Annotated in this window: 52 protein-coding genes, 6 tRNA genes and 1 riboswitch (1 of these 59 only partly in view); of the genes, 25 read left to right on the top strand and 33 right to left on the bottom strand. The window is 67.4% G+C overall.

Features of this window, described 5'->3' with window-relative positions:
- The 10 genes from ACLQ7E_RS12765 to hisI form a co-directional block, all read right to left on the bottom strand.
- Positions 1–433 carry the beginning of a glutamate synthase subunit beta gene (locus tag ACLQ7E_RS12765; protein ID WP_411732945.1) on the bottom strand. Its footprint begins 1,025 nt before the window's first position, so only the first 433 of its 1,458 coding nucleotides appear in the window; the start codon lies at positions 431–433; the stop codon falls past the left edge of the window.
- Entirely contained in the window at positions 426–5,030 is a 4,605-nt protein-coding gene (gltB, locus tag ACLQ7E_RS12760; protein ID WP_411732944.1) for a glutamate synthase large subunit, read from the bottom strand. Before gltB ends, ACLQ7E_RS12765 begins: the two co-directional genes overlap by 8 nt.
- Positions 5,031–5,674: 644 nt before the next feature.
- The gene (gene lgt / locus ACLQ7E_RS12755; protein ID WP_411732943.1) at positions 5,675–6,673 is read right to left on the bottom strand and encodes a prolipoprotein diacylglyceryl transferase; all 999 of its coding nucleotides are present in this window, start codon (positions 6,671–6,673) and stop codon (positions 5,675–5,677) included.
- Complete coding sequence (gene trpA / locus ACLQ7E_RS12750; protein ID WP_411732942.1) at positions 6,670–7,503, bottom strand: tryptophan synthase subunit alpha; 834 nt, start codon at positions 7,501–7,503, stop codon at positions 6,670–6,672. The genes lgt and trpA overlap by 4 nt, the downstream gene beginning before the upstream one ends.
- Entirely contained in the window at positions 7,461–8,744 is a 1,284-nt protein-coding gene (gene trpB / locus ACLQ7E_RS12745; RefSeq protein WP_411732976.1) for a tryptophan synthase subunit beta, read from the bottom strand. Before trpB ends, trpA begins: the two co-directional genes overlap by 43 nt.
- 57 nt (positions 8,745–8,801) lie before the next feature.
- Positions 8,802–9,632, bottom strand: a complete 831-nt coding sequence (gene trpC / locus ACLQ7E_RS12740) for an indole-3-glycerol phosphate synthase TrpC (protein ID WP_411732941.1) — start codon at positions 9,630–9,632, stop codon at positions 8,802–8,804.
- A 2-nt stretch (positions 9,633–9,634) separates the two neighbouring features.
- Complete coding sequence (locus ACLQ7E_RS12735) at positions 9,635–9,886, bottom strand: HGxxPAAW family protein (RefSeq protein WP_411732940.1); 252 nt, start codon at positions 9,884–9,886, stop codon at positions 9,635–9,637.
- 115 nt (positions 9,887–10,001) lie between these two features.
- Positions 10,002–10,595 carry a Trp biosynthesis-associated membrane protein gene (locus tag ACLQ7E_RS12730; protein ID WP_411732939.1) on the bottom strand — a complete coding sequence of 198 codons (594 nt, stop codon included), beginning with the start codon at positions 10,593–10,595 and terminating at the stop codon, positions 10,002–10,004.
- A complete protein-coding gene (locus ACLQ7E_RS12725; protein WP_411732938.1) occupies positions 10,592–12,151 on the bottom strand; it encodes an anthranilate synthase component I in 1,560 nt (519 codons plus the stop codon). The genes ACLQ7E_RS12730 and ACLQ7E_RS12725 overlap by 4 nt, the downstream gene beginning before the upstream one ends.
- Positions 12,152–12,194: 43 nt before the next feature.
- A complete protein-coding gene (gene hisI, locus ACLQ7E_RS12720) occupies positions 12,195–12,596 on the bottom strand; it encodes a phosphoribosyl-AMP cyclohydrolase (RefSeq protein ID WP_411732937.1) in 402 nt (133 codons plus the stop codon).
- 791 nt (positions 12,597–13,387) lie between these two features.
- Between hisI and ACLQ7E_RS12715 the strand changes: the two genes are divergently transcribed.
- On the top strand, positions 13,388–14,020 hold the full coding sequence (locus tag ACLQ7E_RS12715) for a TIGR03085 family metal-binding protein (RefSeq protein WP_411732936.1): 633 nt from the start codon (positions 13,388–13,390) through the stop codon (positions 14,018–14,020).
- A 301-nt stretch (positions 14,021–14,321) separates the two neighbouring features.
- Positions 14,322–14,603 carry a hypothetical protein gene (locus ACLQ7E_RS12710; protein WP_411732935.1) on the top strand — a complete coding sequence of 94 codons (282 nt, stop codon included), beginning with the start codon at positions 14,322–14,324 and terminating at the stop codon, positions 14,601–14,603.
- 77 nt (positions 14,604–14,680) lie between these two features.
- Here ACLQ7E_RS12710 and ACLQ7E_RS12705 read toward each other — a convergent pair whose 3' ends face one another.
- On the bottom strand, positions 14,681–16,690 hold the full coding sequence (locus ACLQ7E_RS12705; RefSeq protein WP_411732934.1) for an amidase: 2,010 nt from the start codon (positions 16,688–16,690) through the stop codon (positions 14,681–14,683).
- A 173-nt stretch (positions 16,691–16,863) separates the two neighbouring features.
- On the opposite strand from ACLQ7E_RS12705, the gene ACLQ7E_RS12700 reads away from it, so the two are divergent.
- Complete coding sequence (locus ACLQ7E_RS12700) at positions 16,864–17,433, top strand: TetR/AcrR family transcriptional regulator (protein WP_411732933.1); 570 nt, start codon at positions 16,864–16,866, stop codon at positions 17,431–17,433.
- On the opposite strand, the gene ACLQ7E_RS12695 is transcribed toward ACLQ7E_RS12700, so the two are convergent.
- From ACLQ7E_RS12695 to ACLQ7E_RS12630, 14 genes are all read right to left on the bottom strand, one after another.
- Positions 17,430–18,197 carry a GNAT family N-acetyltransferase gene (locus ACLQ7E_RS12695; RefSeq protein WP_411732932.1) on the bottom strand — a complete coding sequence of 256 codons (768 nt, stop codon included), beginning with the start codon at positions 18,195–18,197 and terminating at the stop codon, positions 17,430–17,432. The genes ACLQ7E_RS12700 and ACLQ7E_RS12695 overlap by 4 nt on opposite strands.
- Complete coding sequence (gene hisF, locus ACLQ7E_RS12690; protein WP_411732931.1) at positions 18,172–18,942, bottom strand: imidazole glycerol phosphate synthase subunit HisF; 771 nt, start codon at positions 18,940–18,942, stop codon at positions 18,172–18,174. Before hisF ends, ACLQ7E_RS12695 begins: the two co-directional genes overlap by 26 nt.
- A 65-nt stretch (positions 18,943–19,007) precedes the next feature.
- Positions 19,008–19,856 carry an ATP phosphoribosyltransferase gene (gene hisG, locus ACLQ7E_RS12685; protein WP_411732930.1) on the bottom strand — a complete coding sequence of 283 codons (849 nt, stop codon included), beginning with the start codon at positions 19,854–19,856 and terminating at the stop codon, positions 19,008–19,010.
- A gap of 109 nt (positions 19,857–19,965) precedes the next feature.
- The gene (locus tag ACLQ7E_RS12680; RefSeq protein ID WP_217391016.1) at positions 19,966–20,229 is read right to left on the bottom strand and encodes a phosphoribosyl-ATP diphosphatase; all 264 of its coding nucleotides are present in this window, start codon (positions 20,227–20,229) and stop codon (positions 19,966–19,968) included.
- A 231-nt stretch (positions 20,230–20,460) separates the two neighbouring features.
- Positions 20,461–20,943 carry a 6,7-dimethyl-8-ribityllumazine synthase gene (gene ribH, locus ACLQ7E_RS12675; protein ID WP_411732929.1) on the bottom strand — a complete coding sequence of 161 codons (483 nt, stop codon included), beginning with the start codon at positions 20,941–20,943 and terminating at the stop codon, positions 20,461–20,463.
- A complete protein-coding gene (gene ribB / locus ACLQ7E_RS12670) occupies positions 20,940–22,223 on the bottom strand; it encodes a 3,4-dihydroxy-2-butanone-4-phosphate synthase (protein ID WP_411732928.1) in 1,284 nt (427 codons plus the stop codon). The genes ribH and ribB overlap by 4 nt, the downstream gene beginning before the upstream one ends.
- The gene (locus ACLQ7E_RS12665) at positions 22,220–22,852 is read right to left on the bottom strand and encodes a riboflavin synthase (RefSeq protein ID WP_411732927.1); all 633 of its coding nucleotides are present in this window, start codon (positions 22,850–22,852) and stop codon (positions 22,220–22,222) included. The genes ribB and ACLQ7E_RS12665 overlap by 4 nt, the downstream gene beginning before the upstream one ends.
- Positions 22,853–22,863: 11 nt before the next feature.
- A complete protein-coding gene (gene ribD, locus ACLQ7E_RS12660; protein WP_411732926.1) occupies positions 22,864–23,916 on the bottom strand; it encodes a bifunctional diaminohydroxyphosphoribosylaminopyrimidine deaminase/5-amino-6-(5-phosphoribosylamino)uracil reductase RibD in 1,053 nt (350 codons plus the stop codon).
- Positions 23,916–24,617 carry a nicotinamide riboside transporter PnuC gene (gene pnuC, locus ACLQ7E_RS12655; RefSeq protein WP_411732925.1) on the bottom strand — a complete coding sequence of 234 codons (702 nt, stop codon included), beginning with the start codon at positions 24,615–24,617 and terminating at the stop codon, positions 23,916–23,918. Before pnuC ends, ribD begins: the two co-directional genes overlap by 1 nt.
- Before the next feature lie 154 nt (positions 24,618–24,771).
- A riboswitch (FMN riboswitch) is annotated at positions 24,772–24,919 on the bottom strand.
- Between the two features lie 20 nt (positions 24,920–24,939).
- Complete coding sequence (gene rpe / locus ACLQ7E_RS12650) at positions 24,940–25,611, bottom strand: ribulose-phosphate 3-epimerase (protein WP_411732924.1); 672 nt, start codon at positions 25,609–25,611, stop codon at positions 24,940–24,942.
- Positions 25,612–25,660: 49 nt separating this feature from the next.
- Complete coding sequence (locus ACLQ7E_RS12645; RefSeq protein ID WP_411732923.1) at positions 25,661–27,214, bottom strand: RsmB/NOP family class I SAM-dependent RNA methyltransferase; 1,554 nt, start codon at positions 27,212–27,214, stop codon at positions 25,661–25,663.
- Positions 27,211–28,149, bottom strand: coding sequence for a methionyl-tRNA formyltransferase (fmt, locus tag ACLQ7E_RS12640; protein ID WP_411732922.1), 939 nt, complete (start codon positions 28,147–28,149; stop codon positions 27,211–27,213). The genes ACLQ7E_RS12645 and fmt overlap by 4 nt, the downstream gene beginning before the upstream one ends.
- Positions 28,146–28,721, bottom strand: a complete 576-nt coding sequence (gene def / locus ACLQ7E_RS12635; protein ID WP_411732921.1) for a peptide deformylase — start codon at positions 28,719–28,721, stop codon at positions 28,146–28,148. The genes fmt and def overlap by 4 nt, the downstream gene beginning before the upstream one ends.
- 119 nt (positions 28,722–28,840) lie before the next feature.
- A complete protein-coding gene (locus ACLQ7E_RS12630) occupies positions 28,841–29,692 on the bottom strand; it encodes a cytochrome (protein ID WP_411732920.1) in 852 nt (283 codons plus the stop codon).
- A 209-nt stretch (positions 29,693–29,901) separates the two neighbouring features.
- On the opposite strand from ACLQ7E_RS12630, the gene ACLQ7E_RS12625 reads away from it, so the two are divergent.
- The 8 genes from ACLQ7E_RS12625 to ACLQ7E_RS12590 all read left to right on the top strand — a co-directional run bounded on the left by ACLQ7E_RS12625 (position 29,902) and on the right by ACLQ7E_RS12590 (position 32,459).
- Positions 29,902–29,974: transfer RNA gene (locus ACLQ7E_RS12625), tRNA-Gly, on the top strand.
- A gap of 62 nt (positions 29,975–30,036) precedes the next feature.
- Positions 30,037–30,107, top strand: a tRNA-Cys gene (locus tag ACLQ7E_RS12620).
- A gap of 23 nt (positions 30,108–30,130) precedes the next feature.
- A tRNA-Val gene (locus ACLQ7E_RS12615) sits at positions 30,131–30,202 on the top strand.
- 34 nt (positions 30,203–30,236) lie between these two features.
- Positions 30,237–30,309 (top strand) — tRNA-Gly (locus ACLQ7E_RS12610).
- A 149-nt stretch (positions 30,310–30,458) separates the two neighbouring features.
- A tRNA-Val gene (locus ACLQ7E_RS12605) sits at positions 30,459–30,530 on the top strand.
- Positions 30,531–30,564: 34 nt separating this feature from the next.
- Positions 30,565–30,640, top strand: a tRNA-Gly gene (locus ACLQ7E_RS12600).
- A 289-nt stretch (positions 30,641–30,929) separates the two neighbouring features.
- Positions 30,930–31,157, top strand: a complete 228-nt coding sequence (locus ACLQ7E_RS12595) for an antitoxin (RefSeq protein WP_411732919.1) — start codon at positions 30,930–30,932, stop codon at positions 31,155–31,157.
- A gap of 105 nt (positions 31,158–31,262) precedes the next feature.
- Entirely contained in the window at positions 31,263–32,459 is a 1,197-nt protein-coding gene (locus ACLQ7E_RS12590; RefSeq protein WP_411732918.1) for a benzoate/H(+) symporter BenE family transporter, read from the top strand.
- Positions 32,460–32,603: 144 nt separating this feature from the next.
- On the opposite strand, the gene zapE is transcribed toward ACLQ7E_RS12590, so the two are convergent.
- On the bottom strand, positions 32,604–33,641 hold the full coding sequence (zapE, locus tag ACLQ7E_RS12585) for a cell division protein ZapE (protein ID WP_411732917.1): 1,038 nt from the start codon (positions 33,639–33,641) through the stop codon (positions 32,604–32,606).
- Positions 33,642–33,909: 268 nt separating this feature from the next.
- Between zapE and ACLQ7E_RS12580 the strand changes: the two genes are divergently transcribed.
- The 3 genes from ACLQ7E_RS12580 (at position 33,910) to ybaK (ending at position 35,856) form a co-directional block, all read left to right on the top strand.
- Positions 33,910–34,818, top strand: a complete 909-nt coding sequence (locus ACLQ7E_RS12580; protein WP_411732916.1) for a sulfurtransferase — start codon at positions 33,910–33,912, stop codon at positions 34,816–34,818.
- 13 nt (positions 34,819–34,831) lie between these two features.
- Positions 34,832–35,272, top strand: coding sequence for a SufE family protein (locus ACLQ7E_RS12575; RefSeq protein WP_411732975.1), 441 nt, complete (start codon positions 34,832–34,834; stop codon positions 35,270–35,272).
- A 77-nt stretch (positions 35,273–35,349) separates the two neighbouring features.
- Entirely contained in the window at positions 35,350–35,856 is a 507-nt protein-coding gene (gene ybaK, locus ACLQ7E_RS12570; protein ID WP_411732915.1) for a Cys-tRNA(Pro) deacylase, read from the top strand.
- Here the strand turns inward: ybaK and ACLQ7E_RS12565 are convergent.
- Positions 35,853–37,106 (bottom strand): alpha/beta hydrolase, encoded by a 1,254-nt coding sequence (locus ACLQ7E_RS12565; protein ID WP_411732914.1) that lies wholly within the window; start codon positions 37,104–37,106, stop codon positions 35,853–35,855. The two genes, ybaK and ACLQ7E_RS12565, sit on opposite strands and share 4 nt — an antisense overlap.
- Before the next feature lie 130 nt (positions 37,107–37,236).
- On the opposite strand from ACLQ7E_RS12565, the gene msrB reads away from it, so the two are divergent.
- The 10 genes from msrB (at position 37,237) to ACLQ7E_RS12515 (ending at position 47,859) form a co-directional block, all read left to right on the top strand.
- Complete coding sequence (gene msrB, locus ACLQ7E_RS12560) at positions 37,237–37,668, top strand: peptide-methionine (R)-S-oxide reductase MsrB (protein ID WP_411732974.1); 432 nt, start codon at positions 37,237–37,239, stop codon at positions 37,666–37,668.
- Positions 37,669–37,884: 216 nt separating this feature from the next.
- Entirely contained in the window at positions 37,885–39,258 is a 1,374-nt protein-coding gene (locus ACLQ7E_RS12555; protein ID WP_411732913.1) for a DUF6421 family protein, read from the top strand.
- Positions 39,259–39,299: 41 nt separating this feature from the next.
- Complete coding sequence (locus tag ACLQ7E_RS12550; RefSeq protein WP_411732912.1) at positions 39,300–40,028, top strand: SDR family NAD(P)-dependent oxidoreductase; 729 nt, start codon at positions 39,300–39,302, stop codon at positions 40,026–40,028.
- Positions 40,029–40,067: 39 nt separating this feature from the next.
- Positions 40,068–41,123, top strand: coding sequence for a threonine aldolase family protein (locus ACLQ7E_RS12545; protein WP_411732911.1), 1,056 nt, complete (start codon positions 40,068–40,070; stop codon positions 41,121–41,123).
- 98 nt (positions 41,124–41,221) lie between these two features.
- Complete coding sequence (locus tag ACLQ7E_RS12540) at positions 41,222–41,857, top strand: DUF3000 domain-containing protein (protein WP_411732910.1); 636 nt, start codon at positions 41,222–41,224, stop codon at positions 41,855–41,857.
- Positions 41,858–41,921: 64 nt separating this feature from the next.
- The gene (locus ACLQ7E_RS12535; protein WP_411732909.1) at positions 41,922–43,238 is read left to right on the top strand and encodes an HRDC domain-containing protein; all 1,317 of its coding nucleotides are present in this window, start codon (positions 41,922–41,924) and stop codon (positions 43,236–43,238) included.
- Between the two features lie 145 nt (positions 43,239–43,383).
- The gene (locus ACLQ7E_RS12530) at positions 43,384–44,622 is read left to right on the top strand and encodes a thiolase family protein (protein WP_411732908.1); all 1,239 of its coding nucleotides are present in this window, start codon (positions 43,384–43,386) and stop codon (positions 44,620–44,622) included.
- Positions 44,623–44,626: 4 nt separating this feature from the next.
- Positions 44,627–46,759 carry a 3-hydroxyacyl-CoA dehydrogenase NAD-binding domain-containing protein gene (locus ACLQ7E_RS12525; RefSeq protein ID WP_411732907.1) on the top strand — a complete coding sequence of 711 codons (2,133 nt, stop codon included), beginning with the start codon at positions 44,627–44,629 and terminating at the stop codon, positions 46,757–46,759.
- A gap of 98 nt (positions 46,760–46,857) precedes the next feature.
- On the top strand, positions 46,858–47,280 hold the full coding sequence (locus ACLQ7E_RS12520) for a ubiquinol-cytochrome c reductase iron-sulfur subunit (RefSeq protein WP_411732906.1): 423 nt from the start codon (positions 46,858–46,860) through the stop codon (positions 47,278–47,280).
- 99 nt (positions 47,281–47,379) lie between these two features.
- On the top strand, positions 47,380–47,859 hold the full coding sequence (locus ACLQ7E_RS12515) for a Rieske (2Fe-2S) protein (RefSeq protein WP_411732905.1): 480 nt from the start codon (positions 47,380–47,382) through the stop codon (positions 47,857–47,859).
- A gap of 42 nt (positions 47,860–47,901) precedes the next feature.
- On the opposite strand, the gene ACLQ7E_RS12510 is transcribed toward ACLQ7E_RS12515, so the two are convergent.
- The 6 genes from ACLQ7E_RS12510 to ACLQ7E_RS12485 all read right to left on the bottom strand — a co-directional run bounded on the left by ACLQ7E_RS12510 (position 47,902) and on the right by ACLQ7E_RS12485 (position 53,831).
- Positions 47,902–48,558 carry a hypothetical protein gene (locus tag ACLQ7E_RS12510; protein WP_411732904.1) on the bottom strand — a complete coding sequence of 219 codons (657 nt, stop codon included), beginning with the start codon at positions 48,556–48,558 and terminating at the stop codon, positions 47,902–47,904.
- A 97-nt stretch (positions 48,559–48,655) separates the two neighbouring features.
- A complete protein-coding gene (locus ACLQ7E_RS12505) occupies positions 48,656–50,059 on the bottom strand; it encodes an ABC transporter ATP-binding protein (RefSeq protein WP_411732903.1) in 1,404 nt (467 codons plus the stop codon).
- Positions 50,056–50,814 carry an energy-coupling factor transporter transmembrane component T family protein gene (locus ACLQ7E_RS12500; RefSeq protein ID WP_411732902.1) on the bottom strand — a complete coding sequence of 253 codons (759 nt, stop codon included), beginning with the start codon at positions 50,812–50,814 and terminating at the stop codon, positions 50,056–50,058. Before ACLQ7E_RS12500 ends, ACLQ7E_RS12505 begins: the two co-directional genes overlap by 4 nt.
- 8 nt (positions 50,815–50,822) lie before the next feature.
- Positions 50,823–51,629, bottom strand: a complete 807-nt coding sequence (locus ACLQ7E_RS12495) for an ECF transporter S component (RefSeq protein ID WP_411732901.1) — start codon at positions 51,627–51,629, stop codon at positions 50,823–50,825.
- A 129-nt stretch (positions 51,630–51,758) separates the two neighbouring features.
- Positions 51,759–52,853, bottom strand: coding sequence for a nucleoside hydrolase (locus tag ACLQ7E_RS12490; protein WP_411732900.1), 1,095 nt, complete (start codon positions 52,851–52,853; stop codon positions 51,759–51,761).
- Between the two features lie 3 nt (positions 52,854–52,856).
- Positions 52,857–53,831 carry an aldo/keto reductase gene (locus tag ACLQ7E_RS12485; protein WP_411732973.1) on the bottom strand — a complete coding sequence of 325 codons (975 nt, stop codon included), beginning with the start codon at positions 53,829–53,831 and terminating at the stop codon, positions 52,857–52,859.
- Positions 53,832–54,023: 192 nt separating this feature from the next.
- Here ACLQ7E_RS12485 and argG point away from each other — a divergent pair, with 192 nt between their 5' ends.
- Positions 54,024–55,451, top strand: a complete 1,428-nt coding sequence (argG, locus tag ACLQ7E_RS12480) for an argininosuccinate synthase (RefSeq protein WP_411732899.1) — start codon at positions 54,024–54,026, stop codon at positions 55,449–55,451.
- Positions 55,452–55,596: the final 145 nt, after the last annotated feature.

Raw genomic sequence — 55,596 nt, 5'->3', positions numbered from 1 at the left:
TGTCGGTGTGGCGCACGGCCAGCACCGGCTCTAGTCCGCCGGAGGCAACCAGGGTGTCGGCGATTTCGACCTCGACCTGCTTGATTGTTACGGCCGGCTGGTTGATTCCCAGCACGCAGGAGGACTCGCAGGGGGCCGGGCACAGCCGCCCGGTGAATTCCGGGAAGTTGTTGGTTGCATGCAGGCGCTCGCCCGCATCGGCCATCCGGCCCTGGTGGACCAGGGAGTTCCACTCCGGGATGAGGTTGCCCAGCGGGCAGCCGTTGTGGCAGAACGCGATGCCGCAATCCATGCACCGTCCGGCCTGCTTGGTCAGCACGTCGGCATTTTGCCGCTCGGTGACCTCCTTGTAGTCCATGATGCGCACCGAGACGGGGCGCTTGGGCGGGGTTACACGGTCGCGTACCTCTAAGAATCCACGTGGATTAGCCACGGGTCACCTCCAGAATCCGGTTCCAGACAGTTGCTGAATCCGGGTCGAATCCTTCATTGGCGGCATCGTTGCGTGCCTGTGAAACGGCTGCGTAGTCGCGCGGCAGCACCTTGGTGATGCGGGCCGCGGCCACCGGCCAGTCGGCCAGCAGGCTGGCCGCAAGGGCCGAGCCGGTGTATGCCACGTGCTGTGCGAGCAGGTCCTTGATGAGCGTGCAATCCGCTTCGTCGGGACCGCTCAGGAGCAGGTCCTCGTTGTCCACGGCCAGCGGGTTCAGCGCCGCGACATCAAGGTCCAGGACGTAGGCCACGCCACCGGACATGCCGGCGGCGAAGTTGCGCCCGGTGGCGCCCAGGATCAGCGCCGTTCCCCCGGTCATGTATTCGCAGCCGTGGTCGCCGATGCCCTCGACCACCGCGGTGGCACCGGAATTGCGTACGCAGAAGCGTTCGCCCACCATGCCGCCGATGAACAGCTCGCCGCTGGTGGCGCCGTAGCCGATGACGTTTCCGGCAATGACCTGCTCGGCGGGGTTGAATCCGCTGCGCGGATCCGCCTTCACGGTGACCCGTCCGCCGGAAAGGCCCTTGCCGACGTAGTCGTTGGAGTCGCCGATCAGGTGCAGTGCCACCCCGGCGGGCAGGAAGGCGCCCAGGGACTGGCCGGCATGCCCGCGCAGCGTCACCTCGATGGTGCCCGGTTCCAGCTCCTCGGTCCCGAAGGTGCGGGTGACGTGGTGGCCGAGCATGGTTCCCACCGAGCGGTCGGTGTTCTTGATTGGGAGGTCAAGGACGACCTTCTCGCGGCGTTCCAGGGCAGGGGCCGAGGCCTCGATGAGCGCCACGTCGAAGTGGGTGCCAAGGCCGTGGTCCTGGGAGACGGTGCGCGAACGTGCGGCCCCGGGCTTGGAGCCCGCGGTGTTGAAGATCTTTTCCAGGTGCAGGCCCTGGGTCTTCCAGTGGCCAACCGCAGCACGGGTGTCGAGCAGCTCGGCCTGGCCGATGGCCTCCTCGAGGGTGGCGAAACCGAGTTCCGCCAGCAGCTCGCGGACCTCCTGGGCGAGGAACTCGAAGAAGTTCACCACGTGGTCGGCCTGGCCGTTGAAGCGCTGGCGCAACTCCGGGTTCTGCGTGGCCACGCCCACCGGGCAGGTGTCCAGGTGGCAGACGCGCATCATGATGCAGCCGGCAACCACCAACGGTGCGGTGGCGAAGCCGAATTCCTCGGCGCCCAGCAGCGCGGCGATGACCACGTCGCGGCCGGTCTTCAGCTGGCCGTCGACCTGGACGGTGACGCGTTCGCGCAGCCCGTTGAGCATCAGCGTCTGCTGGGTCTCGGCCAGGCCGAGCTCCCACGGAACGCCCGCATGCTTCAGCGAGTTCAGCGGGGACGCGCCGGTGCCGCCGTCGTGGCCGGAAACCAGCACCACGTCGGCCTTGGCCTTGGTGACGCCGGCCGCGACGGTGCCGATGCCGACCTCGGAGACCAGCTTCACGTGGACGCGGGCACTCGGGTTGGAGCACTTCGCGTCGTGGATCAGCTGGGCCAGGTCCTCGATCGAGTAGATGTCGTGGTGCGGCGGCGGGGAAATCAAGCCGACGCCGGGGGTCGAGTGGCGCGTGCGGGCCACCCACGGGTAGACCTTCAGGGCAATCAGCTCGCCGCCCTCGCCGGGCTTGGCACCCTGGGCCATCTTGATCTGGATGTCATCTGCATGCGTGAGGTACATGCTGGTGACGCCGAAGCGGCCCGAGGCGATCTGCTTGACCGCCGAGCGGCGCTCGGGGTCAAGCAGCCTGTCGACGTCCTCGCCACCCTCGCCGGTGTTGGACTTGCCGCCGAGGCGGTTCATCGCAATGGCCAGGGTCTCGTGGGCCTCGGCGGAGATCGAGCCGTAGCTCATCGCGCCGGTGGCGAACCGCTTGACGATTTCGCTAACCGGTTCCACCGAGTCGATGTCGATGGGTGCGCGTTCGCCGGTCTTGAAGTCAATCAGCCCGCGCAACGTCATCAGGCCCTTGGCCTGGTCATCCACACCCTGGGTGTACTTCTTGAAGATGTCATAGCGGCGTTCGCGGGTTGCATGCTGCAGCCGGAAGACCGTTTCGGGGTTGAAGAGGTGCGGCGGGCCCTCGCGGCGCCACTGGTACTCGCCGCCGGTCTCCAGGACGCGGTGCGCGTCCGGGTTCAGGTCGGCGGGGTAGGCGCCGGCATGGCGCATCGCGGTTTCGGTCGCGATGATGTCAAGGCCGACGCCGCCGAGCTGCGAGGAGGTGCCGGTGAAGTACTGGTCGACCACGCGCTGGGACAGGCCCAGCGCCTCGAAGGTCTGGGCGCCACAGTATGAGGCGACGGTGGAGATGCCCATCTTCGACATGATCTTCAGCAGACCCTTGCCCAGCGCCTTGATCAGGTTGGTCTGTGCCTTGGCCGGGGTCACGGAGCCGAGTTCGCCCCGCAGTGCCATGTCCTCGACCGATTCCAGGGCCAGGTACGGGTTGATGGCCGAGGCGCCGTAGCCCACGAGCACGGCAATGTGGTGCACCTCGCGCACGTCCCCGGCCTCGATGACCAGGGAGGTCTTGGTGCGGTTGGCGCTCTTGAGCAGGTGGTGGTGCACCGCGGAGGTGAGCAGCAGCGACGGGATCGGCGCCCACTGGGCGTTGGAGTCCCTGTCGGAGAGCACGATGAACTTCACGCCGCGGTTGGTGGCGGCGGAGACCTTCTCGCAGATTTCCTGCAGGCGGGCGCGCAGCTCGGACTCGCCGCCCTCGGGGCGGTAGAGGCCGCGGACGCGCAGCGCCACCTTGGCGCCGTTCTCGTCGCGGATGTTGGCGATCTTGGCCAGGTCGTCGTTGGTGATCACCGGGTAGTCCAGGGACACCTGCTGGGCGTCGACCTTGCCGGTGGCCAGGAGGTTCCCGTCCGGGCCGATGCTAATGCCCAGGGAAGTGACCAGTTCCTCGCGGATGGAATCCAGCGGCGGATTGGTGACCTGGGCGAAGGACTGCGTGAAGTAGTCGAAGAGCAGCCGGGAGCGGTCCGAGAGCACGGCAACCGGGGTGTCGGATCCCATGGCGCCGAGCGGCTCGGCGCCCGCGGAGGCCATCGGGGCCAACAGGATCCGCAGCTCCTCGGTGGTGTAGCCGAAGGTGCGCTGGCGGATCTGCACGGACGCGGAGTTGTGCTTGACGTGCTCCAGGTCGGGCAGGTCGCTCAGGCTGATCTTGTTTTCGCTGACCCACTGGGCCCACGGCGCCGAGGCGGCAACCTGCGACTTGATTTCCTCGTCGGAGATGATGCGCCCGGCCTCGGTGTCCACCAGGAACATCTTGCCGGGGGCGACACGGCCCTTGGAGGCGATGAGTGCGGGATCGAGGTCGATGACGCCGACCTCGGAAGCCAGGACGACCAGTCCGTCGGTGGTGACCCAGTAGCGTGCCGGGCGCAGGCCGTTGCGGTCGAGCACGGCACCTACCTGCTTGCCGTCGGTGAAGGACACCGCGGCGGGCCCGTCCCAGGGCTCCATGAGCATCGAGTTGTACTCGTAGAAGGCGCGGCGGTCAGCGTCCATGGCGGCGTGGTTTTCCCAGGCCTCCGGGATCATCATCATGATGGCCTGGGCGATCGGGCGACCGGAGAGCATGAGCAGCTCGGCGACTTCGTCGAAGGAGGCCGAGTCGGAGGCGCCGGGGCTGCAGATCGGGAAGAGTTCCTCGGGGACCTCGCCCAGCAGGGACGAGGCGAGCTGCGACTGGCGGGCGCGCATCCAGTTGCGGTTGCCCTTGACCGTGTTGATCTCGCCGTTGTGGGCGAAGGTACTGAACGGCTGGGCCAGCGGCCACGAGGGGAAGGTGTTGGTGGAGAAGCGCGAGTGCACGATGCCGAGGCGCGAGGCGAAGCGCTCGTCGGTCAGGTCCGGGTAGAACTCGGTGAGCTGCTCTGTCGAGAGCATGCCCTTGTAGACCATGGTGGCGGAGGAGAGCGACGGGAAGTACACGCCGAACTTGTTCTGTGCGCGCTTGCGGATCCGGAAGACCCGGGCGTCAAGGTCGGCCTCGTGCTCCTGGGCGGCACCCAGGAAGAGCTGGGAGAAATGCGGCATGGAGCCCAGCGCGGTGGCGCCGATGGTCTCGGTGTTCACCGGAACGTCGCGCCAGCCGAGCACGGCCAGGCCTTCTTCGGCGGCAAGATCTTCCAGGGCGGTGACGGCGGCGGCGCGCTGCGCGGGATTCTGCGGGAGGAAGGCGGTGCCGGCGGCGTAGCGGCCGGGGGCGGGCAGGTCGATGTCGGTGACGGCGCGGAAGAATGCGTCGGGGATCTGCGTCAGGATGCCTGCACCGTCGCCGGTGCCTGCGTCGGCGCCCACGGCGCCGCGGTGTTCGAGGCGGCGCAGCGCCTCGAGGGCCTGCTCCACGATGGTGTGGCTGGCCTTCTGCGTCAGCGTGGCAATGACCGCCAGGCCGCACGCGTCTTTTTCGTTTGCCGGGTCATAGAGCCCTTGGGCTTCCGGGACGTCGGCAAACCTGGTGAAGGGCGAGGAAACCTCCTCGCCTTGATGCGGTGAGGCATTGAGTTGGACTCCGGTCATGCTCATCAGTGGTCCCTTTCTCGGTGTGTGGACGACGGGTGTTGATCTTCGGGCGACGTTGACCGAGGAAGGCAATGGGCTCGCAAATCGGCACCCCGAATCGGGGGGCCTGCGGTGGGGTGCGTGACACCTTGGATGCGTGGGCGGTATCCGAGCGGTCCCCTGGTTGGCGGAGCGCGGACTGGGCGCTTCCACGTCGTTGTGGTCGCCGCGCAGCCTTGGTTGCGGTTCATGGGTACTCCGCACGCGGCACTCATGCCACGGTGAAAAAAGAGTAACACCGGCATGTTTCAGATTTGCACGCACTTATGTTTCCAACAGTTTTCGCACCCCTCACTAACCCATTGCTGACTTGGGTCTATTAAGTTTCTGCAATGTTTCGTCGCAATACAGTATGAGCCCCTTCATCTTCCTCCGCCAAGGTGCAAGGATCAAGATGTCCATTGTCCGCGCTGAGACAGGCGGTTCTCTCACGTAGGGAACGGTGACGGGCGGGCGGTGGACCCCGGCGCAGGCCTTTCCGACGCAGTGGGGCCGTCAGACATCCCGAGGGCACGGACGGCGAAGGCCGGCCCTTCCCTTCCATGGAGAAAGGGTAAGACCGGCCTTGGCCCGGCACAGCGGATCGGGATCCGGCGGGTGCCGCGGTACTACTTGTTCCCGGCTTCGGGCCCGGTATCGCCGGTGCCTTCGGTGTCCCGTCCGTCATCCGGATCGGCGGGCGTGGCCGCGTCCGCGGCTTCCACCTGGGGCTCGCGGCCGGTCAGGTACACGCCGGGATCCGGCTGCGGGCGGAGCCTGCGGAGCACGAACAGCAGTCCGACGGCGCCCATGATGACCATGGCAATGGCCAGCCACATGTGCACGCGCAGCCCGATGCCGAGGATGTTGATGGTGTCGGCCGCGTCGATGCGCATGGTTTCCATGATGATCCGGCCAATGCCGTACCAGATGAGGTAGGACCAGAACATGGCTCCGCGGCGCAGCTTGAACTTTCGGTCCAGGGCGAGGAGCAGCAAGACCCCTGCCACGTTCCACAGCGATTCGTAAAGGAACGTGGGGTGGAACAGGGTTCCGGCCGGGAGCCCCGGGGGGAAGTTGTAGCTGTCCGGATCGATTTCCAGGCCCCACGGCAACGTGGTGGGCGCCCCGAAGAGCTCCTGGTTGAACCAGTTGCCCCAGCGCCCGAAGGCCTGTGCCAGCAGCACCCCGGGGGCAGCTGCATCAAGGAACGCCGAAAGCCGCACCCCGGCGCGGCGGCAGGCAATCAGTGCACCGACGGTGCCGAGGCTGATGGCCCCCATGATGCCCAGGCCGCCGGCCCAGATCTGCGGGATCTCGGCCCAATGCGCCATCTGCCCGTTGAGCCCGAAGTAGTAGTCGGGATCCGTGACGAGCACGTGGTACAGGCGTCCGCCGACGATCCCGAAGGGGATGGCCCAGATGCAGATGTCCCAGACCACGTCCTCTGGTCCGCCCTTGGCGCGCCAGCGCCGCGCGGTGATCCACATGGCAGCAACGATGCCGAGCATGATGCAGATCGCGTAGGCGTGGATGGTCAGCGGGCCGAGGGAGAACTTCGAGAACTCGGACGGAGGGCTCGGAATCGAGGCGAGCACGTTGGTTCCCGCCACGGCCAGCTGCATCATGCGTTCACTGCCCGCCCGCTGAGTTCGGCGGTGAGCCTGGCAACCGCTTCCACTCCCCCGTCGCGAAGTGCGGCAACCAGTGCGGTGCCCACGATGACGCCGTCGGAGTAGGCGCCGATCTCGGTTACGTGCTTGCGCTGCGAAACACCCAGGCCAACGCAGGCGTTTTCGGCGCCGGCGGCGTGGGCCGCGGAAACCACGGCTGCGGCGGCGTCGGAGACTTCGTCGCGGGCTCCGGTGACGCCCATGACCGAGACACAGTAGACGAAGCCGCGGCTTGCGGCGACGGTGGCCTTCATGCGGGCCTCGGTGGAGGACGGCGCAACCAGGAAGACCCGGTCAAGCCCGTACTTGTCCGAGGCTTCCATCCATTCGGCTGCCTCGTCGGGAATCAAATCCGGGGTGATCAGGCCGGCGCCGCCGGCCTCGGCCAGCCGGCGGGAGAACTCGTCGACGCCCATGCGCAGCACCGGGTTCCAGTAGGTCATGATCATGACCGTGGCCGAGCAACGCTCGGTGATGCCCTTGATGATGTCGAAGACCTGGGCGACCTTGAAGCCCTGGGCCAGCGCCTGGACCGTGGCGGCCTGGATGACGGATCCGTCCATGACCGGGTCCGAGTACGGGATGCCGACCTCGATGATGTCGGCGCCGTTTTCGGCCATGGCCACGGCTGCATCAATGGTGCCCTGCACGTCCGGAAAGCCGGCGGGCAGGTAGCAGATCAGGGCCGGGCGGCCTTCGGCCCGGGCCGCTGCGATCGCCGCGGCACTCTTGGATACGGGGCTCACTTGGCGTCCTTCGCTTCGATGTCGATGAGGTTGAACCATTCGGCTGCGGTTCCAACGTCCTTGTCCCCGCGACCCGAAAGGTTGGCAATAATGACGGTTTCTTCCGGCTTGGCTCCGGCGGCTATCTTGCGTGCCGCGATCTTCAGCACGCCCGCCAACGCGTGGGCGGACTCGATGGCCGGGATGATGCCCTCGGTGCGGCACAGCAGCGAGAAGGCGTCCATGGCCTCGACGTCGGTGATCGGCTCGTACTTCACACGTCCAATATCGGCCAGGTAGGCGTGCTCCGGGCCAACGCTCGGGTAGTCAAGGCCCGCGGAGATCGAGTGGGAGTCGATGGTCTGTCCGTCGTCGTCCTGCATCAGGTAGCTCTTGGCACCGTGCAGCACTCCCGGGCGGCCCAGGGTAATGGCAGCTGCATGGCGCGGGGTGTCAACGCCGTCGCCGCCGGCCTCGAAACCGTAAAGCTCCACCGCGGGGTCGTCCAGGAAACCGTGGAAAAGTCCGATGGCGTTCGAGCCGCCGCCGATGCAGGCAGCCACTGCGTCCGGCAAACGCCCGGTCTGGGCAAGGATCTGCTCGCGGGCTTCCTCGCCGATGACCTCGTGGAAGTAGCGCACCATGGCGGGGAACGGGTGCCCGCCGGCGACGGTGCCCAGCAGGTAGTGGGTGTTCCCGACGTTGGCGACCCAGTCGCGCAGCGCCTCGTTGATGGCGTCCTTCAGCGTCTGGGATCCTGCGGTCACCGGGATGACGGTGGCGCCGAGCAACTGCATGCGCGCCACGTTCAGCGCCTGCCGGCGGGTATCCTCCGCGCCCATGTAGACGACGCATTCAAGACCCATCAGGGCAGCGGCCGTGGCCGAGGCGACGCCGTGCTGGCCGGCGCCGGTTTCGGCAATGATGCGGGTCTTGCCCATGCGCTTGGCCAGCAACGCCTGGCCAAGCACGTTGTTGATCTTGTGGCTGCCGGTGTGGTTAAGGTCCTCGCGCTTGAGGAAGACGCGCACCCCGCCGGCGGCCTCGGAGAAGCGCTTGGCCTCGGTGAGCATGGAGGGACGGCCCGTGTAGTTCTTGTTCAGGTCCTTGACCTGCGCCACGAATTCCGGGTCGGCCTTGGCCGCTTCGAAGGTTTCATTCAGCTCGTCCATGGCCGCGATCAGCGATTCGGGCATCCAGCGTCCGCCGTATGCGCCGAAGTACGGGCCCGCGGCGTGCCGCAACGAGTGGGAGGGGGAGGATTCGGACTGGCTTTCGCCCATGTCCGGGTCACCTGTCATCGGGTTCATCTGGCGCATCCTTTTCTTGCTAAGGAATTCTTCGAGGGGTGTGGGGGGTCAGCTGGCGCGAGCCGGCTTGGCTGCGGTTCCGGAGGCGATGAAGCGCTCGATCGCGGCGCGCGGGTCGTTGTCCTTGACCAGGGCCTCGCCCACCAGGATCGCGTCGGCGCCGTGGCTTGCGTATTGCTCGACGTCGGCGACGTCGCGCACACCGGATTCGGCCACGATGACGACGCCGGAGGGGATGGCTGCCGCAAGCCGGGAGAAGTTCCCGCGGTCAACTTCAAGGGTCTTGAGGTTGCGCACGTTCACGCCGATGATCCGCGAACCGAGCGCCACCGCGCGGGCGATTTCCTCCTCGGTGTGCGTTTCGACCAAGGCGTTCATGCCCAGGGCATGGGTCAGGTCGAGGAATTCGCGCAGCTGCGCGTCGTCCAGGGCCGCAACGATCAGCAGCACCAGGTCGGCGCCGTGGGCGCGGGCCTCGTGGATCTGGTAGGGATCGACGGTGAAGTCCTTGCGCAGCAGCGGGATCTTCACCGCGGCGCGCACCGCGTCGAAGTCGGCCAGCGATCCGCCGAAGCGGCGCTCCTCGGTCAGCACCGAGATCACCGAGGCTCCCCCGGCCTCGTAGGCGCCGGCCAGCTCGGCCGGTTCGCCGATGTCGGCCAGTGCTCCCTTGGAAGGGGACTTTCGTTTCACCTCGGAGATCACGTGCAGGGTGTGATCGCGTTGGGCAGCGTCCAGGTGTCCGCCCAGGGCAGCGTAGGCGTCGAGGGCGGGAACCGCGGCGGCTGCTGCCGCCTCGATTTGGGCCTGGTCGATGATGGACCGACGGGCGTCCAGATCAATCTGAACGCCCGCGATGATATCTGTAAGTACACTCACGGCTAGTGCGAGTCGCCAGACCTGGAGCCGTTGACGCCGAAGCCGGCCTTCTTCATGATCCAGCCGACGATCAGGCCAAGGACCACGATGGCGCAACCCACGTAGACGACGAAGGCGTTGTGTCCGGCAAAGGCGATGCAGCCGACAACGAAGCCGACCATCATGATGCCGACCATTGACCATGCGGCCTTGGAGTTGCCGTGTCCGATTTCCTCGGAGTGCATTGGATCGATCTGGGGGTTGGCGTTAGCCATGGTGGGATACTCCTACTCACCTCGTGCGAATCGGGATTATTCCCGATAAATATCTTTGTTTCCATTCTGCCATTCTTTGCGGCGATGGCATGCCATGTTGCGCCGCGTGTGCGCGTTACCCGGTGGGATCGTCCCCCCGGGAGAGCGAGTCCCAGCCGGAGATCTCATCGATTTGGCCGTCCTGCGCCGCGGCCGGAAGTCCCGCGGCGTCGCGGGCGTACTTGCGGGACCCCGCCCAGTGGCGCCCGGCGACGGCCAGCAGCACCGCGTTGGCCACGAGCACCGCCCCCGCCAGCGCCGCGGCCCAGGGCCAGAACGTCACGTCGTAGTCGCCGCCGGAGGTGTTCAGTCCGGTGGCCTCCCCGACCTTCGTCGCGGCCGCGAGCACCGGGTCGATGAGCACGGACACTGCCGCGGCGACGATTCCGCCGCCGACCAGCAGCAGGATCGCGGCGATGATCCAGCGGGCGGCCTTCCCGGCGATCATCGCGGCAAGCGAGCCCGCCAGCGCCACCACGGCCAGGGCCGCCACGGCGGCGGCGGCATCGGAGCCCGCCACTTCGATGAGCGGGATCTTCACGGAGCCGACCTCCGGCTGGACGTTGATCCAGGTCCGGGTGCTGGTGGCCAGCGCCAGGACCGCGCCGGCCAGGCCCACGAGCATGACGTTGCGCTTGGATCCCCAGCGCGGCTTTTGTTGCTCGCTCAAAACTGCTTGCCGTCCACTTGTGCCGGCGCCATGGTCCCGGCGGCCCAGACGGCCCGCAGGGGTGCGGCCGACTTGTTGATGGTTTCCAGGGCCTCTGCGTCGAGGTCGGAGTCGGCGACGATGCCGCCGCCGGCCTGCACGTAGGCCCGGTTGCCCTTGATGAGCGCGGAGCGGATGGCGATGGCCATGTCCATGTCCCCGGTGAAGTCCAGGTAACCCACCACGCCGCCGTAGATGCCGCGGCGGTAGGGCTCGAGTTCATCGAGCAGCGACAGGGCGCGCGGCTTGGGCGCGCCGGAGAGCGTACCGGCCGGGAACGTCGCGGCGAGCACGTCGTAACCATCGTGGCCCGGCTTCAGCTTTCCAACCACGTTGGAGACCAGGTGCATGATGTGGCTGAAGCGCTCGACCTCCATGAACTGGGTGACCTCGACGGAGCCCGGCAAACAGACCTTGGAGAGGTCGTTGCGCGAGAGGTCCACCAGCATCAGGTGCTCGGCGCGTTCCTTCTCGTCGTTCAGCAGGTTCTTCTCGTGCTGCTGGTCATCCTCGTAGTTGGTCCCGCGCGGGCGCGAGCCGGCGATCGGGTGGGTGACCACGTGGTCGTCGTTGACGGTGACCAGTGCCTCGGGCGAGGAACCGACGATGGAGTACGCCTTGCCGTGCGCGTCCTGCAGCGTGAAGAGGTACATGTAGGGGCTGGGGTTGGTGCCGCGCAGGATCCGGTACACATCCAGCGGGTCCGCGTGGGACTCGAGCTCGAAGCGGCGGGAGATCACGACCTGGAAGACCTCGCCGTCGACGATGGCCTCCTTGCCGCGCAGCACCGCCCGGCGGTAGGAGTCCTCGTCCCAGGAATGGGTGACGGCGTTCATGAGCTCGTCGGCCGGGACGTCGGTGCCGGAAAGGACCGAGACGGGGTTTTCCGCTGCCTCGCCGAGTGCGTCAAGCATCTCGCCCAGGCGCTGAACCGCGTGGTCGTAGGCGCCGTCGACGCCCTCGGTGGTGCCGTTGAAGTTGATGGCGTTGGCGATGAGCGTCAGCGTGCCGTCGGTGTTGTCGTGCACGGCCATGTCGCCGACCAGGTTCATGGCCAGTTCCGGCAGGTGCAGGTCGTCGGCCGGCGGGTTGGGCAGCTTCTCCCAGTGGCGCACCGCCTCCCAGCCGATGAAGCCGACCATGCCGCTGGTCAGCGGCGGCAGCCCGTGCAGGGGTTCGGTGCGCAGGGCTCGGACCGTGTCGCGCAGGACCTCGACCGGGTTGCCCTCGGTGGGCATGCCCGCCGGCGGGGTGCCCTGCCAGTGGGCCTTGCCGTCAAGGGTGGTCAGCGTTGCGGGCGAGTTCACGCCGATGAAGGAGTAGCGGGACCACACTCCCCCGGCCGCGGCCGATTCCATCAGGAAGGTGCCGGGACGCCCGCCAGCGAGCCGGCGGTAGATGGAAATGGGTGTCAGCGCATCGGCGAGCACCCTCATGGTCACGGGAATGACGCGGCGATCCGCGGCGAGGGCGCGGAATTGCTCGCGGGTGGGTGTCAGTGCGCCGAGAGCTTGCATGAGCGAAGAATGGTCCTTGCGTGTTCGGATGGAGCGGGGAAAATCAGGAAACGCGGCGGCCCACGACGGTGGGCAGTTCGCGCCCGTCGAAGCAGGTGTGGGTCCCGGTGTGGCAGGCGGCGCCGATCTGGTCGACGATCACCAGCAGGGCGTCGCCGTCGCAGTCAAGGGCCACGGAGCGGACCAGCTGGGAGTGCCCGGAGGTGTCGCCCTTGCGCCAGTATTCCTTGCGGGAGCGGGACCAGAAGGTCACCCGCCCGGTGGTCAGGGTGCGGCGCAGCGCCTCATCGTCCATCCACCCGAGCATCAAGACCTCGCCGCTGCCGTGCTGCTGGATGATGGCAGCGACCAGTCCGGCCTCGTCCTTCTTCAGGGCGGCGGAAATCTGGGCGGATAGCTTCCCGTCGACGGAGGCGGGTTCGGTGTAGGCAGGGTTCTGTGACATCCACACCAGTCTAGTGCCACGGGCGGCAAAACCGGTCCCGAAACACGTTGGCGCCGGGCCCCGCCGACGATTTCGTCCATTTCCGCAGCGCCGCCCCGGATCGTCCGCCCCAACATCCTGTTTGCCCGGCCTGACAACCCCCAGGTGGCCGGGCTCGGTGCGGCGGAACCCTGGGCGGCGGCCCGTGCAAGCCGTCCGCGGAGGAATCCGGCAGCGAACCTGACTAGCCAATCGCCCCGTGGCCACCAGCGCCCATCACTCGGGATGGAGGTGTGGCTTGCTGCGGCGGAACCCACCTGCATCCGGTGGAGGGTCCCGGGCACAGCAGGTGCAGCGTTGGCGGGGGTTGCCCATCTTTTCGGCTATTTCCGGCGCCGTGGCTGCAGCCTGGACAGCCACGGCGCCGGCTGCCGTCATCGGCGTGCACACGGATCCAGACATGGCCCATGGCGGACACAAGCGAGGTCGACATGGTCAGGTGCGAGCGTTCCGTGCACGGTTAGGCCAAGGTGTCTGCGATCTTGCCAGGCCGACCGAGAACGGCCGTGCAGCATCTGCGGTCATGTCGCCGCGTCTGCGCGTTGGCAGATTGGGCAGCCAGGCAGCGATTGCTCGGCACTCCGGATAGCCTGAATGCGGTCTTATCCCATTGGCGTCACGACGTTGAGAAAGTGGCGCGTGACACCAACGCCGAGCCACACGGTCCATTCGTGCCGGTTGGTTCTGACGCGGCTTGGGCGCTGAGCGAAATAGAAGCTCCAAGTGCCCCCGAACGTGTTAGTTTCGAGGTGATGCATTTCGTACCAGCCTCGCGTGAAGTATTGGCCGAAGTCCTGCTGGCTGCAGGGCCGACGGCCCCCACATTGTGCGCCGGATGGCAGACCCGCCACCTGGCCGCGCACCTGGTCCTGCGGGAGCAGTCGCTGCTTGCCGCCGGCCTGGTCATCAAGCCGCTGACGCACCGCATGGAAGCCGAACTGGACCGGCGTGCGGAGCTGGCCAAGGACCGCAACGCCTACGCGGGCCTCGTCAACGAGTTCCTGCGCGGCGCCCCGAGATTTTCGCCCCTGTCCAACGCGCACGTTGACCGCTCGGCGAACCTCTCCGAGTTCTTCATCCACACCGAGGACGTACGCCGCGCGTCCGACCGCTGGGTCCCGCGTGCGCTTGACGCCAAGTACGAGGATCTCCTGTGGGAGGACCTGTTGCGCCACGCCGGTCACTACTACCGCGGCGCGGATGTCGGCATCATCCTGGTCCGCCCCGACGGGCAGCGCCACGTGACCCGCAAATCCAGCTCCTCGGTGGCCATCACCGGGCACCCGGGCGAGCTGCTGCTGCACGCCTCCGGACGCCGCGAGGAGGCCCTGGTGACGTTCGAGGGCGCCGACGAGGCCATCGCACTGCTCTCGGTCTCGCTCTAGCCCCCTCTTCGGGCAGCCGGGCCAGACCTCCAGATAGCCTCCCGCCGCCACGCACGCATTCCCACCCGGCGAAATCATACAGACGGCGCGGTTTCTTGACGGGTGCATAAACCACGGCTTTTCCGGCGCCAAACTTCCATGACATTGGCCGCACTCTCGATGCTCTCGCCATGGGCATTGCTGCGCGATTCCTGGTCATCAAGTACAAGTTCGATTCATCGGTCGGCCCGAGAATCTGGTGGACTGACCCCTGGCAGGATCCTGGTGGAATACAGCATCGCAGGACAGCGGCCGCGGCCTGTTGGAGGGCAAACAGAGCCTCGCCATCCACACCAGCGGCGTTTACGCCCCCGGCGTGCCGGCCGCCTTTGGTTCTGATTTCAGCAGCACCTTCTTTGCTGACTGGCTGAATTTCGTAGGCATCCAGGATGCTACCCATGTCCGGTTCGCTCCCAGTGTCTTGAACGGCGACGTGGACGGCACGCGCAAGGTCGCCGAGGCCGAACTATCCGAAGCTGCCTTCGGGTTCGCCGGCAAGCTCTCCGCCGTTGGAACCATCCAGCTCGTCAATGACCAGGCCTGACACCTGCCCGGCCAGTCATTGGTCTCCGGTGCCTGATCACAAGCCCTGACCACATTCGCGGACGAGTTCGGATTCCGCTAGATTTCCGTGAAGTCCCCTGCCGCAAGCCCACCCGGAGCCACTACATGGATGACTGCCAAAACGCTGCCGGCCGGGTTTGAACCGGTGGCCGCCGGTTCCACGGCAGCGGGCAGGATCGCGGTGGCACTCCACGAGGTTCCCGCGCGCAACACGGCCGTCGGCTCGCCGTTCACGGTCAGCCGGATAGCGGCGTCCTCGGCCGCCTGGATTTCTCCTTCCAACAGCAGCCTGCGGGCACCCTCGTTATAGGACCGCGGATCGAATCGCCCGTCGATGCCTATCCGGGGCACTTCAGCGTCGGCAGGAACCTCGGCGCGGGTCCCCATCCTGTGGCTGTCGCCGGGCAGCTCGGGGGCGAGGGCCGGTGGGTGGCGCAACGTCCCGGCATCCTCAAAGGCCCATCCCCAGCCCAGGATCACGTTGTCGGCATAGGCGGGTCCGGCGAAGGTCAGCCCCACCGGCATGCCGATGTCTTCCATCAATCCCATGGCCACGGTGACGGACGGGATGCCGAAGTGGCGCATCGCGTAGTTGCCGTTGGAGAAGAAGACCCCGTTCGCCCAGGCCCGATCGGCGGCCGATGTGTCGATGTCCGCGTTGGCGGCACCGACGTCTGAATTGGCAGGGAAGAGCACCCCGTCCAGGTCGAGCTCGGTGAGCCAGTCTTCAAAGAGTTCCTTGCGCAGCGTTTCCAAGGCCTTGAGTCCCTGCCCAAACCCGGGCAGCATGGCCGGGTCGGGAAGCCCGTCCGCCGCCATCTTCACCACGTCGCGGTAGCGGTTCTCGTAGTCCTCAACTTCTTCGTAGCGGTCGGGCAGCGATCCGGCCGGGGCCGGGAAGATCTGCAAATGCTCCACGTCTTCCAGCCGGTTCAAAGCGGGGTCGTTATTCTCCCGCAGGAACGTGTCCCAGCCGTGGGCAAGGATCTCGTTGAATTCCAGGTCCATCCACCCTTCGGGCAGCACACCGAGGGAACCGAGCTGCTCTCCGCCGGGGGTGTCCCCCTCGTATTCTTCAATCATCGGGAAGTCGACTTCGACGACGGTGGCGCCAAGGGCCTCGAGCCGGGCCCGCGCGGCCTCCCAGAGCTTCAGGACACTGGGGCGCGGTTTGATCGGAAATGTGGCGTCCTGGCCCAGGTACATGCGCGGCACGCCGAAGCGCTTGCCGGCCAGGGCCTCGGGGTCCGCCAGTCCGGCGTAGCGCTCGGGGCGGACGGTCGATGCCGCCGGCAGCGGCACGGCCTTTTGGTGGCGCCAGAAATCTCCCGTGGTCTCCGGATCGTTGGCGACGATCACGTCCAGCAGCCGGAACATGTCATCCATGGAGCGGGTGTGCGGGACCACGACGTCGCGGGTCGGGAAAAGCGGCCAGTTGCCGCGGATGGAGATGACCCCGCGCGAGGGCGTGTAGGCGCACAGGCCGTTGTTGGAGGCCGGGCTGCGGCCCGAGGACACGGTTTCCTCCCCCATGCCGAAGACACCCATGCTCGCCGCGGTGGCGACCCCAGAACCGTTGGAGGAGCCGGAGGCGTAGGCCGCCGCCAGGTAGTTGGTGTTGTAGGGACTTTCGGCGCGTCCGTAGACTCCGCGTTGCATGCCGCCGTCGGCCATGGGAGGCATGTTCGTCTTGCCCACCAGCACTCCCCCGGCCTCGCGGATGCATGCCACCGTGAAGGCGTCGTCCCGGGCCACGAGGTCCTTGAAGGCGGGCGACCCGGCGGCGACGGTGAGCCCGGCGACCATGTAGCTGTCCTTGACAGTGAAGGGCACACCCTCGAGCGAGCCGGCTTGGCCCACTCGGCGACGGCGATCGGATGCGGCGGCCTCGGCAAAGGCGTTCGGGTTCAGCACTGCCATGGCGTTGAGGCGCACCGAGGACCTGTCGAAGCGCCCCACCCGGGCAAGGTGGGCGGCCACCACTTCGACGGCGGTGACTGTTCCTCCATCGAGGGCAAGCAGCACGTCCTCGATGGAGGCTTCATGGATGCTGAACGGCAAGCCCATTGGCGGATTCCCCTCACAGGTGGTGCCCCGTCCCGCGAGGCCGAGGCGGCGACAAGCCGAAACGCCCGGCGGGAAGGAGCAAACTAGAATTGACTGAGTATTCAGTTAAAGATAGCGTGTAATCCACGGTGCGGGAAGACCCCGGACACGGAGGGAAAGGCGCGGCACCGGTCATGGCCAACGACACCCGGCAACGAATCCTTGAGGCGTGCAGCATCTGCATCGCCCGTGACGGGGTCCGCGGCATGCGCATACAAGACGTCTGCACACAGGCAGGGGTGTCCACCGGGCTGGTCTACTACCACTTCGCCGATCGCGATGGCCTGCTGGCGGCAGCCCTGGAGTACGTGAACGTGGACTCGGTGGCCCGGCGCGAGGAACCTGTGGCCGGCGGTGTCGGGTCACGTGGCTTGCTGCTGGAGTTGCTGCTGGGCGAGATCCAGGACGACGAGTCGGTGCGCGCCAAGTCGATCGTGTGGAACGAAATCAGGGCCATCGCCGTTTTTGAGCCGCCACTGGCCAGGCACCTGTCCACGTCCACCGCAGCATGGCAGTCCCACGTCGCCGAGCTGGTCACGGGGCACACGGGCGCGGGGACCGAAGCATGCCGGGAGACGGCCCTGCTGCTCACGGCCCTGGTCGAGGGCATTTCCGGACGCTGGCTTTCCGGCCAGTTGGACACCGCTGCTGCACGCGCCGCACTGAAACGCGGACTGGACGCGATCCTGCCAGAGAGGCGCTAAGCGGGCAGCTGGCGGTAGTGGTAGCGCGACACGGTTTCGAACCCCAGGGACGAATAGAGCGCAGCGGCGGTCGCGTTGGCCTCGACGACCTGTAGCCAGAGGGCGGCGAGATCCCTGCGCCCCGCTTCGGCCACCAGCGCCCGCATCACGGCACGACCATGTCCACGGGAGCGCGATTCCTCGCGGGTGGCCACGGCATAGATCCCGCCAAGGTCCCCCACCAGGGCCATCCGGGCCACGGCATGGATGTGCCCGTCGATGGTCAGCGAGGCGTAGACGGACGGGGTGTTACCCAGGATTCGTTCGCTGATGGCCTGCGCGGCCGGTGAGTGCGGGCCCTCGGATTCCCAGAAGGCCGCGAGCCATTCCACCGAGGCGCTGTCTTCGAAGGCGACCCGGGGATCGGGATCGTTTGCTGCGGCCTGCGCGAAATCATCGCGCGCCAACAGCTGTACGAGGGTCGGGGAATCGAGCGCGTATCCCCTGGCGGCAAGGATCGCGTCAAGGTCGCAGGGCAGGGAATCCGGGCTGATCTGGAAGACCGGGGGCAGTCCGCGGCTTCGGTAGGCGGCCTCGACGTCGTCGATCGCGCCGGCAACATCAACAGGCCCGGCCAGCGGGAGCACGGAGTTGGCACGGCGAGTGACGCCGTGGGAAAAGCGGCACACCCATCCCGAAATGCTTTCCGTCTCGAGTGCCCGCCAGCCCCCGGACATGATGGAGTCCAGGGATGCAGGTCTAGCGAACCGGGAAACCGGCTTCACGGATGGCGTCCTTGACCTGCTTGATCATGTCGTCGGGGCCGAAGTGGAAGATCGAGGCTGCGAGCACCGCATCGGCGCCGGCGGCAATCGCCGGCGGGAAGTGCTCCGGCGCCCCGGCGCCGCCCGAGGCAATCAGCGGCACGGTGACGGCCGCGCGGACGGCGCGGATCATTTCCAGGTCGAAGCCGTCCTTGGTGCCGTCTGCGTCGATCGAGTTCAGCAGGATTTCCCCCACGCCCCGCTCGGCCGCTTCCTTGGCCCAGGCCACGGCGCAGCGTCCGGTGCCGGTGCGGCCACCATGGGTCGTGACCTCGAAGCCGGATTCGACATTCGGGTCATCGGTGCGCTTGGCGTCCAGCGAAAGCACCAGGACCTGGGACCCGAAGCGCCGGGTGATCTCGTTGATGACCTCGGGCCGGTCGACCGCAGCGGTGTTGATCGAGGCCTTGTCGGCGCCGGCGCGCAGCAGGCGGTCGACGTCCTCGACGGCGCGCACCCCTCCGCCGACGGTCAACGGGATGAAGATTTCCTCGGCGGTCTTGGCCACCACGTCGTAGGTGGTTTCGCGCTTGGCCGAGGAGGCTGTCACATCGAGGAAGGTGATTTCATCGGCGCCCGCGGCGTTGTAGCGCTTGGCCAGTTCCACCGGGTCGCCGGCATCCCGAAGCCCCTCGAAGTTCACTCCCTTGACGACTCGTCCGGCATCGACATCGAGGCATGGGATCACGCGGATCGCAACAGCCATGAGGGGACCAACTCCTAGAAAAGCAATGAGGGGTGTTCTTGAGGGGCCCGGGAAGGGGCCGGGCGCTAGATGCGGCAGGCGTGGATGTTGGTGACAAGGATGGCGCGGGCACCCAGGTCGTAGAGCTCATCCATGATGTTGTTGGTCTGGTTCTTCTTCACCATGGCGCGCACGGCGACCCAGTCCGAGTCCTGCAGCGGGGAAACCGTCGGGGACTCAAGGCCCGGGGTCAACCGGGTGGCCTCGTCGACCAGGTCCCTGCGCACGTCGTAATCAAGCATGACGTAGCGGCGGGCCACCAGCACGCCGGTGAGCCGGCGCTTGAGCACCTCGAGCCCGGCGGGGGTGCGGCCGGTGCGGCCAATGAGCACTGCCTCGGACTGCAGGATGGGATCGCCAAAGACCGCCATGCCCGCTGCCTTGAGCGTGTTGCCGGTTTCCACGACGTCGGCGATGGCGTCGGCCACGCCGAGGCGCACCGAGGACTCAACGGCCCCGTCGAGGCGGACCACCGAGGCATCGATGTTGTTGGTTTCCAGGTACTGGCGCAGCAGTGCGTCGTAGCTGGTGGCGATGCGCTTGCCGTTGAGTTCCTGCGCCGAAGCGAAGGTTCCCGCGGGACCGGCAAAGCGGAAGGTGGAGGCACCGATGCCCAGCGGCAGGACCTCGTCGACGTGGTCGTTGACCTCGGCGTCCAGGTACAGGTCGCGTCCGGTGATGCCGACATCCAGGATGCCGCCGCCGACGTACACGGCGATGTCACGGGGACGGAGGTAGAAGAACTCCACGTCGTTGTCGGGGTCGACCATGACCAGTTCGCGGTTGTCGCGGCGCTGGACGTATCCGGCCTCCAACAGCATGGTCGAGGCGATTTCGGACAGGGCTCCCTTGTTGGGAAGTGCTACTCGCAACATAGTGCGGTTCTCTTTTCAGACTGTGTGGGGGTATTACGGCATAAGGACAACAAATTGGTGCTTGTTGGCCACCGCTGCACGGGAGAGGAAAACATCCCGGATGCGGCGGCTAGAGATGCTTGTAAACGTCCTGCAGAGTCAGGCCCTTGGCCAGCATCATCACCTGGAGGTGGTAGAGCAGCTGGGAGATTTCTTCGGAGGTGGCCTCGTCGGACTCGTATTCGGCAGCCATCCAGACTTCGGCGGCTTCCTCCACGATCTTTTTTCCGATGCCATGAACGCCGGAGTCCAGTTCGGCGATGGTACGCGAACCTTCGGGGCGGGTCTTGGCCTTCTCGGAGAGCTCGGCGAAGAGAGTGTCAAAAGTTTTCACATAGTCAGGGTATCTTGGCCCGTTGTCCGCATTCACAACCGCGCCCCCAATGTGACGAAGGACTCGCGGCTTCGGGCCAAGATGACGCGCCCATGTCCCGGCTTCCGCGCATCCGACCCAATCGGCACTTGACCACGGGCCATGCACCAACAAACACGCCGCTGCCCGCTCCCCCGGTGTATCTCCCGTCATGCGGGTACCGGTGCGCGGGCGGCGGCGTGAAGGGTTTTGCTAGCGGCGTGCCAGCGCGACGGCGGTCTGCAGACCCGCGCTCATGGCTTCGTAGCCCTTGTCCTCGATGGAACCTTCCAGGCCGGCACGGGCAATGGCCTGTTCCTCGGTGTCGCAGGTCAGCACACCGAAACCGACCGGAACACCGGTGCGGACCGTGACGTCGGTGAGGCCCATGGTTGCACCCTGGCAGACGAAGTCGAAGTGCGGGGTACCGCCGCGGATGACCACACCCAGCGCGATGACGGTGTCATAGGAATGCGCCAGGCGTGCCGCGGCCACCGGCAGCTCGAAGGTGCCCGGTACGCGGATGACCTCGGGGGTCTTGATCCCGGCGTCGGCTGCGGCGCGCAGTGCGCCGTCCAGCAGGCCGTCCATGATCTGCGTGTGCCAGCTGGCGGCGACGATCACTGCCCGCATGCCGGCCTCGCCGGCCGCCGCCAATTCGTCGGCCCCGACGAGGGGTGCTCCGTGTCCGCTCATGATTTCACTCCTGGATTGGTGTTTTCGGTTGATGGCAACTGCAAAGAATGATTCATCAAATTTTGCTTGGTGCGTAGGTATTCAAGGTTTTCGGGCCGTGCCGCCACCCGGGTGGGGACGCGCTCGGAAACGGCGATTCCGGCCTGTTCCAGCCATTCTTCCTTCAACGGGTTGTTGGTGATCAACCTGATCCGCCTGATGGACAGCGCGTGGAGGATGGCGGCGGCGGCGTCGTAGGTTCGCGCGTCGACCGGCAGGCCCAGTTGCTCGTTGGCGGCCACGGTGTTGGCGCCGCCGTCCTGCAGCGCGTAGGCGCGGATCTTGTTGGCCAACCCGATGCCGCGGCCCTCGTGGCCACGCAGGTAGACCATCACCCCGCCGTATTCGTTGATGGCCTCCAGTCCGGCGGCCAGCTGTTCCCCGCAGTCGCAGCGGTAGGAACCGAACACGTCGCCGGTGAGGCATTCGGAGTGCACGCGCACCAGCGGTTCGACCGGCATGGCGCCGTCGGGGCCAGTGGCGCTGAGCGAAAGGTGCTCGGTGCCGCTGCCGCGCTCACGCCAGGCGCGGACCATGAACTCGCCGTACGGGGTGGGGACCCTGACCTCGGGCCCGCCCTGCACCGCTGCGGAACTGGTGCCCACGGCCGGCTCCGCGTCCATGGTGGCCCGCCAGGCGGCCAGGTCCTCGATGCTGATAAGCGGGATGTTCCAGAGGTCGGCGAACTCCCGCAGCGCGGGCAGTCGCATCATCGATCCGTCATCGTGGACGATCTCGGCGATGACTCCCACCGGTTCCAGGCCCGCGGCCTTGCACAAATCGACGCTGGCCTCGGTGTGCCCGCGGCGCACCAGCACCCCGCCATCCACCGCGCGCAGCGGGAAGATGTGGCCGGGGCGGGTGATCAGGTCGGGACCGGAGGCCGGATCGGCCAGGATGCGGGAGGTCAGTGCACGGTCGGCGGCGCTGATGCCTGTGCTGACCCCATGGGCGGCATCGCAGGAGACGGTGTACGCGGTGCCCTTGGCATCCTGGTTGTTTTCCACCATGGGCGGCAGGCCCATGGCGTCGGCCCGGTCCCCGTCCATCGGGGTGCAGACCACGCCCGAGGAGTGCCGGATGGTCCAGCCCATCAGCTCCGGGGTGGCGAACTCGGCGGCGAAAATGATGTCGCCCTCGTTTTCGCGGTCGGCGTCGTCGACGACCACGACCGCCTGGCCGGCGGCCATGGCGCTGATGGCGGCGTCAATGGAATCCAGGCGAATGGAATCGGTGCTCATGATGCGCTGCTTTCGATGTTGTTGAATGATGCCAGACGCTCGGCGTACTTGGCCATGACGTCCACTTCCAGGTTGACCGCGGAACCGGGCACGCGTTGGCCCAGGGCGGTTTCGCGCAGCGTAATGGGGATGATTCCGACCTCGAACCACTGCTCTTTTTCGTGCGCGTCCGAAACCTCGGTGACGGTCAGGGAGATCCCGTCAATGGCGATGGACCCCTTCTTGGCCACGTACCGGGCCAGTTCGAAGGGGATGGAGAAGCGGAAACGGTCCCAGGCTCCCAGGGACTCGTGCTCCAAGAGGTGCCCGACCCCGTCGACGTGGCCCTGCACGACGTGCCCGTCCAGCCGGCCGCCGGCCTGGACGCAACGTTCCAGGTTGATGCCCTCGCCCTGGGCGAGCGCGCCGATGGTGGTGTGGCGCAGCGTCTCGCCCATGACATCGAGGGACAGGATGTCCCCGGCGATCGACGTGGCGGTCAGGCACACGCCGTTGACGGCGATGGACCCGCCCAGCTCCAGGTTCTCGGTGTGGTTCGGCGCGCTGATGCGCAGGATGACCGAGTCGGTTTCCGGTGTCGCGTCTATTGCTTCGATGCGGCCCATGCCGCTGATGATTCCGGTGAACATGAGTGGATTCCTTAGGGTGTTCCGGTGCCGGTTGGCATGGGTTCAAGGTGGGTGAGGGTGTCTGGGCCCAGCATGCGTACAGCTTCCCCGTCGACGGCATCCAGGCGGAAGCGCCGGGCCGCCGCCAGGGTGTCTACCCCCAGCTCCCCCACGCTGCCGCGGCCGGAGCCCAGGAAGAGCGGTGCCTGGTAGAGGAAGATCTCATCGACCAGGTCCGCTTCCAGGAACGCCGTGGCAATCGAGGCACCTCCCTCGATCAACACGTGGTCGATGCCGCGGGACGCGACCAGCGCCAGGACTTCGTGCGGGTCGCGGGAGCGGACCTGTTCCCAGTTTCCGTCGGCCTTCAGTGCCGCGTCCTCGGGGATGTCGCGCCGGCCCATGACGATGCGTCGGGGCTGGGAGCCGAAGGGCTCGCCGAGTTCGTCGCGTGCGTTCAGCCGCGGGTCATCGGCCATCACGGTTCCGGTGCCCACCACGATGGCGCCCACGCGGGCACGGACCTCATGGGCGTGGAGCAGCGAGCGCGGCGAGGTGATCCATTGGCTGGTCCCGTCCTTGGCCGCGATCCGCCCATCAAGGGTTTGGGCCAGGTGCAGGGTGGTGAAGGGCCGGTTGGCGGCGCGTGCGGCGAACCAGCGGTGGTTCAGCTCGGTGGCTTCGGCCTCCAGCAGGCCCTGGTCGACGTTGACGCCCGCCGCGCGCAGCGTCTGTGCTCCCCCGCCGGCCTCCTCGCCGCCGTCGGCGACCGCGAAGATCACGTTGCCAATTCCGGCGTCGATGATGGCGCGGGAGCAGGGGCCGGTGCGGCCGGTGTGGTTGCAGGGCTCGAGGGTGACCAGCATGGTCGCGGCGCGTGCCGCCGCCGGATCGATGGTGCCCAGGCGGTTCAGTGCGTCGGCCTCGGCGTGCGGGGTGCCCGCGCCACGGTGGTAACCCGTGGCCAGGATCGTGCCCGCGGGGTCAACAATGACGGCGCCGACCAGGGGATTTGCGCCGCGGGTGCCGCGGCGGGCCAGTTCAAGGGAAAGCCGCATGGCGGCCAGGGCTCGTGAGGATTGCATTAGCCGTGCACCTTCACCGTCGGGTCGGGCATCTCGGTTTCGATACGTGGCTTGGCATTGTTCTTGGCCTTCCACCAGATGAAGAACCCGGCCAGCGTGAAGCACCCGTAGAAGAGGTACATGAAGGCGCTGGCGTAGTATCCGGCACTGAAGAGCAGGGGCACGCCGACCACGTCGACAAGGACCCAGATCAGCCAGAATTCGACCAGTCCCTTGGCCATGCCGTAGGTGGCGAGCAGGGAACCGACGAAGGTCCAGGCATCGGCCCAGACCGGTTCATAGGATCCGAGGGCGCCGAAGAGCGGGGTCAGTGCGACGGTGCCGATGACCATGATGACCGCCAGAGACAGGCGTTCGGTGCCGGTGGCCCAGCGCGGGGTGACCGCGCTTCCGCCGGATGCCCGGCTCGATTTCCATCGTTGCCAGCCATAGAAGGACACGGCGATGAACATGATCTGGCGTCCGGCCTGGCCAAGCAGATTGGCCGTTTGATCCTGGCCGAAGATGCTGCCGAGGAAGACCGTCAGCAACAGGACGTTGCCGACGATGCCGACGGGCCACGCCCAGATCTTGCGGCGGATGCCGCCCAGGGCGGAGGCAAGTCCAAAGACGTTGCCCACCACTTCGCGTACCAGCAGCGCGCTGCTGCCTACCGTGATGTAAGAATTGAAAGCTTCAATGAGCCACCGCAGAAAATCCATCGTCCTCCTGTCAAGCCGCGATGGCTCCGGGGGTTCGATACGACGGTTCCACCTTATTGGCCGACCCGCTGGCGAAGGTTCGGGATTCGAGGGAAATCACGTGGATTCCCGTCCATCCTTGCCTTGCGCACTAGCGAGGGCGCTGGTGTTGCGTGTACGTGCTTCTCCCATCCAGACTTTAACTGTCGGTACCGGAATTTCACCAGTTCAACCAGGCCTTTGGGATCCCCGAAAGGATCTTGTGGCTTGGGTCGCGGACTATAACCGCCGGTTCGGACTTACACCGACCCCGGAGCACGTTGTGTAGTTGTAGCTCTTAGTATTACATGGAAACCGGTGTCCGGGCCGCGAGATTTCGCAATGTGACTACCGCCTCGGCGGGATCCTCGGTCCCGTACACCGAGGAGCCGGCCACGAAGACGTCGGCCCCGGCCTCGGCCGCGCGCAGGATCGTTTCGCGGGTGACCCCGCCGTCGACCTGCAGGGCGATGGGCAGGCCGGTTCCGTCAATGGCCCGCCGCACCCTGCGGATCTTGGGCAGCACGAGATCCAGGAACGCCTGTCCGCCGAATCCGGGCTCCACGGTCATCAGCAGCACCATGTCGAGTTCCGGCAGCATGTCCAGGTACGGCTCGATGGGCGTGGCGGGGCGCAGCGCCATCGACGCCTTGGCGCCGGCGGCCCGCAAGTCCCGCGCCAGCTTGATCGGCGCGGCGGAGGCCTCGGCGTGGAAGGTGACCGAGGCGGCACCGGCCTCCGCGTAGCCCGGGCCCCACCGATCCACGTCGCTGATCATCAGGTGCACGTCCAGCGGCAGTGAGCTGACCTCGGCCAACCGTTGCACCACCGGCAGGCCGATGGTCAGGTTGGGCACGAAGTGGTTGTCCATGACATCGACGTGCACCGCGTCGGCGGTGTGGATCCGGGTGAGTTCGCGTTCGAGGTTGGTGAAGTCGGCCGACAGGATCGACGGATTGATCTGGCAGGTACGCATGGTTTCCTTCTGGCTCCTGGCAGCCGGCCCGCCGGGCGGACCGGCACCTTTAGGCGGTGCGGGTGAACAGCGCCATGAACATGGCATCGGTGCGGTGGATGTGCGGCCACAACTGGATGGTGCTTCCCTCGCCCACGGTGCGGGCGGCGGATGCCAGTCCCGGAAGCGCTGCCGACTCGAGCGCCGCCCCGGTGTCAAGCAACCTGGCGTTCTTGTTCCGGGCCAAGAGGTCATCGACCACCGCAACGGTTTCGGCCGGGTGCGGCGAGCAAGTCACGTAGGCGACCACGCCGCCCACGCGCACGGCGCTGAGCGCCGCATCCAAAAGCTCGCCCTGCAGGATCGTCAGCTCGGCGACGTCGCGGGGGCTCTTGCGCCACCGGGACTCGGGGCGGCGGCGCAGCGCGCCCAGGCCCGAGCACGGCGCATCGACCATGACCCGGTCATAGCCTCCGGCGTATTCGGCTTCGCCGTATTCGCGCCCGTCGCGCACCGAGATCATCCAGGTCTCGGGGTCGATGGCCACCAGCGCCTTGTTGACCAGTTCGGCACGGTGCTGGGCAGGTTCGTTGGCGGTGAGCTTGGCGCCGTGTTCGGCGGCCAGCGCGGCCAGCAGCGCCGCCTTGCCGCCGGGGCCGGCGCACAGGTCCAGCCAGTAGGTGTCTTCGCCGTTATCGGGCAGCGCCACCTGGGCCAGGGCGCGGGCCACCAGCTGGGAGCCGGCGTCCTGGACGCGGGTGCTTCCCGCGCGCACCGAGGAAAGCCGGGCGATGTCCCCGCCCTGGTAGTAGGCCGAATCGGCCACCAGGGTCCCCGGCTCCGCACCCTGGTCCAGGGCCTCGTCGAGCGATCCGACGCCGGGCAGCGCCACGAGGTTGACGACCGGCGCCAGGTTGTCGGCGATGAGCAGTTCGGTGATTTCCGAGGCGTCGCGACCGTGGGCGACCAGCGCCTGGCGCAGGGCCCGCACGATCCATTCGGGGTGGGAATGCACCAGGGCAGCCGCGGCGCTTTCATCGGTGATGCCCGCGACGAGTTCGCCGCTCCAGGTCTCCAGGTCCTTCAGCGATACCTTGCGCAACACCGCGTTGATCAGCCCGGACGCGCCGGCGCCGATGACCATGCGGGCCAGCGACACGGTCTCGTCCAGGGCCGCGTGGCTTGGCACGCGCATGGCCAGCAACTGGTGGGCTCCCAGGCGCAGCGCGTCCAGCACCGCCGGGTCCAATTGGTCCAGCGGGCGGTCGACGCAGCGGGCCAGGATCGCGTCGTACAGGCCCTGGCCACGCAAGGCGCCGTAGGTCAGTTCGGTGGCGAAGCCGGCATCGCGGCGGTCGAGGTGGTGTTCGCGGATCCGGGCCGGAAGCACCAGGTTCGCGTAGGCGTCGTTTTCGGCAACCGCCCGCAGCACCTCGAAGGCGGTCAGCCGGGCCTGGTCGGCCCGGCGGTTGCGGGCCGAGGGAGCGGAGGCGCTGAATTGGCGCGGCCCGGCTCCCCCGCGGTTGCGGGTGCGGCCGGCATCGCTGCGACGTTCCTGGCCACCGCCGCGGTTGGGTTCGCTGCGTCGCGGACGGTCGGAACGTCCCTGTCCGAATTCGCTCATGCGAATTTCACCTCATCCACGGTTCCGGACGCGAGAATGCCTCGCGCCCAATCTGCTGCATTCATCATTTTCTTGCCCGGCGGTTGCACCAGGGCAAGTTCAAGTCCATGTGATCCGGTGCCCACCACGACGCGCGGCTGCTTGCCGGGGGTGATCAACACCTGGCCCGGGGCCAGGGAATCAATGTCGGGGGCCGGCGACGGCGGGCCGATCTTGAACCGCTGCCCGTCCAGTTCCGCCCAGGCGCCGGGATCGGGGGTAATTCCGTTGATTCGCCGGCGAATCGCCAGCGCCGGGGCATTCCAGTCGATCTTGCCGTCGGACAGGGTGAGCTTGTGCGCGTAGCTGCCCTCCCCCTGCTGCGGGACGCCCACCAGGGCGCCGGTGTCCAGGCCCGAAAGGGTCTGGGACAGCAGGATCGATCCGGAGACCGCCAGGCGCCCCAGGAGCTCACCGGCGGTGTCGGCCGGGTCGATGGCTTCGGTCAGGGTCCCGAAGACCGGACCGGTGTCAAGGCCCTTTTCGAGCTGGAAGGTCACCGCCCCGGTGATGTCGTCCCCTGCCATGATCGAGTGCTGCACCGGTGCGGCTCCGCGCCAGGCCGGGAGCAGTGAGAAGTGGAGGTTGACCCAGCCCAGGCGGGGAATGCCCAACGCCTTTTCGGGGACCAGTCCGCCATAGGCGACGATCGCCGCGATGTCGGTTTCCAGCGCGGCAATGCGCTCCTGGGTTTCCGCGTCGATACGGTTGGCGTGGATGATTTCGATGCCCAGTTCCGCGGCGCGTGCAGCGACCGGGGACGGGGTCATGACGCGCTTGCGCCCGACCGGGGCGTCCTCGCGGGTGAGCACCGCCACCACGTCGAATCCGTCCTTGACCAGCTGGTCGAGGGAGGCGACGGCGACCTGCGGGGTCCCGGCGAACAGGACCCTCATGCCTGGCGTCCGAAGCTTGCGCCGGCGCCGAAGCTGGATCCCAGGGCCGAGCTGCGCTTGGTCACGGTGCTTGCGGCAACCGAGTTGTAGCTGGAGTCGCGCAGCCTGCGGAACGCATCCTTTTTCGTCTCACCCTCAAGCCGGTCGATGTAGAGGATTCCGTCAAGGTGGTCGGTCTCGTGTTGCAGGCAGCGGGCGAGGAAGCCCTCGCCCTCCACGACCACCGGGTTTCCATCCACGTCCACGCCTGTGGCCCGGGTCCACTGGCGCCGGCGCACCGGGTAGCCCAGGCCCGGGATGGACAGGCAGCCCTCGGTCACGTCGTCTTGGTACTCCTCGCCCAGTTCAAGCACCGGATTGATCAGGTGGCCACGTTCTCCGGCGATTTGGTAAGTGAAGACCCGCAAGGAGACGCCAACCTGGGGTGCGGCTAGGCCTGCACCTTCAACGTTCTCCATGGTTTCGTCCATGTCTGCGACGAGCTTGCGCAGTTCAGGACCAAACTCGGTAACCTCATCTGCTCGTGTTCGCAGGATTGGGTCGCCAACGATGCGAATACCTAAGACGGCCATGCGGTCCGGTCTCCCTTCGGCCGGCTGCAGTTCCGGCAATGTGCTGTGGATGACGGCGGACGGGCACGACCAAGCTCTATCGGCGCACCTGTCCCCTGCCAACCAGTCTACCGACCGCCTCAGGCCACCGGTGGCGGTGGCGGACCCACCTCGCGCAGGGCCATCCCGGCATCGCCAACCTTCTGGGTGGCGCCCCACACCTGGCGCAGCGACCAAAACTTCGACCAGTAGGCGGGCAGGACCTCCGGATTGGCCATCACTGTCTGGACTTCCGTTTCGCCGATTGCCACGCCCAGCAGCATCGGGTCCTGTGAGTATTTCCACTGTTCCCAGATGCCCGCGGCGGGGTCAACGACCATTTCCTCGGCCTTGGCGCCTGCGGCCAGCTGCATGACCACCTTGGGATCCAGGGGCCTGACCCGGCCATCCCGAGTGGTGCCGCGGGTCTTGTAGTCGATCAGGCACAGCCGCCCGCCAATGGTGGCCACCAGGTCTAGGGTGCCGGCGTACCCGATGCTCGAGTTCCAGACCGTCACCTCGGCGGCCAGCGGCTGCACCTGGTAGGTCTCCCACCACTCGTCAAAGCGCCCGGCAAAGGGTTCTTCATTGTTGGCGCTGAGCGCTTCGCGGGCCTGGGCGGCCTGGTGCGGCTTTCCCATGGCACGCAACGCAATTTGCTCGCAGTACTGGTGCACCCGGTCCCCGCGGGCCGCCGCCAAATCACGATAATCCGCCGCCGCGTTCGAGGCCTGGCGCGCCAGCGCCTTGAGTTTGGCGGCGTTCCCGACGGCCTCGCCCAGCCTGGTGTCCTGCACCACGGCCGTGGCGGCCATGTGACCTATCCAACCGTTCAGATCCATTTTTTCCTGCCCAATGACAGTGGTGATGGACGGAACCTCCGGAAGTGCGCCGATTTTTCTGGCATACATGCGCCCAAATTCGGTCTGTTGGGCCAATGCTGGTGAAGTCATATGAAGATTTTTCCACGTTCCGGCGACGTTTTGCCGTTTTCGGGCGTTTCCGGGCCAGTCAAAAACCGCGGGATCACAAGGTTCTTTGCTGCATGTCGGCGCAGGAATGCGCCGATTTGGAACTTTGGTGAAACGTCGTATAGAGTTTTTACTCGTTGGAACGCAGCCAAACGGAACGGAAACTTTCCGGGAGATTGCACTTCTTTCATGTGGACATAGCTCAGCTGGTAGAGCGCGACCTTGCCAAGGTCGAGGTCGCGAGTTCGAACCTCGTTGTCCACTCGCATTTGAATCACCGGATCGGCTTGCCGATCTAACCACGAGGTATATTACCGAATGGTTATGGTGGGGTGGCCGAGAGGCGAGGCACCGGCCTGCAAAGCCGTTTACGCGGGTTCGAATCCCGTCCCCACCTCGTAGGAATGTTGTAAGTAGTATGGGCGATTGGCGCAGCGGTAGCGCGCTTCCCTGACACGGAAGAGGTCACTGGTTCGATCCCAGTATCGCCCACGAAGAATCCACACCTGGCGTGTTGGTTTTTCACGTGGACATAGCTCAGCTGGTAGAGCGCGACCTTGCCAAGGTCGAGGTCGCGAGTTCGAACCTCGTTGTCCACTCTGAAGATCGGGCCTCCATTCTTTTCGAAGAGAGGCCCTATTCTTTGTGTTTTCCCCCGGGAAAGCACCGCGGTACCCGAACGAATATGTGGATTGCCATTTTGCAGGTCGCAAATCCAAGATATAGTTCAGATGCAGCACCCCCAAATGGGCGATTGGCGCAGCGGTAGCGCGCTTCCCTGACACGGAAGAGGTCACTGGTTCGATCCCAGTATCGCCCACGAAGAGTCTATACTTTAGGTATTGATTGTTCAGGTGGACATAGCTCAGCTGGTAGAGCGCAACCTTGCCAAGGTTGAGGTCGCGAGTTCGAACCTCGTTGTCCACTCCAAATAGTAGATCGTGTGATTTCTCCAAATCACACGATCTACTTGTTTAACATCCGTTCCCTCCGCTTGGGCCCAGAGTCCTTCCAGATTGAGCTCACTGCACGGAATTTCGGGTCAATTCCGCCAATGCCCCGCACGGGAAACCCACAGCTCTTGCGGGCGAATAATTGCAAGTCAGACTCGTATCACGGAACAAGTTAGCCCAAATGCCCTTGATTCGGACCCTACTCCGCATAGGATGAATCGTAGACGGGGGCTTTCCATGCCCCCACGACTGAGAGGAGGTGCCTTTTGTCTATTTTTGACCAGCTTAAGGGCAAGGCCGCAGAACTGAAGGACAAGGCGGCTGGGTTGATTCACGAAAACTCGGACAAGATCGGTGGCGCCATCGACAACGCCGGCGACTTCATCGACGAAAAGACCGGTGGAAAGTTCTCCGAGCACGTCGACAAGGTTCAGGATGGCGCAAAGGGCCTCCTCAACAAGGATGAAGGCGACGGCGGCACGCCGACCGTCTAGGTTCCTGCCTGGCTTGCTAGGACTCTTGCCCTAGGCACGACAAACGGGTGCCGGTACCGCCGTGAGGCGGAACCGGCACCTGTTGTTTGCACGGAAAGAATTGAATTGACCTCCACCGCCACACCCAGCCCTCCACGGCGATCCGCACTTGCGCAGCCGATCATGGCCGGTCTTGTCACCGCATTGGTCGGATACACCTCGTCCTTTGCCGTGGTGCTGAGCGGGCTCAAGGCCGTCGGGGCGACGGACGCCCAGGCCGCCTCGGGACTTTTCGCCCTCACCATTGCACTGGCAATTTGTGCGGTCGGTCTGGCGTGGCTCACCAAGCGACCCATCACCACCGCCTGGTCGACCCCCGGTGCCGCGTTGCTGGCCGGGGCCGCCGCGGTGAACTTCGGTTGGAACGAGGCGGTTGGAGCCTTCATCATGACAGGCGTGCTGATTGCCGCCACCGGGGCCATCCCCTGGCTGGGCCGGCTCCTGGCCGCGATCCCGGTGCCACTGGCCCAGGCCATGCTGGCCGGCGTGCTGCTCAAGCTCTGCCTGGCGCCCTTTGTGGCGTTATCCACCATCCCGTTCCATGTCGCCCCGGTCATCGTGGTCTGGCTGGTCTTCCTGCGGCTGAGTCCGCGGTGGGCGGTTCCCGCCGCGATGGCCGCGGCATTGGGCATCGCAGGGTTTTCCATGGGACAGGCCAACGCTGCGGGAGTGATGGGCCAGTTGCTGCCGGGCCTCGAATTCACCGCACCGGCGTTCAGCCTCGAGGCGTTCACCGCAATCACCCTGCCGCTCTTCGTGGTCACGATGGCCTCGCAAAACGTTCCGGGCGTGGCGGTGCTGGCCAGCTTCAACTACGAAACGCCGTGGCGCGCCTCCATGCTGGCCACCGGAATCGGCAGCTCCGCGGCGGCGCTCTTTGGCGGGCATGCCATCAACCTTGCGACGATTTCCGCCGCCCTCGCCGCCGGGGACGAGGCAGGGGAAGACAGGTCCAGACGGTGGATCGCGGCGGTTTCCTCCGGCGGCTTCTACATCCTGCTCGGGTTGGCGTCGGCCGCAATCACCGCATTGGCCACCGCTAGCCCCGAGGGCCTGCTGGAGGCAGCTGCGGGCCTGGCTCTGTTGGGCACCCTGGGTGCCTCTGCCTCCTCCGCCCTGTCGGATCCCTCCAGCCGGATGAGTTCCCTGGTCGCATTCCTGATTGCCGGTTCGGGCCTGAGCTTCGCCGGGATCGGCGGGGCGTTTTGGGCTTTGGTCGCCGGCCTTGCCCTGCGCCTGCTCATCGAACGCAAACGCCACTGACCCTGCGCAGTAACAACCCCTGGGGCCGAAAACCGCGGTTCTTCCCCGGGGAATGCATGAAAAAGGCCGTGACGCCCGCCCCCGCTCCCCCTCAGGAACGAGGTGCTTGCGGGTGCAGGCCGACACGGCCTTCGTTCGTGGCGACTACAGCGCGCGTTCCCCGGTCTGGCCTTCGCGAGCCAGGGCGGTGAGGCGCGAGACCGCACGGAAGTACTTCTTCTGGTAGCCGCCGGCCATCATTTCCGCGGTGAACAGCTCGCTGAACGGCTTGCCGGAGGCAATGATCGGCACGTCCTTGTCGTACAGGCGATCGGCCAGCACGACGAAGCGCAGCGCCACCGCCTGCTCGGTGATCGTCTCGACGTTGTGCAGCACCAGCACGTCGGTCTCGGCCAGCAAGGCACGGTACCGGCTGGGGTGGACCTTGGACATGTGCCCGACCAGGTCCGCGAATTCGTCAACGGAGAAGGACTTGTCCCCGTAGCGCTCTACGGCGAACTCCTCGATGGAACCGTCCTCCAGGGGCACCGGGGCGTCGGGCAGGCCGCGGTGGCGGAAGTCAACGCCGTCCACGCGGTGCACGTCGAACTGTTCGGAGAGCACCTTGATCTCGCGCTGGAAGTCCACGGCGGCAAAGCGTCCCTCGCCCAGTGCGCCGGGAAGCGTGTTGGAGGTCGCTGCGATTTTCACGCCGGCATCGGAAAGCTCACGCATGAGGCGGGACATCAGCACGGTGTCCCCCGGGTCATCAAGCTCGAACTCGTCGATGCAGACCAGCGAGTAGGTGCTCAGGACCTCAACGGTCTGGCGGAAGGACAGCGCACCGACCAGGTTGGTGTACTCCACGAACGTGCCGAAGGCCTTGCGGCCGGGGGCCAGGTGCCACAGCGAGGCCAGCAGGTGCGTCTTGCCCACGCCGAATCCGCCGTCGAGGTACATGCCCGACTTCTCGACCTTCTTCTTGCCAAAGAGCTTGCCCAGGAAGCCGCCCTTGGAATTGCCGATGGTCGAGGCAAAGTGCCTGAGCTTGGTGACTGCCTCGGCCTGGGTGGGCCAGGCCGGGTCCGGCCGGTAGGTGTCGAAGGACACCTCGCCGAAGCGATATGACGGGTGGAAGCCGGCAAGCAGGTCGTCAATGGAGACCGTTGGGGTCCGTTGGGAAAGATGCGTAATCGTGGCCATACGGCGGAACGGTCCTTAAATCTTCGGATGGTGGTGTGCGTGCGCGGCGCAAAGACACGCCCCCGCCATTTTATGCCCAGACGTTCGGCAACCACTAAAGCGGGCAGCTCTGTCTCGCGGTGCCGTCCCGCGGTCCCTGGCGCCAAAGCCGACGCTTGGAGCGAAATATGGCGTCGAATGGCTTCGCATCGCCGCTGGCGGCGCCCCGGATCGCTAGGCTGGAAGCAACACCATTCCCCCGATTTTCTTGTTGCGAGGTCAATCCACCATGAGCCTTCCCATCGACTCCAATCCCTCATTCGCCGGCTACGCCCATCCCGAACGGCTGGTGTCCACCGACTGGCTGGCTGCCAACCTTTCCACCGAGGGCGTGGTCATTGTCGAGTCCAACGAAGACATCCTGCTCTACGCCACGGGCCACATCCCCGGCGCGGTGAAGGTCGACTGGCACACCGAGCTCAACGACGAAGACACCCGCGACTACGTCGACGGCGAGCGCTTCGCCGCGCTGATGGCGTCCAAGGGCATCGGCCGAGAGTCCACCGTGGTCATCTACGGGGACAAGTCCAACTGGTGGGCAGCCTACGCGCTGTGGGTCTTCACCCTCTTCGGCCACGAAGACGTCCGCCTGCTCGATGGCGGCCGCGACAAGTGGATCGCCGAGGGCCGCGAGACCACCCGCGAGAAGCCGGTCGTCGCGCCCACCAGCTACCCGGTCATCGACCGCGACGACACCGTCATCCGCGCGTTCCTGCCCCAGGTGCTGGAGCACTTCGGCAACCCCATGATCGATGTGCGCTCCACCGAGGAGTTCACCGGCGAGCGCACCCACATGCCGGCCTACCCGGAGGAGGGCACGCTGCGTGGCGGGCACATCCCGACGGCGGCATCCGTGCCCTGGGCGCGCGCCGCGGCCGAGGACGGCACATTCAAGTCCCGCGCAGAGCTCGAGGCAATCTATCTTGGCGAGGCAGGGCTGGCGGCGGGCGACGACATCATCACCTACTGCCGCATCGGCGAGCGCTCCAGCCACACCTGGTTTGCCCTGCAGTTCCTGCTCGGCTTCGAAAACGTGCGCAACTACGACGGCTCGTGGACCGAATGGGGCAACGCCGTGCGCGTCCCCATCGTGAAGGGCATCGAGCCCGGCGCCGTGCCCGCGGGATTCGGGGCGTAGCCACATGGGTGAAATGCCACCGGCCCTGGCCGAGATCGTCGAGGACTTCCAGTCCGTCACCGAGCCCGAGCGCCTGGAGATGCTGCTTGACTTCTCCGAGGAACTCCCCGAGCTCCCGGCACGCCTGGCCGAGCACCCGGACCTGCTGGAACAGGTCATGGAGTGCCAGACCCCGCTGTTCCTGAACATCGAGGTGGAGCCCGAAGGCGAGCACCGGGTCTCGCTGTTCTTCTCCGCTCCCCCGCAGGCGCCAACCACCCGCGGCTTCGCCTCGGTGCTCCACCAGGGGCTCGACGGGCTCCCCGCCGCCGCGGTGCTGGGCGTCCCCGACGACATGCCGCAGCTGCTGGGGTTGACCCGGGCCCTGACGCCGTTGCGTTTGCGCGGCATGAGTGCCATGCTTGCCCGTATCAAGCGACAGGTCAGCGAGCGGGTAGCCGCTGCCGGCTCATAGGCCGAAACCATCGAAGATGTTTGGGCGTCGGCACGTGCCGACGCCCAAACCCCGTTAATGGAGGATCCCGAAAGCCCATGTCCAAGAAAAAGAACACACATTCGACAGGCACACCGGCGACCACGCTGCTGGACCGCGAGTCAGTCCCCTACACGGTGCACTCCTACACCCACGACCCGGCCGAGGCCAACTACGGGATGGAAGCCGCCGAGGCCCTCGGGGTTCCCCCGGCCCGGGTGTTCAAGACGCTGCTGGTGTCCACCGGGGAACCGGGGCCCGCGGCGTTGGTGGTGGGCATCATTCCGGTCGACCGGTCACTGGACCTCAAGGCCATGGCCACGGCACTGGGCCTGAAGAAGGTGGAGATGGCCGACCCGGCGGTGGCCGAGCGCCGGACCGGATACGTGCTGGGCGGCATTTCACCGTTGGCCCAGCGCAACCGCTTGCGCACGCTCCTTGAGGCCAGCGCCCTGGCCCACGAGACCATCTATGTCTCCGGCGGGCACCGCGGGCTCGACCTGGAGCTGGCCCCGGCGGACCTGCAGCGGCTGACCGAGGCAGAGACGGCCCACATCTCCCACTAGTTCCCGGTGGCGGCGGCATCCCCCGGGCGCGGGGCATCGAGGACGCCCTGGACGAAGGCGGTGACCTCGGCCTCCCAGCGCTGCGGGTCGACGTTCCACTCCCGGGTGTGCCCTGCCCGGCTGAAGCGCCGCAGGCCCACCAATTGCGGGCTCAGCTCGGCGAGCTGTTCCGAGGGGCCGATGGGGACGAAGTCGTCGTCCTCGCTGTGCAGGATCAGGGTGGGCATGCGCAGCTGGTCGTGCCGCTCGACCCAGTTCAGGATCTTTAGGTCCAGGGGCGCCGCCAGCCCGGTCATCCAGCGTCCTGCCTTGTTGCCCAGCAGCCATTGGCCGAACTCGCCCACGGCCTCGGGGATGCGGTTGCGCTTGGCCTGGTGCGAGAGCACGTCGATCCAGTTGATCACCGGCCCGTCGAGCACCAGTGCGCCGATCCTGCGTGCGTGCCGCGACTTGTCGGCCACCTGCAGGGCAATGGCCCCGCCCATGGACCAGCCGAAGAGCAGGATTTCCTTCGCCCCCTGGTCAATTGCGTAGTCGATGGCCGCCTCGATGTCCGGCCATTCGGTGGCCCCCAGCCCGTAGCGCCCGTCGACCGCGGCCGGGGCCACCCCGTCGTTGCGGTAGGAGACCAGCAGCGCACTGAGCCCGAGCCGCTGCAGCGTCGGGACGGCACGCAGCCCCTCCTTGCGGTTGGCCCCGCGTCCATGGACGCAGATGGCCCAGGTGTCGGCCTCGGTCTCCCCCTCGATGAACCAGGCCGGGGCCATTCCGCCCATGATCGGGATCTCGACCTCGCTGTACTTCACGTCCAGGTCCTCGGGCGAGTCGTAAACGATTCCGGAAAGCCGTCCGCGGGCGGCGGCGGAAAGGTCGCCGAAGTAGACCTGCTCCACCGCCCGGGTCACGGTGCCGTCGCCCAGGCGGTAGCCCTTGGGTTCGCCCAGGCGCGCGTGCCCGGTGTCGGCGGAGAAGAACAGCGAGTAGCGTCCCGGGGCCGTGGAATCCTTGTTCGCGGACAGGATCACGTCCCGGCCCTCCTCGGTGGGCACCAGTGCCAGGATCTCCAGGCTCTGGTCCGGCTCCGCGTCGGGCGTCACCACGCGGCGGGCGAAATAGGCAGCCAGCGCCGAAACGCTGCCGGCAAACACCGATCCTGCCGCCGCGCCGACGCCGACGCCCAGCAGCGCCCAGCTCAGGCCCTTGCCAGCCGATCGTGCGCGCGGGGGCCTCGGGGAAAGTTGTTCCTTCATGCCTACCATCATTGCAAACAATGGCCACCACCTTGTGGTTTTGGCGGGCATGGGATTCCGGGCCCGTGTTGTGCCGGCAGCATTCGGGAATGAGCGCGCCCACACCGGTGTTGTGCGTTGTGTGAGTGAAATCCAGCCCCCAGAACAGTCCAACGCCCCCGCCACGCCGAGCGTCACCAAGAGCGATGAGCAGTGGCGCACCGAATTGACCCCGGAGGAATACCAGGTCCTGCGCAAGGCGGGGACCGAGCGTCCCTTCACCGGCGAGTACTGGGACACCACCACCGAGGGTGTCTACGAATGCCGCGCCTGCGGCCAGGAACTCTTTACCTCCAACGCCAAGTTCGATGCCAACTGCGGGTGGCCGTCCTTCTTCGCCCCGCTGGCCGAGGACCGGGTCCGGTACATCCGCGACTCCACGCTCGGCATGGTCCGCGTCGAGGTGCGCTGTGCCGCCTGCGATTCGCACCTGGGCCACGTCTTTGAGGGCGAGGGCTTCAAAACCCCCACCGACCAGCGCTATTGCATGAATTCGGTCTCGCTGCGGCTCAAGACCAGCTAGCCGGCGCCACGGTTTCGGGGCACCTTCCGGGGCCCCGGACGCCGAGCATTCCCCGCACGCATGCCTTGGTGCCCGCGGCAGGCCGCATGCAACAGCATTGCTGATGCTTACGCCGTTTTTCGATCAGCAACCATGACCCCTCAGTACGCTGGAAGCAAGCTAAGGTCCGCAGCATCCGCGCGGCGTGTCCGGCCGTACCGAAAGGGGTCTCCCACCATGTCACAGGCAACTCTTCCGAAGCCGCTGTCCAACTCAGAGCTCGTCAACTCCGCGCCGTGGGTGGCGCTGAAGGCCGCGGCCACCGAGTTCCAGGTTCTCCAGGGACAGGACGGCGCGGTTCCGGCGGAAGCCGACAAGGCGCGCGCCGCGGCATTGGCGGGGACCATCGCCGAATCACTGCACGCCCTGGCCCCGCAGTTCCCGCACGATGCGACCTACCTCGAGGGGCTGGTCTCGGACCTGGCCAAGTGGGAAGCCGCCGGGTTCGGCGTCCCCGATTTCCTTGACGCGCTGCAGGCCTTCGCGCCGCAGCTGGCGCGCGAGGACGGCCTGCGCCACCTGGTGCTCTTCCCGATGTACACGCAGAACGGATCCACCGACAGGCTGCTCGAGGCGGTGCTCGTCGAGGTCATCTGGCCCGAGTTCATCTCCGCGCTGGAGGCCGGGGACTACTCCAACAAGCTCTTTGTCCCGCTGCGCTTCCTGGACTTCACCCCCGGCTACGACACCAACTCCGCGGTGCTCTTCCCCGAATCGGTCGCCATCCGCGAAACCCCGCCCTTCACTTGGGGAGCCATCTTCCAGGACCGCGAGGCAGCCCGCTTCCGCAGCGTGCTGAAATCCGCCGCCCAGATCACCAACCTGGAGCTGCCGGCGGATGCCGCGGCAATGCTCGAGGACCAAAACCTCACCGAAGAGACCTTCGTGATGTGGGACCTCATCCACGACCGCACCCACATGCGCGGGGACCTGCCCTTCGACCCGTTCATGATCAAGCAGCGCATGCCCTACTTCCTCTACTCGCTCGAGGAGCTGCGCTGCGACCTCACCGCATTCCGTGAATGCGTGAAGATCCAGCACGACGCCTCGACGGATGCCACCACGGCCCACCGTGCGCTGCTGGTGCAGTACGCGGTGATCTTCGATCGGATCTTCCGCTTCGCCATGACCGGGACCCGCACCCGCAACTACGACGCCGTGGGCGGCCAGCTGCTCTTCGCCTGGATGCACCAGCACCACGTGCTGCACTGGACCGACACCAAGCTGTCCATCGACTGGGACCAGGTCCCCGCGGTGGTCTCGGCCCTGGGCGACGCCATCGACGAACTGTACTGGCGCTCGATCGACCGCCCGAAGCTCGCCCACTGGCTGGCCGCCTACGAGCTGGTCTCCGCGACCCTGACCCCGCACCCGGCCTCGGTGTGGGCCAAGGGCCCCGACGCGCTCCCGCTGACCTCTGCGCTGCGCGAGCTGACCAACCAGGTCCTCGACGACGAGTTCCCGCACTCGATGTTCTACGAGGCGCTGGCCAAGAAATTGCGCCCGGTCATCGAGTCCACCATCGGCATAACCGGCAACTCGTCCATCTGAGACACCTGCCGATCCGAGAAGCGAAGGCTAGAATCTGTTCCATGGCTGACCTCACTGACTTGAGAGTACTCATTGCCGGGGCGACCAGCGCCTCGGGCGTCGCGGCGGCGCACGCGCTGTGCGCGGCCGGCGCCACGGTGCTGGCCGCAGGTTCCGATGCGGAGCGGCTGGCCGAGCGCCTGCCCTTCGTGCACGGGCGCTACGAGGTCGACCTGGCCAATCACGCCGCGGTGACCGAGCTGCACCAGCTCATCGACACCGAGCGCGGGCCCATCGACGGGCTGCTGCACCTGGTCGGCGGCTGGCGCGGCGGCAAGGGCCTGGCCGGGCAGAGCGACGACGACGCAGAGTTCCTGCACACCCAGGTGGTCACCACGCTGCGCAACACCACCAGGGTCTTCCGCGACGACCTGGTGGCCTCGCGGCGCGGACGCGTCGCCATCGTCTCGGCCACCGCCGTGGACTCCCCCTCCGGTTCCAACGCCAACTACACCACGGCCAAGGCCGGGGCCGAGGCCTGGATGCGCTGCGTGGCCGCGGAGCTGCGCGCCGCGCAGTCGGGGAACAAGGCCAACCCGGTGCCGCAGCGTGCCGCCGCCGTCACCTGGGTCATCAAGGCGTTCACCGACGCCGCAACCCGCGCGGCGCACCCGGAGCGCGGCACCGACGGCTTCACCGACGTCGCCACCCTGGGCGCGGCGGCCATCGAGCTTTTCTCCGGCGATGCCGCGGCACTCAACGGCGCACGGATCCACCTGCCCACCCGCTGATTCCCATTCCCGCAACCCCCCTGTTAGGACGCAATGCCAGTGACTTCCTTGATCCACGACCCCTCGGTGCGCGGCTTCGCCTCGGACAACTACTCCGGGATCCATCCGGAGGTGCTTGCCGCCCTGGCCGAGGCCAACGGCGGGCACCAGGTCTCCTACGGCGAGGACCAATACACCGAGGAACTCGGACGCGTCATCGCCTCGCACTTCGGGGAAACCGCCACGATCTTCCCGGTGTTCAACGGCACCGGCGCCAACGTCACCGCCCTGCAGTCGCTGCTGCCGCGCTGGGGAGCCGTCATCTGCGCCGCCAGCGCCCACATCAACGTGGACGAGAACGGCGCCCCGGAGCGCATCGGCGGGATGAAGCTGCTCTCCGTGCCCACCGGCGACGGCAAGCTCACCCCCGAGCTCATCGACCTGGAGGCCTGGGGCTGGGGGGACGAGCACCGCGCCCAGCCGCTGGCCGTCTCACTGACCCAGTCCACCGAACTCGGCACCCTCTATACCCTCGATGAGCTGCGAGCCATCACGGAGCACGCCCACTCCCTGGGCATGCGCGTGCACATGGACGGCGCCCGGCTATCCAACGCCGCGGCAGCCCTGGGTGTGGGCCTGGGAGAAATGACCACCGGAACCGGGATCGACATCCTGTCCCTGGGCGGCACCAAGAACGGCATCATGTTCGGCGAAGGCATCGTGACCCTTGCGGAAGGGCCCGCCGAGTCGATGAAGTACCTGCGCAAGATGAACATGCAGCTGGCCTCCAAGATGCGCTTCATCTCCGCCCAGTTGCTGGCCCTCTACGGCTCGGATTTGTGGCTGCGCTCGGCCGCGCACGCCAACGCGATGGCAGCCCGGCTTTCGGCCGCCGTCCAGAAGACCGACGGCGTTCAGCTGGTCTACCCGACCCAGTCCAACGGCGTCTTCGCCTCCCTTCCCAACGCCGTGGCCGATGCGTTGCGCGAGCGCTTCCGCTTCTACGACTGGGACCGCGCCGCGGGCCAGGTGCGCTGGATGTGCTCCTTCGACACCACCGAGTCCGACGTCGATTCCTTCGTCGCCGCACTCACCGAGGAACTTGCCAAGCAGTAGATGGTTGCAGGCACGCCGGTGAGTAGGGGGCACAACGCCCTCCCGCTCCCCGGCGTGCCGCAAGCGGCCAAGCCATGGCCACACTTTAGACTCGCCATGTGAGTGCAAACGGACCAGTCCAAGCAGTGCCGCCGGCCTTCCTCGAAGCCCTGGCCGCGGTTCGCCGTGCCAGCTGCCGGCGCGAGATCCATCTCCAGGAGATCCCTGCCCCGGCCCGCCTGGCACCCTACGCCCTGGCCCTGTCCGCAGACGTGTACGAACGCACCCCGCGCAAGGCCCACGTGCCCGGCGCCAAGGCGGAAAATGCGGCGCCGGTGCACGCCGAGGAACTTGCCACCGGGCGCTTCGTGCTCCTGCACGACCCGGCCGGTTCCGCACTCTGGGACGGCACCTTCCGCATCGTGACCTACATCCGGGCCCGCATGGAATCGGAAATGGGCAACGACACCATGCTCGGCTCGGTCGCCTGGACCTGGCTGCTGGACGCGCTGAACGAATCCGGCGCCGACTACCGCGAGGCAGGCGGCACCGCCACCCGCGTGCTCTCGGAAAGCTACGGCACCCTGGAGCACCGCAGCGAGACCATCGACATCGAGCTGCGGGCCTCTTGGACCCCGGGCGACCACGACATCTCCACCCACCTCGAGGCCTGGGCCGACATGGTCTGCACCTTTGCCGGCCTGCCCCCGCTGCCCAGCGGTGTCACCGCGCTGCCGCACCGCAGGCTCTCCTAGAACCTTTGCGCCCGCGGCCCGGCACATCCGGCCCGGGCACAATCGGTACTAGAATCGTTAGACCATGACCCGTACCCACCACGCCACGAACCCCAGCCACAGCACCGTGACGGACGAACCGTCCGCGCCCTTGCAAGCCACGGAACCCGCCGAGTCGCCGCAGGAGGCTCCCCCGGAGCCCGTCTTGCTGGACATGCCGCGCGACGGTGTTCCCGAGGTCATCACCACCGAACCTGGCCTGCGGCGCGCCGCCCGCGCCATTGCCGCCGGCACCGGGCCGGTCTCCGTGGACGCGGAGCGGGCCTCCGGCTTCCGCTACGGCCAGCGCGCCTTCCTGGTCCAGTTGCGCCGCGAGGGTTCCGGCAGCTGGCTGATCGACCCCGTGCCCTTCGAGAACCTCGATCCGATCCAGGAGGCCATCGGCGACGAAACCTGGATCCTGCATGCCGCCTCCCAGGACCTGCCCTGCCTGCGCGAGCTGGGCATGGACCCGGCGCGGCTCTTCGACACCGAACTTGCCGCACGCATTGCCGGGTTGCCGCGCGTTGGCCTGGGCCCCGCCGTGGAGTCCCTGCTGGGGCTGCGCCTGGCCAAGGAGCATTCGGCCGCCGACTGGTCCACCCGCCCGCTGCCCGAGCCGTGGCTGCGCTACGCCGCCCTGGACGTGGAGGTCCTTGACCGGCTGCGCGAGGAACTGATCAAGATCCTGGAGGCCGACGGCAAGCTCGAGTTCGCCGAGGAGGAATTCGAGGCGGTGCGCAAGGCTCCCCCGGCGCCGCCCCGCACGGACCCGTGGCGCCGCACCTCCGGCCTGCACCAGATCCGCGACCGCCGGACCCTGGCAGCGGTGCGCGCCCTGTGGGAAACCCGCGAGTCCCTGGCCCAGACCCGGGACGTGGCCCCGGGCCGCCTGATCCCGGACTCCGCGCTGGTCGCCGCGGCCAAGGCCATGCCCAAGAGTGTTCCCGCACTGCTGAAGACCCCCGGTTTCCACGGCCGCTCGGCTTCCAAGGACGCCCCCAAGTGGCTGCGCGCCCTGCAGGACGCCGCGGCGACCAGCGACCTGCCGCCCAACCAGGTGCCCTCGAACTCGCCTCCACTGCCCAAGGTCTGGGCCGACAAGGACCCGGTGGCCGCCGCGCGGCTGCAGACCGCCCGCGCCCGGGTGGCCCGCACCGCCGAGGCCATGAACATCCCCACGGAGAACCTGCTCACCCCCGACACGCTGCGCCGGCTGTGTTGGACCCCGCCGGCGGAGATCGACCCCGACACCGTGTCGGCGGCCCTGCGGGCGCTGGGTGCGCGTGAATGGCAGATCGGCCTGGTGGGCCCGGTGCTCACCGTGGCGTTGCTGGACCCGGACGCGTTGGCCAAGCGCTGATGAATCGCCGGGCAGGTTTTTTCCGATATCGGGAAGAACCTGCCCGGCTATTTCCTTTCCCGGGTGCGCGTCGCTTGCACTCTAAGTTACTCACCAGTAGCGTATGGGGTGGATCACATCCCCATCCCGATCACAAGGAGTACCGGTGAGCCCCCAGCCAGTGAACACGCGCAACGCGCGGCTTCTCCGCGACGTCGTCTTCGTCGACGGCGTCCGCACCCCCTTCGGCAAGGCCGGAGAGAAGGGCATCTACCACGGCACGCGCGCCGACGACCTCGTCGTCAAGTGCATCCGCGACCTGATGCGCCGCAACCCCTCGCTCCCCGCAGCCAGGATCGACGAGGTCGCGATCGCCGCCACCACGCAGACCGGGGACCAGGGCCTGACCATCGGACGCACCGCCGCGCTGCTGGCCGGCCTGCCCCAGTCGGTCCCCGGATTCGCCATCGATCGCATGTGCGCCGGTGCCATGACCGCGGTGACCTCCACCGCCGGCTCCATCGCCTTCGGCGCCTACGACGTGGTCATCGCCGGCGGCGTCGAGCACATGGGCAACCACCCGATGGGCGCAGGCGCCGACCCGAACCCCCGTTTCCTCTCCGAACGCATCGTTGACCCGGCAGCCCTGAACATGGGGAACACCGCAGAGAACCTGCATGACAGGTTCCCGGCGATCACCAAGGAACGCGCCGACGCCTACGCGGTGGCCTCGCAGCAAAAACTTGCCGCCGCCTACACGGCAGGGGACATCCAGCCGGACCTGGTCCCGGTCGCGGCACGCCGCCCCGGCGAGGGCTTCAAGCTGCATACCAGCGACGAGCCTCCCCGCCCGGGCACCACGCTCGATTCCCTGGCCGAGTTGCGCACCCCCTTCCGCGCCCACGGCCGGGTCACCGCCGGCAACGCCGCGGGCCTGAACGACGGTGCCACCGCCGCGGTGCTGGCCAGCGCGCAGGCCGCGGAGGAACTGGGCCTGAGCGTGAAGATGCGCTTGGTCTCCTACGCCTTTGCCGGGGTCGAGCCCTCGGTCATGGGCATCGGCCCGGTCCCCGCCACCGAGAAGGCCCTGGCCCAGGCCGGACTTTCCATCGAGGACATCGGGCTCTTCGAAATCAACGAGGCCTTCGCCGTCCAGGTCCTTTCCTTCCTTGACCACTACGGGATCAAGGACACCGACACCCGGGTGAACCGCTACGGCGGCGCCATCGCCGTGGGCCACCCGCTGGCTTCCTCGGGCGTGCGCCTGATGAACCAGCTGGCCCGCCAGTTCGAGCAGGACCCCACCGTCCGCTACGGATTGACCACCATGTGCATCGGTCTGGGCATGGGCGGCACCGTGGTGTGGGAAAACCCGCACCACGCCGACTTCGGAAAGGATGCCTAAGGCCATGAGCCAGAGCACCATTGAAAGCTTCGCCTCCCTCGCCTCGCTGGTCCCCCACGAGATCATCACCCATTCCCTCGTCGAAGACGTCATGTTGCCCGGTGGGGCGAAGCTGGCGCTGCTGACCCTGGACAACGGCTTCGACCACACCAAGCCCACCACCCTGGGCCCCAACACCCTGCTGGAACTGCATGCAACACTTTCGGCCCAGAAGCAGCGCGCCGCGGCCGGCGAGATCCACGCCCTGGCCATCACGGGAAAGCCCCACTACCTGGTCGCCGGCGCCGACCTCAACGGCGTCAAGTCGCTGGCCTCCCCGGAAAACGGCGCAGCCATGGCGAGACTGGGCCACGCAGCCTATGACCTGCTGGCCGACCTCGGGGTCCCCACCTTCGCGTTCATCAACGGCGTGGCCCTGGGCGGCGGGCTGGAAATCGCCCTGGCCTGTACCTACCGCACCGTCTCCACCGGAGCCAACGGCATCGGCCTGCCCGAGGCCTTCATCGGGCTGGTCCCGGGCTGGGGCGGGGTCTACCGGCTCCCGCGGCTGACCGGGCCCGAGGCCGCCATGACGGTCATGATCGAAAACCCGCTGAACAACAACCGCTCGCTGGACGGAACCGCCGCCGCCAAGCTCGGGATTGCCGACGAGTTGTTCGAGCCGGCGGATTTCCTGGAGCAATCCCTGCTCTGGGCCGATTCCGTGCTCGGCGGCACGAGGACCGTGCAGCGCCCGAATGCCGTGGAGCCGAATGGCAACCCCGAGGTCGCCGCACGCTGGGCCGCAGCAGCCGCCAAGGCCCGCGCCTTCGTGGAATCCAAGACCTCCAACGCGGCTCCGGCACCGGCCAAGGTCCTGGAGATCTTTGAGGCCGGCGCCTCCATCACGCAAAAGGAATCCGCCGCACTGGAAATCGCGGCACTGACCGAGCTGATGCAGACCAACGCCTTCCACAACACCGTCTACGCATTCCTTGACCTGGTCCAGAAGCGCGCCAAGCGCCCCGCCGGCGCCCCGGATGCCAAGCTGGCACGGCCCGTGACCAAGGTCGGCGTGGTCGGCGCCGGACTCATGGCCGGCCAGCTGGCGCTGCTCTTCGCCAAGAACCTCAAGGTTCCGGTGGTCATCACCGACATCGACGCCGCACGGGTTCACAAGGGCCTGGCATACATCCACGGCGAGGTCGACAAGCAGCTGGCCAAGGGCCGCATCTCCACCGACGCAGCAAACCGCACCAAGGCCCTGGTCACCGGCTCGGTGTCCAAGGAGGCCTTCGCGGATGCCGACTTCGTCATCGAGGCCGTCTTCGAGGAACTTGCGGTCAAGAAGCAGGTCTTTGCCGAGGTCGAGGCCGTGGTGAGCGAGGAGTGCATCCTGGCCACCAACACCTCCTCGCTGTCGGTCACCGAGATGGGCAGGGACCTGGCGCACCCCGAACGCCTGGTGGGCTTCCACTTCATCAACCTGGTCGCACAGATGCCGCTGCTGGAGAGCGTGCGCGCCGAGGAAACCAACGACGTCGCCCTGGCCACCGCCTTTGCCGTGGGCAGGGCGCTGCGCAAGACCAGCGTGCTGGTCAAGGACGAGGCAGCCTTCGTGGTGAACCGGATCCTGCTGCGCCTGATGGGCGAGATCGCCAACGCCTTTGACGACGGCACCGACGCGGCCGTCGCCGATGGCGCACTGCGGCCCATGGGGCTGCCGATGACCCCGTTCACGCTGCTGGCAATGGTCGGGATCCCGGTCGCGCACCACGTCTCCGAGTCGCTGCACGCAGCCTTCGGCGAGCGCTTCCGGGTCTCGGGCAACCAGCAGGTGCTCATCTCCCACGGCATCAAGTCACTCTGGGCGCCCACCGAGGCCGGCGGCGCGGAAATCCCGACCGCCACCCTTGGCCTGCTGGAGTTCGGGAACAACCCGAGCACCGCCGGCGAACTGCTGGTGCGCACCCAGGACGCCCTGGCCCAGGAGATCGGGCTGATGCTCGCCGAGGGCGTGGTTGCCGGTCCCGAGGACATCGACCTGTGCATGATCATGGGTGCCGGCTGGCCGATGCACCTGGGCGGCATCACTCCGTACCTCGACCAGGTGGGGGCCTCCGAGCGGGTCAACGGCAGGAAGTTCCACCAGGACTGAGGCCGGCCCCGGAAGGTGAAAGGGCGCGGCCGAAAGATTCATGCTGCGCATCCATCGACCTTGGCGCGATTGTGCGCGACACTTTGGGTATGAAACAAATGATCACTCTTTTGCCCACCCGCAGAAGTGTCATTGAGGCCTCGCTGGTGGCCGGTGCCGCGGTGACCTTGGTGTCATGCGGGTCCGGAGACAAGGCCCAGGATCTCCCCGGAGCCAGCGGCACTGCCCACGACGCCGCGGACCTGGCCAAGCTGCCGGTGAAGGGCACCGCCTCGGTGACGGTCGACGGACGCGGCTACCTGCTCTACCGCCCCGACGAGGCAACTGTCCTTGCCTACACCTCCGTGTGCACGCACCAGGGCTGCAAGGTCGGCACCGGCAGCGGCGAGATCTTCGAGTGTCCCTGCCACGGCTCCAAGTACTCGAAAGTCGATGGCTCGGTGACCCAGGGCCCCGCCAAGAAATCGCTGGCGCGATTTGCCGCCGCGATCGAGGGCGACAAGGTCCAGATCTACCTCTGACCGGGTGTCCGGGCGCCGGCGCCACCACCTCACGGTTGTAAGTGACATCGCACGGCCCCCTCGGTCCTGCCTGCGTGGGCGCATGGAATGATGGGAAGCATGAGTTCGCTTTCCTCCCCCAGCACGCGCCGCGCCTTCGTCGGCACCACCATGGCCGCCGGCGCCACCTTGGCCCTGGCCGCCTGCGGCGACGGTTCCTCCGCGGCACCGAACAACGTGCCTTCCGCCCCTCCTGAGCCCGTCGGCGAGGGCACCGTCGTGGCGACAACCGCGGAATTGGCCGTGGGCACGCGCCTGGCGGTTTCCGCAGTGCGCACGCAGGGAGAGACGGCGGGCCAGGAGGCAGGTTTCCTGCTCTTTCGCCCGAACAAGAAAACCGTGCTGGCCTACACGGCGATATGCACCCACCAGGGGTGTTCCGTGGGCGCGAAGTCGCCCAACGGCGAGGCTTTCTACTGCTCCTGCCACGGTTCCTACTTCCAGCCCGAGGACGGCAAGGCAGTCGCCGGTCCGGCCCGCGGCGCGCTGGAACGCTTCGCCGCCGAGATCAAGGGCGATGAGGTCCTGATCTTTATCTAGGCGGAGCCTTCACGCGACCCGGCGACAGCCGGAGACCCGGTGCTACGCATCAAAGCCGCGGGTCATGAACCCGACGGTTCGCTCATCGAGCCCGGATAGCGAGAGCCAGCCGGCGTCGCTGGGGGCTCCGGGCACCCCGAACGCGGCGAGGCCCGTGCCCCAGCGGGTGCACACCAGCTCGTTGTCCTCGGTGACCCAGTAGGTGGCAATCAACAACCCGTCGGCCCAGGCCTCAAAGCGCCGGGTCGAAAGGGTGGTGCCCAACGGGATGGACAGCTCCTCGGGCGGGCCGACCCGCTGGATCCGCGCATTGGGTTCCGCGGTGCGTTGGGTGACGGGGTCCTGCCAATCGTGGCCCTCCTCGTTCAGGCGCCAATACGCCATCTGGTTTTCGGGGTCCTCGATGGCCCGCATCAACATGAGGATGTCGGCAAAGCTCGGCATGGAGTCCACGGGGGCACCCTGGGTTTCCCGGCGCATGAGCCGCGCCTGGTCCATGTTCCGGTCCCGGAACCAGCTCAGGTCCCAGCTGTTGGCGGCCGGATCCAGGCGCACCCGCGACTCGGCCCGGTAAGGTTCGACACCGTCCTCAACCAGGACGCGGGTCAGCAAGACATTCGATTCCAGGTTCCGGTAGAGCACCCCGATTCGCTGCTGGTCGCGAATCAGCACATCCCACCGCTCAAAATCCTTCGGCATGTTTCTCCTGGGCTCGTTGGCCCCCAAGAAATCCCACCCTACCGGGCCGGACGATGGGCACACCGCCATGGGGTGACTCGCGCACCGGATTTCGGCCCTATGCCCGGGTGGCCCCTGCCGCTTCCATGCGGTGCACGCGGTGCGCGGTGGCGGCCATGAACGCCTCGTCGTGGGTGGCGAGCAGCACCGCCCCGCCCCGGTCCAACACGGCCCCGAGCGCCGCCTGCAGCCGGGCCAACCCGTCCGCGTCCAGCGCCTCGGTCGGCTCGTCGAGCAACAGCACTTGAGGCTCGCGCACCAGCACCGTGGCCAGGGCGACGAGCCGGCGGGCGGAGGCAGGCAATTCGTAGGGGTGGGTCTCCGCATGAGCGTCCAGCCCGAGCGAAGCCAACACCGCAGGGACCCGGGTCCTCTCCGGGCCGCGCCGCGGCAGGCCGAAGGCAACCTCGCGGCGGACGGTCCGCTCGAAGAGCTGGTCGGAGGGGTTCTGCAGCAGCAGCCCCACTGCCCCGCCGGCGCTGGTTCGATTCCAGACCCTTCCGGCGCCGGGGCGCAGCAGGCCGGCGGCGGCCTTGAGCACGGTGGTCTTGCCTGACCCGTTCGCCCCGGCGAGCGCGATGCATTCACCTGCCTTCACCCGCAGGTCCAGGCCGGCCACGACAGGGTCGGCGTAGCCGGGGTAACCGAGATCGGCCCCCGCGAATTCGAGCAGGACCGCAGCGTCGGTCCGCGGGATCCGGTGAGTTGCGGGTGCCTTCGGCATCGCGCCCGCCGCCTCAGCGGTGTCTGCCGGGTGGCAGCTGCCCCCGCGCAGGAACAGCACCCGGTCCGCGCCGGCCGCGAGCTGGTCCAGGGAACGGGTGAGCAGCACCAGCGCGGCACCGCCGGTGCGCAGCCGACCCACCAGGGCAGCCACGTGGGCTGCCGCCGCAGAGTCAAGGCCTGCCAGCGGCTCGTCCAGGACCAGCACGCCAGGCGCGTCCAGGGCGAGCGCCGCCAGCGCCACGAGGCGCTCCTGCCCACCTGAGAGCTTGGCCGGATTGCGGGGCAGCAAGGCGTGCAGCCCCAGCCGGTCCGCGAGCGCGGCGATCCGCTCCCGCATCTGCGCGCGCGGCACCCCGATGTTCTCAAGTCCGAGGGCCAGCTCCTCCTCAACGGTTTCGCGCACCCCGGAGAGGTAGTGGCGGGCATCCTGGGGCAGCATCCCGACCTGGCGGGCCCACCCCACCGGATCGATGCGCGGGCCGGTCCCGATGGTGTGGCGGATCGTTTCACCGGCGAGGCGAAGCGTTGCCTCCAGCTCGTCGCCGTCATGCCGCGGCAGCATCCCTGCAAGCACGGCTCCGAGCGTGGACTTGCCCGACCCGGAGTCCCCCACGATCACCGTCAGCGATCCGGGAGCCAGGGACAGGTTGATTCCGCCCAGCGTGTCGCCGCCGGCCCCGGAATAGCGGAAGCGCTCCAATTCCAGCCCGAGCACCGCATTGTCCCTCGCGCTCATGCCAGCTCCATCCAGGCCGGGGCCAGGACGGCCAGCGGTCCCAGGACGACGCAGACCAGCGCAACCCGGCGCAGCCGGCGCTGGATGGCCGAATCCGGCACGGTCCGCAACCGGGTGTGCGGCCCCGCGGCGGGAAAGCCGCGCGCGGCCAGGTGCGCCGAACGGTCGGCGGCGTCCTGCAGGGCGGAGAGCACCAGCGGCACCGAGCGCAGGCGCACGCGCCGCCACCAGCCCAGGAGCCCGGCACCGGTGGCTGCCCCGCGCAGCGCCTGCGCCTCGCCGATGGCCCGCTGCCGCTGCGCCAGGGTCGGCAGCATGAACAGGGTGGCCGCCACCAGGTAGCCCAGTTGCGGCGGGGCGCCGGAGAGGTCGACCGCGGCAACCAGGTCGTGGCGGTCGATGAGCAGCGTGCAGAGCAGCCCGGCGACCACCAGGACCGCGGTGCGCAGCCCCAGTTCCACGGCAAGCTGCAGCCCCTCGACGGTGATCCGCAGCGGGCCTGCCGCGGCCAGCACCTGGCTTCCGGTGCGATCGACCAACCCGTGGATCAGCAGCTGGGAGCCCCAGGCGGGTGCCAGGATGGCCGCAGCGAGCCCGGTGAGCCTACGGGCGCGGCGGGCCCACACCGCCAGCAGCAGGCACCCCAACAGCACCGTGCAGCTAAGCCACCAACGGCCGGCTGCCGTGGTGGTGGCCACGACTGCCGCCGCGAGGGCGAGCACGGTGAAGGGATGCAGCGGCGCGGTGCGGGGCATTGGCGCTCCTAGCGGGAGCCGCGGCGGCCGAGCACCCGGTAGCGGCGCACGAAGGCGAAGCCTGCGGTCAGCCGCCCGGGCAGTGCGTAGATGAGCAGTGCGGCGAGCAGGAAGACGATGGCCTTGTCCCCCGGATCGGAGATCAACGCCTGCTTGGTCACTGCCCCCAGCAACGAGTCGCCCATCGAGCGGAATGCGGCGACCAGGGCTCCGGTGCCAACCCCGGAGGTCCCGCCGAAGACGAAGGCGGCAACAGGTGCCGACACCACGCCCACCAGGATCCCGGCGAAGAGTCCTGCAACCGGGGCCAGGTAGGGGCGGCGCAGCGCGCCGAAGCGGGCGGCGGTGCCGGCCAGGAAGCCGACAAGTGCGGCGCCCGCGGCGAAGGGCAGCACTGTCGGGTTGAACAGGGACCAGATGAGCGTGCCGAGCACGCCGGTGGCGGCGCCTGCCCGGCGTCCGGCCAGGAAGCCGACCAGCACGGTGCCCAGCGAGTCCAGGTAGAGCGGGACCATCACGGAGCCGACGAACTGGCCCAGCACGATGTTCAGCGCCAGCGCCACGGGGATCAGGGTGAGCGTGGAGACCGGCAGCTCGGGCAACACGGCTGCCAGCAGCAGGAGCGCGGCGACCAGGTAGGCGGCGAAGGTGGCCAGGGCGACGCCCTGGCCGAGGCCGTCGGTGAGGCCTGCAGGCTGGGTGAGGACCAGTGCGGTGTAGGTGCCAAGGAGCAGGAGCACTCCGGCGGCGACCATCAGGCGCCGGCGCAGCGTGTGCGCGGTCGCGGTTTCGGGCAGGGTCAGGTTCGGTGACATGGGGGAAATTCCTTGGGTGCGGGTGGGCACCGCCGGGGGATGCCGGTGGCGCCGGGAAGCGGGAACAGGGCCTGATGTCACCTCGGCCCGGTCACCGATTCTAGCCGATGCCGTCGGTGGCCGGGAGGCTCAGGGTGCCGGCGGCAGCGCCCTGGCCAGGGTGCCGAGGCGGTCAACGAGCTCGGCGAACCCGGCCTCCGGGTCATTCCAGGAGACCACGTGGGCGTTTGCTGGCTTCCCCCAGAGCGAGCGGAAGTCCGCCACGGTGGTTCCGAACAGGAGCGGGGAACCGGTTTCGACATCCACGGTCGCCGGGCGGCTGCGGTATTCCACGGTGCCGGCGGCGATCCCGGCGGCAAAGAAGTCGTGCACGTGGGCGATGTAGCCCTGGTCGTATTCGCGGTGGAATTCGAAGTAGAAGCGCAGCGCGTCGGAAAGGTAGCGCACCAGCGGGTTCGAGGCGCGGCTGCGCGTTCCCTCCGGGTCCCCGGCGAGCACGTTCTCCGGGTCCGCGCAGCCCGCCGCCTCGGCCAGGTCGGTGAGCAGGGCCGGCTGCATCTCGAAGCGCTCGGTGGTGTCCAGCGAGCACACGATCGGCAGCCTGTCGGCATCCAGCCCGGCCGCGGCGGCCGCGGTGTAGGCGGCGTAGACCTCGGCGGCGGCGTGCGGGTCCACGTGCGTGTTCCACTCAGCGGTCGGGGTGGTGTTTCCCTGGTGGTAGAAGGCCCCGCCCATGATCACCACCCGGCCCAGCAGCCAGGGCAGCTTCGGTTCGCGGCGCAGCGCGAGCGCGAAGTTGGTCAGCGGGGCGCTCAGCAGCGCTGTCAGTTCCCCGGGGTGGGCGCGGGCGGCCTGAATCCAGAAATCGACGGCGTCGTCCTGCCCCGCGTCCGCGGGCCCCGGGTCCGCGGGCCCCGGGTCCGCGGGCCCCGGGTCAGGCAGCGTGGCGTAGCCGACGCCCTGTGGGCCGTGGGTTTCCGGGGTGGTGACCAGCGGGACACACAGCGGTTCCCGCGCCCCGATGAGCACCGGCACCTGCGGCTGCCCGCACAGCGCCAGCAGCGCCCGGTTGTTCGCTGCAACCTGGTCGGCGTCGACGTTGCCGGGAGAGCACGTGACCGCCACGATCTGAACGTGCGGGCAGGCGGCCAGGTAGGCCAGGGCGAGGGCGTCGTCGATCCCGGTGTCGTTGTCCAGCAGGATCCGGGTGCGGGGCATCGCCATCGCCTAGAAGAGCGCGATCTTGGGCACCGCGGGGAAGATCGCCTCCAGCTCGGCCAGGTCCTCCGGACCCGGCTTCCAGGAAACGGCGCACGCGTTCTCCTCGATCTGTTCGGGGCGGGTTGCCCCGGCAATGACGCTGGCCACCGCGGGTTGGGCGGCCAGCCAGGAGAACGCGACCTCGAGCTCGGTGAATCCGCGTTCGCGGGCGAAGTCGGAGAAGCTGCGCAGTTGGTCGAAGTCGACCGTGTCCATCAGGTGCCGCCGCGCGTGCGTCAGCCGCGAGCCCTCCGGGGCGCTGCCGCCGGAGTACTTGCCGGTCAGCAGGCCGTTGGCCAGCGGGAAATACGGCAACAGGCCCAGGGAGTACGCCCGGGCCGCGGGTGCAACCTCGAGCTCCGCACGCCTGTCCAGCAGGTTGTAGTGGTTCTGCGTGGAGACGAAGCGTGCCCCGCCCTGGGCGCGGGCGGTGAACTCGGCCTCGGCGATCTGCCACCCGGCGCGGTTCGAGTGCCCGATGTAGCGCACCTTGCCGGCGGCCACCAGATCATCGAGCGCCGACAGCGTCTCGGCAATGGGGGTCAGCGGGTCCGGGGTGTGGAATTGGTAGAGGTCGATGTGGTCGGTGCCGAGCCTGCGCAACGACGCCTCCACGGCCCGGATAATGTAGCGGCGCGAGCCGCGGGCGCCGAAGTCGTTGCCGTTGGCGCCGCTCATGTCCATGCCGAACTTGGTGCCGATCACGACCTCGTCGCGCCGCTCCCCCAGCGCCTTGCCGAGCATCGTCTCGGAAAGCCCCGGCTCCTTGCCGTAGGTGTCGGCGACGTCGAAGAATGTGATTCCGGACTCAAGGGCGGCATTGATGACGGCGTCGGTCCCGGCCTGGTCCTCGGTGGCGGTGCCTGCCCGGCCCAGGTTGTTGCACCCCAGCCCCACTGCCGAAACCACCAGTCCGGAGGCTCCCAATCGTCGGTATTCCATGGCGCCCATGCGCATTAGTCCTTTCACCGGTGGTCACTGGCCGACCCCCTCGCGCGTGCGGGAAGGATCTGGCGGCGGGCCGCTGTGCCCGCCTAAGCATTCAAGCATGCACCACGGAGGGTGGCACAGTGTGTCGCGGCCGAGGCGGCGTGGGTTCACGGGAAACGCCCATGAACCCTTAAGATGGGGGTTATGTCTAAAGTCCTCACCTCCCTGCCCGTTGGCGAACGCGTAGGTATCGCGTTCTCCGGTGGCCTTGATACTTCCGTCGCCGTTGCCTGGATGCGTGAAAAGGGTGCCATCCCTTACACGTACACCGGAGACCTCGGCCAATACGATGAGCCGAACATCGATGCCGTTCCCGGCCGCGCCCTGGAATACGGTGCAGAGGCCGCCCGCCTGGTCGATTGCAAGCCTGCCCTGGTCGAAGAGGGCTTCGTTGCCCTGGCCTGCGGCGCCTTCCACATCCGCTCCGGCGGAAAGGCCTACTTCAACACCACCCCGCTGGGCCGTGCCGTGACAGGCACCCTGCTGGTGCGTGCCATGCGCGAAGACGGCGTGGACGTGTGGGGCGATGGTTCGACCTACAAGGGCAACGACATCGAGCGCTTCTACCGCTACGGCCTGCTCTCGAACCCGAAGCTGCGCATCTACAAGCCGTGGCTTGACCCTGCATTCGTCCAGGAACTGGGCGGACGCTCGGAGATGAGCGAATGGCTCGTCGAGCGCAACTTCCCGTACCGCGACTCGGCCGAAAAGGCCTACTCCACCGACGCCAACATCTGGGGTGCCACCCACGAGGCCAAGACCCTCGAACTGCTGAACACCTCCCTGGAATCGGTCGAACCGATCATGGGCGTTCGCTACTGGGACGAGTCGGTCGAAGTCAAGACCGAAGACGTTTCCGTGACCTTCGAGGCCGGCCGCCCGGTCGCCATCAACGGCGTGGTCTTCACCGACGCCGTTGCCCTGGTTGACGAAGCCAACAAGATCGGTGGCCGCCACGGTCTGGGCATGAGCGACCAGATCGAGAACCGCATCATCGAAGCCAAGTCCCGCGGCATCTACGAAGCCCCGGCCATGGCCTTGCTGCACATCACCTACGAGCGTCTGTTGAACGCCATCCACAACGAAGACACCGTGGCCAACTACCATGCAGAAGGCCGCCGTTTGGGTCGCCTGATGTACGAAGGCCGCTGGCTGGACCCGCAGGCACTGATGCTGCGCGAGTCCCTGCAGCGCTGGGTTGGCTCCGCCGTCACCGGTACCGTCACCGTGCGCCTGCGCCGCGGCGACGACTACACCGTGCTCGACACCGTGGGCCCGAACCTCAGCTACCACCCGGACAAGCTGTCCATGGAGCGCGTTGGCGACTCCGCCTTCGGCCCGCTGGACCGCATTGGCCAGCTGACCATGCGCAACCTGGACATCGCCGATTCCCGCTCGCGCCTGGAGCAGTACGCTGCCCAGGGCCTGCTCGGCGAGAAAACCGTGAAGCTGGTCGGCGAGCTCGAAAACGGCGGCGCGTCAGCGATCGTCGATGCCGAGGCAGTCAACGCCGATGACCTGGCCGGCGACCGCGCCCTTGAGCGTGCTGCCTTTGATTCGGGCACAGACTAGAAATGCATCACCGGCGGCCATTTGAGGCCGCCACAGCGGGCGGGGTCATTTTTGCCGAGAAATCGGCAAAAGGGGCCCCGCCCGCTGTGTTTGCCCCCCCGCCGGGGGGGCCCCCCCCTGGTGGGGGAACGCCGTGTCCCGAGAA

Origin of the sequence: Paeniglutamicibacter sp., from assembly GCF_046714615.1 — a bacterium.
Taxonomy (GTDB): Bacteria; Actinomycetota; Actinomycetes; order Actinomycetales; family Micrococcaceae; genus Paeniglutamicibacter.
The sequence above is the reverse complement of the archived record's forward strand: the minus strand, read 5'-3'. Positions and strand labels throughout refer to the sequence as shown.

Excerpts from the sequence above, each read along its gene's own strand:
- fmt (WP_411732922.1), bottom strand. The coding sequence starts at position 28,149 with ATGAGGGTCCTGTTCGCCGGGACCCCGCAGGTCGCCGTCGCCTCCCTC.
- hisF (WP_411732931.1), bottom strand. The coding sequence starts at position 18,942 with ATGGCTGTTGCGATCCGCGTGATCCCATGCCTCGATGTCGATGCCGGA.
- ACLQ7E_RS12495 (WP_411732901.1), bottom strand. The coding sequence starts at position 51,629 with ATGTCACCGAACCTGACCCTGCCCGAAACCGCGACCGCGCACACGCTG.
- hisI (WP_411732937.1), bottom strand. The coding sequence starts at position 12,596 with ATGTCACAGAACCCTGCCTACACCGAACCCGCCTCCGTCGACGGGAAG.
- ACLQ7E_RS12580 (WP_411732916.1), top strand. The coding sequence starts at position 33,910 with ATGAGCCTTCCCATCGACTCCAATCCCTCATTCGCCGGCTACGCCCAT.
- ACLQ7E_RS12645 (WP_411732923.1), bottom strand. The coding sequence starts at position 27,214 with ATGAGCGAATTCGGACAGGGACGTTCCGACCGTCCGCGACGCAGCGAA.
- ACLQ7E_RS12630 (WP_411732920.1), bottom strand. The coding sequence starts at position 29,692 with ATGACTTCACCAGCATTGGCCCAACAGACCGAATTTGGGCGCATGTAT.
- rpe (WP_411732924.1), bottom strand. The coding sequence starts at position 25,611 with ATGCGTACCTGCCAGATCAATCCGTCGATCCTGTCGGCCGACTTCACC.
- ribH (WP_411732929.1), bottom strand. The coding sequence starts at position 20,943 with ATGAGCGGACACGGAGCACCCCTCGTCGGGGCCGACGAATTGGCGGCG.
- ACLQ7E_RS12535 (WP_411732909.1), top strand. The coding sequence starts at position 41,922 with ATGACCCGTACCCACCACGCCACGAACCCCAGCCACAGCACCGTGACG.
- ACLQ7E_RS12550 (WP_411732912.1), top strand. The coding sequence starts at position 39,300 with ATGGCTGACCTCACTGACTTGAGAGTACTCATTGCCGGGGCGACCAGC.
- ribB (WP_411732928.1), bottom strand. The coding sequence starts at position 22,223 with ATGAGCACCGATTCCATTCGCCTGGATTCCATTGACGCCGCCATCAGC.
- ACLQ7E_RS12665 (WP_411732927.1), bottom strand. The coding sequence starts at position 22,852 with ATGTTCACCGGAATCATCAGCGGCATGGGCCGCATCGAAGCAATAGAC.
- ACLQ7E_RS12555 (WP_411732913.1), top strand. The coding sequence starts at position 37,885 with ATGTCACAGGCAACTCTTCCGAAGCCGCTGTCCAACTCAGAGCTCGTC.
- ACLQ7E_RS12705 (WP_411732934.1), bottom strand. The coding sequence starts at position 16,690 with ATGGGCTTGCCGTTCAGCATCCATGAAGCCTCCATCGAGGACGTGCTG.
- ACLQ7E_RS12510 (WP_411732904.1), bottom strand. The coding sequence starts at position 48,558 with ATGCCGAAGGATTTTGAGCGGTGGGATGTGCTGATTCGCGACCAGCAG.
- ACLQ7E_RS12715 (WP_411732936.1), top strand. The coding sequence starts at position 13,388 with ATGCATTTCGTACCAGCCTCGCGTGAAGTATTGGCCGAAGTCCTGCTG.
- ACLQ7E_RS12575 (WP_411732975.1), top strand. The coding sequence starts at position 34,832 with ATGCCACCGGCCCTGGCCGAGATCGTCGAGGACTTCCAGTCCGTCACC.
- ACLQ7E_RS12525 (WP_411732907.1), top strand. The coding sequence starts at position 44,627 with ATGAGCCAGAGCACCATTGAAAGCTTCGCCTCCCTCGCCTCGCTGGTC.
- ACLQ7E_RS12520 (WP_411732906.1), top strand. The coding sequence starts at position 46,858 with ATGATCACTCTTTTGCCCACCCGCAGAAGTGTCATTGAGGCCTCGCTG.
- ACLQ7E_RS12700 (WP_411732933.1), top strand. The coding sequence starts at position 16,864 with ATGGCCAACGACACCCGGCAACGAATCCTTGAGGCGTGCAGCATCTGC.
- trpA (WP_411732942.1), bottom strand. The coding sequence starts at position 7,503 with ATGGTTCAACCTCATCGACATCGAAGCGAAGGACGCCAAGTGAGCCCC.
- ACLQ7E_RS12500 (WP_411732902.1), bottom strand. The coding sequence starts at position 50,814 with ATGCCCCGCACCGCGCCGCTGCATCCCTTCACCGTGCTCGCCCTCGCG.
- trpB (WP_411732976.1), bottom strand. The coding sequence starts at position 8,744 with ATGACAGGTGACCCGGACATGGGCGAAAGCCAGTCCGAATCCTCCCCC.
- ACLQ7E_RS12515 (WP_411732905.1), top strand. The coding sequence starts at position 47,380 with ATGAGTTCGCTTTCCTCCCCCAGCACGCGCCGCGCCTTCGTCGGCACC.
- ACLQ7E_RS12725 (WP_411732938.1), bottom strand. The coding sequence starts at position 12,151 with ATGCAAGCTCTCGGCGCACTGACACCCACCCGCGAGCAATTCCGCGCC.
- pnuC (WP_411732925.1), bottom strand. The coding sequence starts at position 24,617 with ATGGATTTTCTGCGGTGGCTCATTGAAGCTTTCAATTCTTACATCACG.
- ACLQ7E_RS12565 (WP_411732914.1), bottom strand. The coding sequence starts at position 37,106 with ATGAAGGAACAACTTTCCCCGAGGCCCCCGCGCGCACGATCGGCTGGC.
- ybaK (WP_411732915.1), top strand. The coding sequence starts at position 35,350 with ATGTCCAAGAAAAAGAACACACATTCGACAGGCACACCGGCGACCACG.
- ACLQ7E_RS12505 (WP_411732903.1), bottom strand. The coding sequence starts at position 50,059 with ATGAGCGCGAGGGACAATGCGGTGCTCGGGCTGGAATTGGAGCGCTTC.
- hisG (WP_411732930.1), bottom strand. The coding sequence starts at position 19,856 with ATGTTGCGAGTAGCACTTCCCAACAAGGGAGCCCTGTCCGAAATCGCC.
- ribD (WP_411732926.1), bottom strand. The coding sequence starts at position 23,916 with ATGCAATCCTCACGAGCCCTGGCCGCCATGCGGCTTTCCCTTGAACTG.
- ACLQ7E_RS12735 (WP_411732940.1), bottom strand. The coding sequence starts at position 9,886 with ATGGCTAACGCCAACCCCCAGATCGATCCAATGCACTCCGAGGAAATC.
- zapE (WP_411732917.1), bottom strand. The coding sequence starts at position 33,641 with ATGGCCACGATTACGCATCTTTCCCAACGGACCCCAACGGTCTCCATT.
- ACLQ7E_RS12490 (WP_411732900.1), bottom strand. The coding sequence starts at position 52,853 with ATGGCGATGCCCCGCACCCGGATCCTGCTGGACAACGACACCGGGATC.
- argG (WP_411732899.1), top strand. The coding sequence starts at position 54,024 with ATGTCTAAAGTCCTCACCTCCCTGCCCGTTGGCGAACGCGTAGGTATC.
- gltB (WP_411732944.1), bottom strand. The coding sequence starts at position 5,030 with ATGAGCATGACCGGAGTCCAACTCAATGCCTCACCGCATCAAGGCGAG.
- lgt (WP_411732943.1), bottom strand. The coding sequence starts at position 6,673 with ATGATGCAGCTGGCCGTGGCGGGAACCAACGTGCTCGCCTCGATTCCG.
- def (WP_411732921.1), bottom strand. The coding sequence starts at position 28,721 with ATGGCCGTCTTAGGTATTCGCATCGTTGGCGACCCAATCCTGCGAACA.
- ACLQ7E_RS12485 (WP_411732973.1), bottom strand. The coding sequence starts at position 53,831 with ATGGAATACCGACGATTGGGAGCCTCCGGACTGGTGGTTTCGGCAGTG.